A 57,671-nucleotide genomic window follows, 5' to 3' on the forward strand; every position below is an offset into this window, starting at 1 on the left:
GAGATGATTAGCGAAGCGCAAAGAAAAGAAAATGCTACTGTTGTAGACAAATGTTAGAAAATCCTATTCCCTAACTTTTATCCACGTATCCCGTACTTTAAAAAAGATATATAAAATCAATAGATTATGTACAGAAAAAAGAAACATGGTACGCCCAAGGGGAATCGAACCCCTGTTTCCGCCGTGAAAGGGCGATGTCCTAACCGCTAGACGATGGGCGCAAACCAATGATGAGGCTTATAGAGAGGATCTTTTTACTTCGCAAGCCCTCTGTGTCATTTTTTTTGAAAAAAGTGTGTTTTATTGAATAATTTTTGAGCGCTTCCTGTTTAGATCATTTTATTTTCTAAGATTTTTTGTAGAAAAAATATAAAGTTATCATGATTGATAGAAAATTTTGATGTGGGTATCATCTCAGGGAATGATATTTTCAGTTTGAGGAGTAGGCAAAAATGATCAAAAACAGCATTTTTTATGTATTTATTTTTTGCATATTTTATCGCTTGTTATCTTTGCTCACCACATGAGAATATTATTTAACTTGCTTGAAAGAGCCTTTATACAGAAAGACTTCTCATTTGAGCTTATCATAAAGCAAAAACTGTATAATTTATGAAGTAGAAAGATAATATTTATTACAAAATTAACAAATAATACCAATTATACAAAAGTTTTTTTGAGGAGCAAGCCACAAATTCCTTTCAGTTTAACAAAATATAAAAAGATTCTTTATAATAAGAATATTAAGCAAATTTTACAGAATATATTAAAAATACTTTTCTTATCTTTACTTTTACAGGTTTGTAAGAAATTTAAAATTAAAACCCCTTCATTTGTTCCCTCACATATTGGGAAGGTTATTTATTTGGAAATGAATTAGTTTGGGTAAAGGGCAGATTGAGATTTTTGTCATTTCAATTCGCTAGTTTTTTAAAGAGGTGGCAATAAGTTGAGATAAAATATTCGAATTTTGCAAATTTATTTTCCATATTTATAATATTTTAGAATTATGGTGTGTGCATATTAAGTCTTGTGTTTTACTTTAATGTAAGGTTCTATTTTGATATATGAATGCGTTAAGATTTTTGCATTAAAGATTTATAGTTTAAGCTATGGAATGGTAGGAAGGAATGTGTTATTATTGACTGAACTACTTTATTTTATCCATTCTCTTAATTTATCATATGAAAGAATGTTTTTTGTTCCATATTTGTCGATTTAGAAGAGATATTTTTATTCTTTCTTACTAAGTCTTCAATATTCTTTAACTTGTTATTGATTATTTTTTAGAACTTTTCTTTATGGCAACTTGCATTTATCAGTTTTACAGATTTTCATTCTGAATTAAATATTTTATAAGATTCTGAAATCTTTGAAGACAATAAATATTATATTTTTAGGAATGTTGATTGAATAAGCGGGGATAATTCTATTGGAGAAAATAAAGTGAATAGAGCGGGATATTTCTTTTGTTCTTATGGATATAGATATTCTTTGTGTTGATTGGCACATCATTTAAACGATTCTTCAATGAAGATAGGGATCAGTGGTTAGAATATGGCAGAAGCTTTAAAAGTTGGCGTTGCGGGACTTGGTACAGTTGGTACTTCAGTTGTTCGAACTCTATTTGAAAAAGCGAATAGTTTAGCTTGTCAATGTGGGCGATTCATCAAAGTTGTTGCTGTTAGTGCGCGTGATAAAGGTCGCAATCGTGGAATTGATCTTAGTGGTATAAAATGGTTTGATTCACCTGTGGAGTTGGCTGCTTCTGATGAGATTGATGTTTTTGTAGAGTTAATTGGTGGTGAATTGGATGTGGTGTATACCGCTGTTAAGAGAGCGCTTGAGGCGGGACATCATGTTGTAACAGCCAATAAAGCTCTTCTTGCTCGACATGGAGTAGAGCTGGCTATAATTGCAGAAAAAAAAGGTGTGTTTCTTCATTTTGAAGCAGCTGTTGCAGGGGGGATTCCTGTTATCAAAGCGATGAGAGAATCACTTGTTAGTAATCGCATATCGCGAATTTATGGTATTCTCAATGGAACCTGTAATTATATATTAACACGTATGTTTACGGAAGGTCTTTCATTTAAAGATTGTTTAGCAGATGCACAGAGACTTGGGTATGCTGAAGCAGATCCAAGTTTTGATATTGAGGGAAATGATACTGCTCATAAATTAGCTTTGTTGACAAGCTTGGCATTTGGAACTGCTGTTTCGTTAGATGATGTTTATGTTGAAGGAATTCATAATATTTCGCAAATTGATATTCGAGCAGCTGATGAATTGGGGTATCGGATTAAGCTTTTAGGGGTTGCATTAAAAACGGATTCTGGAATAGAGCAACGCGTTCATCCAACAATGGTACCAACATCCTCAATGATTGCACAGATAAATGGTGTAACCAATGCTCTTTCTATTCAAAGTGATTTATTAGGTGAATTACTGTTTTCTGGTCCTGGCGCCGGAGGAAAGGCAACAGCATCAGCCGTTATTGGTGATTTGGCTGATATAGCAAAAGCACGTTCTGGTTTTCAGTATGCACCTGTTTTAAGACGTCCAGCATTAGAACTTGCTCCTCATAAAAAAGCACGTATTTCGCATCATGCAGGTGGTTATTTTATTCGTTTAAATGTTCATGATCGTACTGGCGTTTTTGCCGAGGTCGCAAGGCATATGGCTGATAATCACATCTCATTGGAGTCGATTGTTCAAAGATCTTTTGTAGAAGATCAAATTGAAAAAACAATTATTTTAATTACGCACGAAACAACAGAGGTGAATGTACGACAGGCACTTGCAGAAATTGAAAAAGATGGACATCTTGTTGCAAAATCTCAATTTATTCGTATTGAACCTATGGCAAAGAATTGATAACTTTCTTGATAATAAAAAAAGCACGCTTGAGTTCTTTTATCTCTTGTGGAAAATTTTCATCTTTGCCAAAAAACTTTATTCTTAGTATTTAATAAGGACTCATATTTTTTCTGGTATTCATTCGGTAGGATTTTTTCATATGCCCACAACTCAGAAGATTTTAAATGGACTTGATCGTATTTTGACGCTTGAATTGGTACGTGTTACTGAACGTGCTGCTGTTGCTGCTGCACGCTGGCGCGGACGTGGCGATGAAAAGGCAGCGGATCAAGCTGCTGTAGATGCAATGCGGCAGGAACTTAATCGATTGCCTATTGATGGTACAGTGGTGATTGGTGAAGGTGAGCGGGATGAAGCGCCTATGCTTTATATTGGAGAAAAAGTAGGTCTTCAAAGTGGATTGGCGATCGATATTGCACTTGATCCACTAGAGGGTACAACACTTTGTGCTAAAAATATTGCCAATTCTTTGGCAGTAGTTGCAATTGCTGAAAAGGGTAATCTCCTTTATGCCCCTGATGTTTATATGAACAAAATTGCTATTGGTCCTGGTTATCCAAAGGGAGTAGTCGATATAGATGCTTGTCCTACCGATAATATACATGCTCTTGCGAAGGCTAAAGGAGTGACTGTTAATCAGATTGTTGTTTGTATTATGGATAGACCTCGTCATGAAAAATTGGTTAATGAAGTACGAGCGACAGGGGCGTCGATTCGCTTGATTGGGGATGGAGATGTGGCTGCTGTTATTGATACAACTGATCCAGAAGAAACAGGTATTGATATCTATATGGGGATTGGTGGAGCACCTGAAGGTGTCTTAGCTTCTGCTGCTTTGCGCTGCATTGGAGGACAGATGCAAGGTCGTTTGCTGCTTGATACAGAAGAGAAAATTGCTCGTGCAGCTAAAATGGGGATTAGTGATCCCAATAAGGTTTATACAATGGAAGAAATGGCAAAGGGTGATGTTTTGTTTTCAGCAACAGGGGTGACAGATGGCAATATGCTTTCTGGTGTTAAATTTACATCTCGTTACATTCAAACGGAAACTCTCGTAATGCGCTCCCATACGGGTACAGTCCGTAATATTAAAGCAAAGCATAGAAATCATTCGAAATTTGATTAATGCTTTCTTTTTTGTCACTAAAAATAGAGGGAGTTTTTCTAGGAAAAACGCTTCCATGAATCTACTTTCATGGAAGCGTTTATAGATATGAGAATACCTTAAATATTATGAGATCTGGACAGAATGTACCCAGCCATTTTTATCTTCTATGTTCCCTTTTTGAATGCCAACCAATTGTGTACGAAGCTGCTTTGTAACTTCTCCAACTGTTTCATTTCCAATAATAAATTCTCCCCCTTTATATCTAAAACGACCAATTGATGTGATAACGGCAGCTGTACCACAAGCAAAGGCTTCTTTAAGGTGTCCACTCTTTGCATCTTCTTGAAGCGCTGTAAAAGAATAAGGACGCTCTTCTATTTTTAATCCCATTTGTTGAGCTAACCTTAAGATTGAATCACGGGTTATCCCTGGAAGGATAGTTCCATTAAGTGGGGGGGTTACAAGTGTATTATTGTCCATAATAAAGCAGACATTCATACCACCAAGTTCTTCAATCCATTTATGTTCAATCATATCAAGGAAGAGTACTTGGCTACAATTATTTTCAGTTGCAGTTTTTTGTGCCAGTAAGCTTGCTGCATAGTTTCCACCACATTTGGCAGCCCCTGTTCCTCTTGGACCGGCACGACTATAATCTGTTTCAATCCAGACGCTGACAGATTTTTCTTCTCCTTTGAAATAGGATTCAACTGGAGAGGCTATGACACAAAAAAGATATTCTTGAGAAGGGCGGACTCCCAAAAAGTTTTCATTGCCAAACATAAATGGACGGATATAGAGGCTAGCGTTGGGCTGATCAGAAACCCATTTTTGATCAATCTTTACTAATTGATGAACGGCATCCAGAAAAATATCTTTTGGCAATTCTGGCATAGCTAAACGTTGTGCTGATTCTATAAAGCGTTGTGCATTGGCATCAGGACGGAAGAGCAAGATGCGTCCATCTTTTGCACGATATGCTTTTAAACCCTCAAAAATTTCCTGTCCGTAATGTAAAACGGTACTTGCAGGGTTAATTTCTAAAGCTTTGTATTGAGAAATGACGGCATTGTGCCAGCCTTTGTCTTCAGTCCATTGAATAGTACACATGTGGTCTGTAAAAAATTGACCAAAACCGGGACTTTTTAAAATTTCTTCATATTTTTCTTCTGACAGAGGAGATGGGTGTTTTTCTATTTTAAAGGGAAGCGATGATATGGGAGATTTCATAAAAAACCTTTTGAGTATGTTTCATTTTTATTAATAAAAATAATGAAATATTTTGATTATAACTCTATTATTAACAAAACCTTTGTGTCAATGTTTTATTATAGAATACAAAGGGGTTTATTATAGAATTCAAAGGCTAGAGTAGGGTAGATATTTTAATTCTATCCTCGCTTCTTTTTCTCAACTTTATGAAGTAAGCTGGAACTTTTGTCTATAATTATCGTTTTCTCACAATAAGTATCTGAATAATTTCATATATGCATATTTTCTAGAAATTTAAAGGTAAGGGAATTGAGAAAAGGAATCCACTATGATTGATAAAAATTATCACACATATGAAGAACGTATGGCCGCAGAAAGAAGAGGTCGTGAACAACCTGTTTCAATCGCTAAGGGTATTTTTGCTATTCTTCTTGCGATGGTTATTATCTGGTTTATTTTTGGTTTTTTAGGATCTTTTTTTGCAAAATCTCCTGAACATAGTTCGCGTTATAATACCCCAGAAACAAGCCAAAGTGTAACAACGCCCAAAAAAGATTTAAATTCGCTTCCTCCTGTACCTTATACCTATAAGGGTACGGAGTAATTTTTTCGTAAATATAATCTTTTAGATAGGGCGAAAATCGACGTAGATTAAAGAATAAAGTCAGTGCAAACAGATAAGCGAAAAAGATAGGACGATTTTAATTTCTGAAGTTTTTGATAAGTAATTAAATGGTATGGAAATAAATAATGCAACGGTTGTTAAAACCGTTGCATTATTGGTTTAGCGTGTGATGAAGCAGCTTCCACCAGAACTTTTAATGGATTCACAAAGGATTATGGCTTCATTACGGTCTTGCGCTTGAAGCCGAACACGGTAATAAGTACCTTTTCCTGGTATAAAAGCGGATTGAATATTTAAAGAACGGGCACCGATAAGGAATCCAAATTTAGATTTCATATTTTTTAAAGAATTTCTAGCGAGCTCATACGTTGGTTGAGATGCAAGTTGTACGTAATAACTTTCTGAATTTTGTGCTGCGACTCTGTTTGGTGATATGGGGCGAGACGCGGCTGGTGTTTCAACTTGTGTATTTCTTTCTGCATGAGAAGGGATAGGGATAAATTTTTCTTCAATATTTGAGCTAGAATTATTTTCTGCGATTATTTTATCAATATTATTTTTGAGATCATGATCTCTTTCTTGGTCGTTTATATCAGAATCATGCGACGAAACAAGGGACGAATCTTGAAGTTCATTAGAAGTTTGATCAATGCTTTCTTCAGATTGAGCAGCAGTTTTGCTGTTTGTTTGATGCGCAGGGGCTAGTGTAACTGTACCATCTTGATTGACAATAACAGTTTGTACTTCTCGCATTGGAATAGTATGATTTATGGCTTCTGTGACTGCATCTTCAACATCAGATTCATTTAAAGACGATGAGGAAACGCTTGAAGATTCTTCAGGGTTTAATTCTTTTAAATTTTCAGGTTGTTCAGAGTTATCAATAAGAAATTGTTGTGTATTTTCTTGTTTCTCATTTTGTTCAGTTGTTTGTTTATAGATATCTAAATTATGTGCAACATCATTTTTCGTTTCAGTTGTTTCTGGTTTGAATTTAAAAGGCGTATTATCAGCGTGGATAATGACCGTTTCTTCATTTTTTTGTGATGGCATAAAAAAATGAGAATAACCAGCAAACCCAAGTCCTATTAAAATAAGTATAAAAAAACCTTTAATGAAAGTTTTACCAAAAATAAAACTTTTTAAGGGAGGAGGAGCTGATGGAGGTGTGGGAACCTCATCTGAGTTTGTGTATGATGAATTCTCGCTAAAAGAGGGAAAATTATATTCCATATTGGCAGAAGAAAAATAGTCGGAATTTTGTTCTTTAGAGTTTATATAAACACCTTCTTTTGAATTTTGCATAGACTGATGAAAAACTTCACTAAAAACCTCGTTTTTCTGTTTTTTTTGAGAAAAATTATCCGTTGGGACATTCCCTACATTGAGTACATCAGCAAATTCTTCTTCTAAACCACCATTAGTTGGCACATCATATTCTGGCGCTTCATACGGGACTTCTGGAACCATAATAGGACCAGTTTTTTCTACGATTTCCTCTGAAAATTTATAAGTATCAACATTGGGAGGGGGAGTATCTCTGTGCGTATAGTTATGGGCAAAAAAGCCATCCGTTTGTTTTGTATTTAAAGAGGGGGATGAGGAAAGAAACTCATCTAAATTATTTTCATTATATGAAATTTCTCTATTTGGGTTAGAGGCACCTTCGGCGTTATTGATGTATTGGGCTCGAGCCTCATCATATATCGGAACTTTTTCGCCATAAGTTTCTTGTTGTGAGGGGGGGTCTGCAAAAAAATGGGGATAATTGGTTGTATGATCTTCTTGTGAAGCTCCCTTTAAATAAGATTGTCTATCAACTGGTGGAGAATCTAAAGGTGAGGAGAAGGTACTTGTTGTTTGATTTCTTGCAGTGTTTTGTCTTTCTGACACAAGATTAGAAGATGAGAAAAACTCATTTTCCTCTGTAGAAGAGGAGACATCAGGATAATCTTTTTTAATCCAATTTTCTTGATCAGCTGAAATTTTATAGGGATGGTTTATAGGAGTGTCATAGAGGTTTTGATTGTCCTCATAAGTTTTTTGTATATTCGTAGTCTCAGGTTGTTGTGAATTTATTTGTGAAAAACGATTGGTTTGTTCAACATCTTCTGGCGTCTCTCTCTTATTTTCGTGCCTTTCAGATTTATCAAAAAAGAAATTTTCTGATTCTGATTGTGACATAAGATTACTTTTTTCAAGAAAAGGATCAGCATTGGTTGCTGTTTTTTTCTGTTGATGTGATTGATTCTTTGGGATTGGTAATGGAGAAAGCTCATCTAAAATTTGTTCTTCATCATGACTGCTAGGTGAAGAATATTTCTCTTCAGATAAATTATTTTGTTTTGAATGGTTGAAAGAAGAAGATTGTGCAATATCTGAGGCTGTTGCGTTGCTGGTTGCATGCAAGTCCCATTGTTTTTTTTGATCATCAAACGGTAAGTCATGTGCTAAATTTTTTTCAAGTTCCTCTTCTAGAAAGGAGAAATCAAAATCATCATCATGGGATGATGTTTCGGGGTGAGATGTTGATCGTTCTGTTTTTAAAGACGATTGCTCATTTTGGTTTCCGCTTTGTTTGTGCGGATTAAAAATGCGCGTAAGCCTTTCTAAAGGATCATGGTGTTCATGATCGTGTTTTGTTTCGTGTAGATTTTTGCGATCGTTATCGCTCATAGCTTTTCTCACATGATGGTTTGCACTTACGTGCAATCAATGGTTGATTTTGATTTGTTATATTAAAATTATAAATTTTCCCCCTCTCATGCAAGGATACATGAAAAAGTTTATCAATAGAGTACCTATTGTATGTATTTATAGAACTTTTTCAACGCATTTCTATGGGTGCTTCGACTCCTATGATGGTAAGCCCTGATGATAAAATATTGATAACAGCTTGTATCAATCCTAATCTTGCAAAGGATAACTCTTTATCATCAGGTTGAATAAAGCGTAAATTGAGATTTTCACTCCCTTTATTCCAATGGGTGTGAAAGCTGGAGGCAAGGTCATAAAGGTAAAACGCTAATCGATGCGGTTCTTTATGAATTACGGCCTGTTCAATGATACGTGGATATTCAGAAAGTTTGCGTATTAACAATATTTCATGGTCATCTGTTAATCGATGAAGATGGGCAATCAATGTATTATTTGAAAAGCTTTTAATATGAAGCGCTTCTTGTGCTTGACGAAAGACTGAGTGACAACGTGCACTTGCATATTGTACGTAAAAGATGGGGTTATCTTTTGATTGTTCTGTTACTTTTGCAAAATCAAAATCAAGAGGTGCTTCACACTTACGGTATAGCATCATAAAACGCACAGGATCACGCCCAACCTCTTCGACAACATCCCGTAGAGTGACAAAAGATCCTGCTCTTTTTGACATGCGTACAGGATGACCGTTGCGAAAAAGTTTTACCAATTGACACAAGAAGACACTTAATTTAGCTTTATCCCCAGAAATTGCTTTTGCCATTGCCTCTAGCCGCTTTACATAGCCCGCATGGTCTGCGCCTAGAATATAAATCATTTCATCAAAATGACGATTAAATTTATCCCGAAAATAAGCAACATCAGCAGCAAAATAAGTGTAAGAACCGTCAGATTTGACTAAAACACGGTCTTGGTCATCACCGACATTTGTTGAACGGAACAAAGTTTGTTCGCTTGGTTCCCAGTCTTCTGTATTTTGTCCTTTGGGAGGGGGGAGTTTTCCTTTGTAGATATAACCATTTAAAGTGAGGTCGTTGATGGTGTTACGAATGGCGCGTGCATTATCTGCATAAAGCATTCGCTCAGAGAAAAAGATATCATGATAAATATTAAGAGCAGCCAAATCTTCGCGAATCATGGACATCATTGCATGAATTGCACGTTCTTTCACAAGAGATAAGGCTTCATCTTTATCCATCGTGAGGAGTTGGTCACCAAACTCTTGAGCAAGCGATTGACCCAATGGTATCAAGTATTCTCCAGGATAGAGTCCTTCTGGAATTTCATTAATTTCTTGCCCAAGAGCTTCACGATAGCGCAATAGTACCGAATGGGCGAGGACTTCGATTTGTTGACCCGCATCATTGATATAATACTCTTTTGTAATGTTATAGCCCGTAAATTGTAGCAAATTGGAGAGAACATCCCCAACAACTGCTCCGCGGCAGTGTCCTACATGCATTGGTCCAGTGGGATTTGCTGAGACATATTCAACATTGACGCATTTTCCTTGTCCCATTGGAATACGACCATAAGAAGTGCCTAATTCAAGCATAGATTTTATAGCATCTTGCCAAAATAATTTTGTAAGCTTTATGTTTATAAAACCAGGACCGGCAACATCTATATTTTCGATAGAGGAATCATTTTTAAGAAGTTCTATGATTTTATCTGCAAGTGCACGTGGATTGATTCCAATAGATTTTGCAAGCACCATAGCAGCATTGGTTGATAAATGACCGTGGGAGGAATCACGCGGAGGATCAACAGTGATTTTTGATAAATCTAGATCTTCTCCATTTTTTCCTTTTATATCAGATAATTCAATTGATCTCTTAATTTTTTTTTCGAAGTTTTTAAAGATATTCATATTTAGCTTCCATGATGATGCCAAAAGCCATTAAACGAAATTATCTGTATGGTCAAATAAACGCTGATATTCACGTAGAGCGTAGTGATCCGTCATGCCTGAAAGAAAGTCAGCAATCAAACGTGCTAACTCTTGATTTTTTAAGTGCACTGTTTTGCTCTGCCAACTTTCAGGCATTGTATTTGGATTTTCATAATAACAATTGAATAATTTTTGTACAATGCATTTTGCTGCATTGCGACGACTAAGAACTTGTTCATGGTAGTAAAGATTTTTAAATAAAAAGTTTTTTAGTTCTTTTTCATAAACGGTCATTGTCGGTGAAAAGGTGACAATGGTTTGTTTTGCTTGGTGAATATCGTTTATGCTTGTTGGTTTGATGCGTGCTAAATTTTCTTGTGATTGTTTGATAACATCTTCAACCATGGTTGTTATTTGTCTTCGTACAAGTGTGTAACCGCGACGCGCTTGGTCGAGGTGGGGATGCTCATCTGTTATATCTTTTAATATTGCTGCTGTTAGTGGAACATGTTCAAATTGATCGAGTGTTAAAAATTGCGAACGTAGACCATCATCAATATCATGCGCATTGTATGCGATATCATCTGCAATAGCAGCACATTGCGCTTCTAGCCCTGCAAAACAATCGAGTGCAAGGTCTTGCTTTGCATTGTATTGTAAAATATCGATAGGAACCTCCTTATTCTTTGCGTGAGGACCTAAAAGGGGACCATTATGCTTTACAAGTCCTTCGAGGGTTTCCCATGTAAGGTTAAGTCCATCAAAATTTGCATAGCGCTGTTCTAGTTTTGTTACAATGCGTAATGCTTGTGCATTATGATCAAAGCCGCCATAAAGTACCATGGCTTCATTAAGAGCATCTTCTCCTGCATGGCCAAAGGGTGTGTGTCCAAAGTCGTGAACAAGGGCAATGGCTTCGGCAAGGTCTTCATCAAGACACAGGGCACGGGCTAATGTTCTTGCAATTTGAGAAACCTCTATGGAATGGGTTAGGCGAGTACGGTAATGATCGCTTTCATCAGCAATAAACACTTGCGTTTTATGTTTAAGACGTCGAAATGCATTAGAATGGATAATACGATCTCTATCTCGTTGAAAAGGTGAGCGTGTGGTGCTCATCGTTTCATGGTATAATCGACCACGGCTTGTTTGTGGATGAGCACTGTATACTGCTCGAGATTGGTAATTGAAGTTGATATTGCCTATATCCATTGCAAGCTGTCTATTATCATCTTAAAATTGAGAGTGGTTTATGAGAAATAAACTGCTCTTTGAGTGTAGGATACTCTTTCTTGATGGTTTAATGCAAGGATATATAAAATGAATGTGAAAATTTCAGATGTTGCTGCCAAAAAAATTGCACAGATACTTTTGCGTGAACCCGATAAAATAGCATTACGTATTTCTGTTGAAGGTGGTGGGTGTTCTGGTTTTTCTTATAAATATGACTTGGTTTCTGAAATGTGTGAAGATGACCTCGTTCTCAAAAAAGACGGGGCAGTTGTGTTTATTGATTTACTATCACTTCCTTTTATGGAAGGAGCTGAGATTGATTTTGTTGATGATCTTATGGGGCAGTCTTTTCAAATCCACAATCCCAATGCTGTTTCATCATGTGGTTGTGGTGTAAGTTTCTCAATTTAAAATGATGGCTGTGTGATATTGTTTCTTGAAAAAAAGATCATGTTGATCAACAATGCAAAAATGGGTATTCTTATAAAAATAGTGCACCGATGTGTATGGTTGTGCGTGGCGCTTTCTTTATTGACTTGGAGCCACTGTGCTTTTTCTGAAGCAGGAGAAGGGCAAGATCAGCAGCAGAGACAATCAAGGAGTTTTATTGTAAAGACTCAAAAGCAGGAGAACGAAAACTTAGCATCTCAAACACAACTCATTTTGAATGCTCGATTAACAAATAGTCATCCGGATATTGAAAAAGGGCTTGTCTGGCGGGTTTATGCTCCTATTCTAGGGATTGATAATAAGTTACCATTAGTGGCAACCTATAAGGGGGGAAGTGCACGTTTTGATCTCGAACCAGGAAATTATCTTGTTCATGTCTCATTTGGTCATATGAGTGCTGTGCGCCATATTCGTTTAGAAAATGGGCAGAGTCTTGTAAAAAACTTTAATCTTGAGGCTGGTGGTGTCATTTTAAATGCAACACTGCTCAATGGCGTAATGAATGAAAAGGAACTCCGTTTTACCATTTATGAGGATGAAAAAGAAAATGATGATACGGGAGTAATTATATCAAATGTTAAACCCCAATCAGTTGTGCGTTTAAAAGCTGGCCGCTACCATGTTGCTTCCCATTATGGTTCTATTAATGCGACGGCTCGTTCGGATATTCAAGTGGATGCGGGTAAAATAACAGAAGTTACTCTTGAACATCAGGCCGCTCAGATTGTCTTAAAGCTGGTGCGACAAGAAAGAGGAGAAGCGCTTGCAGATACAAGTTGGTCTCTTGCCAATGATTCTGGTGATATCGTTTATGAAACAGTAGGTGCGTATGTTTCACTCGTGTTAGCGGAGGGAGAGTATATTGCAATTGCTAAAAATAAAGATAAAATCTATCAAAAAGTTTTTTCAGTCGTTTCTGGTCATGATGAAGATATAAGTGTGATAGCGAATGAAGAAAATATGCAGCGAGTTGATGAAGATGTGGATTGATTGTTGTTCATGGGGGGGTAAACTACGATGAAAGACGGGGTATGAATTTTGATTGAAATTTCAACAGTTGGTGTGTTTTTTGCTGGGGCACTCTCTTTTTTGTCACCATGCGTTTTGCCGTTAGTTCCTCCTTATTTGTGCTATATGGCAGGGGTTGGTATTGATGATTTTCGTTCAGAAAAGCCTGATGAGAAAGTCTTTATCCGGTGGGCTTTATTATCTTCTGTTATTGCTTTTGTTCTTGGGTTTACGACTGTTTTTGTTGCTTTAGGTGCCAGTGCTAGTACAATTGGGAAATTCATCGGTTATTATCGTGATTGGTTTGCTCTTGCTGCTGGAATTGTCATTATTATTTTTGGTTTAAATTTTTTGGGGATTTTCAAGATCGCTTTTTTATTTCGTGAGGCGCGTTTTCAGACCCAAAAAACACCTGCTGGTCCTTTAGGCGCGTATATTATCGGTTTAGCTTTTGCCTTTGGTTGGACACCGTGTATTGGCCCTATTTTAGGTCCTATTATAACGCTTGCTGGAACAAAAGAAACTGTGGGAGAGGGAGCTGTTCTCTTAGCGGTTTATGCATTAGGTCTTGCTATTCCTTTTATGTTAGCAGCTTTATTTTCGAGCAGTTTTATGCGATTTTTAGGAGCTTTTCGTATTCATTTAGGAAAAGTTGAAAAAATCATTGGTGTTTTTCTTATTCTTACAGGGATTTTGTTTTTAACAGGTTCTATGCAGGATCTTTCATTTTGGCTTTTAGAACATTATCCTTCGTTGAGTTATATTGAAGATATTCGTTGGCACAATATTATGATTTTTTTTGGATTTTCTCGTTAGTCTTATGTGTTTTTATGGTTAGAAGTTGTCTTTCTATTGTTCTTGCCGCAGGTGAGGGGACGCGCATGAAATCGTCTCTGCCTAAGGTACTTCATAAAATTGCTGGATTGCCTCTTATATGCCATGTTCTAAAAAAAATAGAATTGGCAGGCTCTTCACAATTAGCGGTTGTTGTGGGATATGGTGCTAAGGAGGTTACGCACGTTGTTCAGTCATTTGTAAAAGATGTAATGATTTTTGAACAAAAAGAGCGTTTAGGAACTGCTCATGCTGTTTTGTCTGCTCGTTTAGCTTTGCAAAAGGAGGTGGATGATGTGCTCATTGTTTTTGGGGATACTCCTCTCATTCAGCAAGATTCATTGCACCAAATGCGTGCACAGCTTGCTGATGGAGCAGATGTTGTTTTTGCAGGTTTTCATACCAAACATCCAACAGGTTATGGGCGTCTTCTCGAGAAAAATGGTCAATTGATTGCAATTGTAGAAGAAAAAGACGCTAGCGATGAAGAAAAAAAGATTTCTTTTTGTAACGGTGGAATACTCGCTATGCGTGGAAAACATGCACTTTCTCTTTTAGAGAAAGTTGGTAATAATAATGTGAAAAAAGAATATTACTTAACAGATATTGCTTCTCTTGCAACACGCGAAGGATTAGATGTGCGTGTTGTTGAAGTTCCTTTTGAAGATATTGTAGGAATTAACAACGGTCTTGAGCTTTCTGAGGCTGATTCTTTGTGGCAAAAACGTAAAGCGCGCGATTTAATGTTATCGGGTGTTACACTCTTAAAGCCAGAAACACTCTATTTTTCTTATGATACAGAAATTGCACCAGGGGTGGTGATAGAACCAAATGTTTATTTTGGGTTAAACGTAAAAGTACAATCTGGTGCGGTTATTCATGCATTTAGTTATCTCGAAGGTGCTGTGGTTGGTAGAGATGCACAGATTGGTCCCTATGCACGTTTGCGTCCTGGAACAGAGTTGGCAAAGTCCGTAAAGATTGGAAATTTTTGTGAAGTCAAACAAGCTAAGGTAGGAGAATCTTCTAAAATCAATCATTTAAGTTATATTGGTGATGCCGAAATTGGTGCACATACCAATATTGGAGCCGGTACGATTACTTGCAATTATGATGGATTTAACAAATATAAAACCATGATTGGTGATCATGCTTTTGTTGGGTCTAATACGGCACTTGTTTCCCCATTGGTAATAGGGGATGGCTCTTATGTTGCTTCAGGAAGTGTTATTACTGAAAATATTCCTATGAACAGTATGGCTTTTGGGCGTGCACGACAGGTTATAAAAGAGGGCTATGCGACAAAATTTCGAGAGCGTTTGTTAGAAAAAAAACAGAAAAAATGATTATTTTCAGCTTATTCTTTTGTTTCGTGTTAATCTAACGATGGATGGAAGATTTATTCTTAAAGATTGCCGTATTCCATGTTTGAATTATTTTTATTATTTATAGTTTTAAATAAAGGCTGTTGGATTGTTTTGTAAAATTTGAATCTTAAGATGTGGGTTGGAGCTTTTTAATGTGTGGAATTATTGGAGTTCTTGGAAAGAGGTGTGTTACGTCCTCTTTGGTTGAGGGGTTAAAACGTCTTGAATATAGAGGGTATGATTCATCTGGGGTGGCAACGGTCCATAATGGGCATCTTTATCGTGTACGTGCTGAGGGGAAGCTTGTTCATTTAGAAGAAAAATTAAAAAAAACACCTCTGGAGGGAAGTTTAGGGATTGGTCATACCCGTTGGGCTACGCATGGAATTGCTGTTGAACGCAATGCGCATCCCCATGTGACTGAAAAGCTTGCGATTGTTCATAATGGTATTATTGAAAATTTTGTAGAACTGCAAAAGGAACTCATAGAGGATGGTTGTATCTTTGAAACAGAGACGGATACGGAAGTTATTGCACATTTAATAACGCGTGCATTAAAAGATGGTCTTTCTCCGCAAGAAGCCATACGTACCAGTTGGAAAAGGCTGCAGGGGGCTTTTGCTATTGCTCTTATTTTCGAAGGTGAAGATAACCTTATGATTGCGGCTTGTTCTGGTCCACCTCTGGCAATTGGTTATGGAAAAGATGAATTTTTTGTGGGGTCAGATGCCATAGCTTTGGCACCATTCGTTGATTATATTAGCTATATGGAAGATGGGGATTGGGCTGTTCTCACACGGGAAGGTGTTACAATTTATGATGCTAATAATCAACCGGTAAAACGTCCTGTGACGACATTACTTGAAGGGGCTTTATTGATTTCTAAGGGTAATCATCGTCATTTTATGCACAAGGAAATGTTTGAACAACCTGAAGTGATTTCTCATAATTTGGCGCATTATCTTGATCTTGGAAATTATGCGGTTCGACCGCTTGAGAATTTGATTGATTGGAAAAATATTCATCGGCTTCTTTTTGCGAGTTGTGGAACGGCATATTATTCAACCTTAGTTGCGCGCTATTGGTTTGAGAAATTTGCCGCTTTAAGTGTTGATAATGATGTTGCTTCCGAGTTTCGTTATCGTGAACCTCCTATAACGTCTGATGTGTTATCGCTGTTTGTTTCTCAATCTGGTGAGACAGCTGATACATTGGCTTCTTTGCGTTATTGTCGTGAGCGGGGTGTAAAAACAGCAACAATTGTGAATGTAGAGCAATCAACAATGGCAAGGGAGGCTGATTTTATTCTCCCAACACTTGCCGGACCGGAAATAGGTGTTGCTTCAACAAAAGCTTTTACCTGTCAATTGGCAACGCTTGCTTCACTCGCTCTTAGTGCGGCTAAACAACGTGGCTATCTCTCGGCTCAAATAGAAAAGCAACTGGTTCGACAGTTGGCAGAAGTTCCACGTATTTTAAATGAGGTCTTAAAATTAGAGAGAAAAATTGAATGTATTTGTCGTGATTTGGTGAATGCAAAAAGTGTTCTTTATCTGGGACGTGGAACTTCTTATCCGATTGCTTTGGAGGGAGCTCTTAAACTGAAAGAGCTTTCTTATATTCATGCTGAAGGTTATGCGGCAGGTGAATTAAAGCATGGACCAATTGCTCTGGTGGATGAGACAATACCCGTTATTGTTGTTGCACCTTATGATCGGTGGTTTGAAAAAACTTTTTCTAATATGCAAGAAGTGGTAGCGCGTAATGGTCGTATTATTTTAATAACCGATAAAAAGGGAGCAGAAGTAGCTTGTCTTAAGACTTTATCAACGATCACTTTGCCAGATGTTCCAGAATTTATTTCTCCTATTATTTATGCACTCCCTGTTCAGTTAATCGCTTATCATACGGCTGTTTTATTAGGAACAGATGTTGATCAACCCCGTAATTTAGCAAAATCAGTCACGGTTGAATAAAAGTATATTTCTGAATCTTTTGGAGAATAATCAAGTGTAAGAAATTGATTTATAATGAAACTTATTTTTTCATTTTTCTCTGTTGAACGAGAATACTGAAGAAAGGTTTTTTATTCCTAAATCCTTTACGATAAAACGAAAAATATTTTCTTACCTATCAAAAAATAGATCAGTTATGTGAATATAATGGTAAAAAAAGACGCAATATTGCTTCTACTGTTTTAATGCAGTTGATTTGTTATTCGTTCATGAAGCATAAAGATGGTAAGAGACTGCGTAGATCATTTATGGGTAATTCTAAGAGAAAATCATATTTGAACAGAGAGGTATTTAAGTTTTTTATTAGAGGGTTTTTGTTATCCTGCTCGTAAGAGGCGTGCAGCATCGTTGTGTCCGAAAAGATAAAGGAGCAACCGTAAAGCTTGTCCTTGCTCAGAAGAAAGATGAGGATCGCGTTGTAAAAATAAACGAGCATCTTTTCTTGCCATTGACAAAAGATCGCTATGAACTGCAAGGTTTGCTATATGAAATTCAGGGACTCCGGATTGTTTTGTACCTAAAAGTTCTCCTTCGCCTCGTAGGCGCCAATCTTCTTCAGCAATTTCAAAACCATCTTCTGTATTGCGGATAATATTAAGGCGTGTTGCTGCTGTTTTAGTCAGTGGATCTTTATAGAGCAAAATGCAGGAAGATTTTTTATCGCCTCGTCCTACACGTCCACGTAATTGGTGCAATTGTGAAAGGCCAAAATGTTCCGCGTGTTCGATGATAATGATCGAAGCATCTGGAATATCTACTCCCACTTCAATGACGGTGGTTGCAACTAAAATACGTGTATTTCCACATTTAAAAGATGCCATAGCGGCTTCTTTTTCTGCTGTAGACATTTTTCCATGGATCATACCAACGTGTGCTCCAAAGCGCTCATGGAGAAATGCAAAGCGGTTTTCAATTGAAGTGAGATCAAGAGCTGTCGATTCCTCTACTAAAGGACAAATCCAATAGAGCTTTTCTCCTTTTTCTAATGCAATTGCGATTCTCGCTATAAGCTCATGAAGACGTTTCAAAGAAAGCGTTGCTGTTGTAATGGGTTGTCGTCCCATTGGTTTTTCGGTAATTTTAGAGACATCCATATCACCAAAAGCTGTTAAGACAAGTGTGCGCGGAATGGGCGTGGCGGTCATAACCAGCATATCAGCTTTATTGCCTTTTTCTGTAAGAGCGATACGTTGATGGACACCAAAACGGTGTTGTTCATCGATAATGGTTAAAGCGAGATTATTATAAGTAACGCTGTTTTGTATGAGAGCATGAGTTCCGATAACAATAGAAACTTGACCTGACAGAATATCATTCACGATATTTGTCCGCAATTTTCCTTTTTCTCGTCCTGTTAAAAGCGTTGTTTGTAATCCGACCTTTTCGGCAAGAGGAGCGATGGTGGCAAAATGTTGCCTAGCAAGCACTTCAGTTGGTGCCATTAAAGCTGATTGTCCTGAATTTTCAGCAATTTGTGCCATTGCCATCAATGCAACAACAGTTTTTCCTGTGCCTACATCACCTTGAAGTAGTCTTAGCATTGGTTCTGGTGAAGCAAGATCATTTGCGATATCTTCTACTGCTTTTTTTTGTCCGGTTGTGAGTTGAAAGGGGAGGATATTAAGCAATTTTTTAGTATAAATTCCTGTTGATGGTCGAGAAGTGCCAACAAGAGATTTAGTTTTCAAACGCACGAGTCCTAGTGCCAATTGACAAGCGAGCAATTCATCATAGGCAAGACGTTTGCGTGCTGTACTTTCTAAGGATAGATCATTGGGGTTAATGGGCGCATGGATACGGCGTAAAGCAACAGAAAAAGAAGGAAAATTTTGTTGCTTTTTTACATTTTCATCTATCCATTCTGGGAGGAGAGGAATAAAATCAAGAGTGTTTTGTATGGCGCGTCTTAGTGTCTTTACAGTTAGTCCTGCAGTAGAGGGATAGACAGGTTCGATGAGAGGTATCTGATTTGATTGTTCGCTTGGGGCAATATAGTCTGGATGCGCCATTGAAAGCTGTCCATTAAACCATTCAACTTTTCCTGATATAATGACTTTTTTTCCTTCGGGGAGTTGTTTTTTTAGCCAAAGAGGTTGAGCATGAAAAAAGACTAAATTTATTTTTCCTGTGTGATCATGGGCAATAACACGATAGGGAATTCGGTTGTGACCACGGGGTGGTGGTTGATGCTGATCGATGATAATTTCGAGCGTAACAGTATCTCCTTCTTTTGCACAAGTAATGTTGGGACGCATTCTGCGGTCTATAACGGAATGGGGCATTAATTGAAGAAGGTCAATAAGGGTTGCTTCGCGTTGTGTGGGATTAACATCTAAGAGTTTGGTCAATAAACCATAGACTTTAGGTGTAATACCAGAAAGAGTTCGGATAGAATTAAAAAGTGGGGTAAGAAGACTTGGAGGCATGAGCAAATTTAACCTGCCCTTTTTGTTTTTTCTAGACCTTTAGAAGAGCTTTTTGGGGATAAAGTCATAAAGACAAGGTTGCTTTATTTACACATTGAACTTTAGGAAGAGAAATTAATATTTAAAGAAAAATACAATTAAATGGTCAAAAATTAAAGTACTTAGATGAGGTATATTGTTTTTCTTTTTATTTTAGGTGTTTATTTGCTGTGAATAGAAGCATTTTCTTGATAGAACTCTCTTATAAATATTAATAAAATTGGGATATTGCTCCTATGTAGGATGATGAATTTATAGCTTTAAAGTTTGATGATGAACAGAAGTTTTTTCTTTTATAAGGGGTGCTGTTTAGCATTTATTTTGTAGTGGGAAATTGTGAGAGTGGTAAAAAATAAAATGCAAATGCAAGAGAACAAAAATTCTCTTCCTCGCTTTATTCATTTGAGAGTGCATTCAGCTTATTCCTTGCTCGAAGGGGCTTTAAAAATCCCCCAAATTATTCAACAGACGATTTTAGATCATGCACCAGCGGTTGCTATTACCGATACCAATAATTTATTTGGTGCTTTGGAATTTTCACAGCATTGTCTTTCTCATGGGGTCCAACCTATTATTGGTTGTCAGCTTACTGTTGATTTTTGTGATGAAAATGATCATTCACGTTTGGCTAAATGGCGTAATCCTTCTGATTTTTGCTCTATTGTTCTTTTGGCTGCTAGCGAAACCGGTTATGCTCATTTGGTTCGTCTTGTGAGCCGTGCTTATCTTGATAAGTGTGATACTGATCCTCCTCATATTAAAGCTGATTGGTTGTCAGAACACAGTGAAGGCATAATCGCTTTAACGGGTGGAAAGGGAGGACCTATTAATCTTTCTTTGGCAGAAGAGAAAAAAGAACATGCTGTTGAGCGCTTAATTTATTTGAAAAAATCTTTTGCTGATCGTCTTTATGTGGAGTTACAACGGCATGGCTCTTATGACCGGAGAGTAGAAGCTGATCTTATTGAATTGGCTTATGCGCATGAAATTCCTCTTGTAGCAACGAATGAAGCTTTTTTTCTGCAAAGAGAAGGGTATGAAGCGCATGATGCGCTGATGGCTGTTTCAGAAGGACAAATTGTCTCTAATCCAGATCGCAAACGTGTGACACCAGATCATTATTTGAAGTCACAAGATGAAATGGTTACACTGTTTTCTGATCTTCCAGAAGCTTTGGAAAATAGTGTTGAAATTGCATTGCGTTGTCATATTGCCTCGCCTCTTCGAAAACCGATATTGCCTCGTTTTATAGAACAATCTGTTAATTCAGAAACTACTTTAGAAATAGAAGATAGTGAGTTATTAAATCAGGCTAAAGATGGTTTGAAGATTCGGCTTGAAACAATAGGGTTGGCTGAAGGGTATACGATTGCAGATTATGAACAGCGGCTTGATTATGAAATTTCAGTTATTACGCGTATGCAATTTTCTGGATATTTTCTTATCGTTTCAGATTTCATAAAATGGGCAAAGGTTCATGACATTCCCGTTGGACCAGGCCGGGGTTCTGGTGCTGGTTCACTTGTTGCTTATGCATTGACGATTACTGATGTGGATCCCTTGCGGTTTTCTCTTCTCTTTGAACGTTTTCTGAATCCAGATCGTGTTTCGATGCCAGATTTTGATATCGACTTTTGTCAAGAGCGGCGCGAAGAAGTTATTCAATATGTTCAAAAAAAATATGGACGTGATCAAGTTGCTCAAATTATTACTTTTGGTAAGTTACAGGCACGTGCAGTTTTGCGTGATGTGGGGCGTGTTTTAGAAGTTCCTTATCGTCAGGTGGATTATCTTACAAAATTAATTCCTGCCACCCCAGGAAGTCAGGTAGAATTAGCAGATGCTATTAAGGATGAACCTAAATTTGAAGAAGAAAAGAAAAAAGATCCCGTTGTTGGACGCGCATTAGATATAGCGCTTCAGTTGGAGGGACTTTATCGTCATGCTTCAACTCATGCTGCTGGGATTGTTATCGGAGATCGTCCACTTTGGGAGCTTGTCCCGATGTATCGTGATCCTCGTTCTGATATGCCTGTTACACAATTTAACATGAAATATGTTGAACAAGCGGGGCTGGTAAAATTTGATTTTCTTGGATTAAAAACGCTTACTGTTTTGAAAATGGCAGTCGATTTTGTTGCCAGAAAGGGGATTAAAATAGATTTATCAAATATTCCTCTGAATGATGAAGCAACCTACGCTATGATGGCACGTGGTGAAACGGTTGGCGTGTTTCAGGTGGAAAGTTCTGGTATGCGCAAGGCGTTGATTGGAATGAAGCCAGACCGTATTGAAGATATTATTGCGCTGGTTGCACTTTATCGTCCAGGTCCAATGGAGAATATTCCAACCTATAATGCACGCAAACATGGGGAAGAGGAAATTGCTTCTATTCATCCTAAGATAGATCATCTGATCAAAGAAACACAAGGTGTTATTGTCTATCAAGAACAGGTGATGCAGATTGCTCAGGTTCTTGCTGGCTATTCGCTTGGAGAAGCTGATTTACTACGTCGTGCTATGGGGAAAAAAATTCATGCTGAAATGCAAAAACAGCGTACGCGTTTTGTCAATGGAGCTGTTGCAGGTGGCGTGGATAAAGATCAAGCTGATATTATCTTTGATCTTTTAGCAAAATTTGCCGATTATGGTTTTAATAAATCGCACGCTGCTGCTTATGCAATTGTTTCTTACCAAACGGCTTATATGAAAGCAAACTATCCCGTTGAGTTTTTAGCTGCTTCAATGACATATGACATGACGAATACAGATAAGCTCAATGATTTTCGGCGTGAAGCATTAAGGTTGGGTATTGAAGTTATTGCACCTTCTATACAAACATCTCATCGTGTTTTTGAGGTTGGTGATAATTGTATTTATTATTCTCTTGCTGCCATTAAAGGTGTGGGAGAAACTGTTGTAGATCATATTGTTTCTTGTCGTGGGAGTAAGATTTTTAAGGATTTGGAAGATTTTTGTGCGCGTGTTGATCCTCGTATTGTTAATAAGCGTGCGATGGAAAGTTTAGTTTGTGCTGGTGCTTTTGATTGTTTTAACATTGCACGTGAGGTTTTATTAGCCAATCTTGGAACCCTTCATGCGCGTGCACTTCGTATTCTCGATGACAATTCTAGCGGGCAGGTTGATATATTTGGAATGGCAGGCGGATTAAAAGAACCATTGATTTTATCGCAAACAACCCCTTGGTTGCCGGCTGAGAAACTTTATCGAGAATTTCAAGCTATAGGTTTTTACTTTTCTGCGCATCCTTTGGAGGAGTATCAAGCTATTCTGAACAAAAAACGCATTCAGACTTGGGGTAATTTTGCCAATGCCGTTAAAGGGGGAGCAACGGCTGCACGGCTTGCTGGAACTGTTGTGGCAAAAAACGTGCGCAAAACAAAATCTGGTAAAAAAATGGGAATTATTCATTTTTCTGATACAAGTGGACAATATGAAGCAGTTCTCTTTTCTGAGGCACTCTCGGATTATGAAGAGATGCTAGAACCCGGAAAATCTTTTATTATTACGGTGAGCGCAGAAAATCGTTCTGAAGGAGTTAGTTTGCGAATTGAAACAATTCAGTCTTTGGAAAATGAATCATTACAACAGCATAAAATGATGCGTCTCTTTATAAAAACAGTTGATATGCTTCCACAAATTGAACAAAATTTAAATCTTGGGGGGAATGGAGAGGTTGGGCTTATTTTAATTCAAGAGGATGGATTGCGAGAAGTCGAAATTGCACTTCCTAAGCGATATAAGGTAAATTCACATGTCGCAAATGCTATGAAATTAATTCAGGGTGTTGTTGATGTAGAATTGAGTTAAAGAAAGATTAAAGATGGGAGCTGATTTTGAGTGGTGTTTTTGCTTTTAGGAGAGCTAAAAATGGAGCTTTTAAAATCGGATTGTAGGTTTCGAAAAATATTGCTTTTATTAGAGTAAATTATGATATTTTTTAGTGTCATAAAATTAAAAAAATCTCGTTCTTTCGTAATATTCAAAGTGCCGGAAGAATTTTATAAGTTTTTATCATTATTTTTTATAGAATTCATCGCATCATACATGTAAAGCCAATTGAGATCTGACATAATGCTCTCTGGTGTACGAATTTTCATCATGAGATTGCGTGCAATTGCTATGGGACCGGTTGCGTGATAGGCTAATCTATTGAAATCTCCGCGTTTTTTTACTGCTGCAATACGCGGGGTGCGTGTTGTTTCGTAAAGCGAAAGTGCTTTCGTTAATGAAAAATCTTTCAATGAAAGTGCTTTTGCTAATGTGGCGGCATCTTCGATTGCCATAGCGGCACCTTGTGCTGCAAAAGGTAAGGCAGCATGTGCGCAATCGCCAACAAATACTTGTCTCTCTAAACCGATAAAACGATTTTGTTTCATTTGAAAAAGTGGCCAATAACTCCATTCATCAATATGATCGAAGATTTGTAAGATTTTTGAATTCCAATCTTTAAAAAGAGATTTGAGTTTTTCTTTATCTCCTTTATGGGCCCATCCTTCTTTTGAACTTTCTCCATGCGTAATGGCGACAAAATTAAAAATTTTTTCTGACGATTGAATGGGGTAGACAACAAGATGATTTTTTGGTCCCATCCAAGCCGTAATTGTCTTCATATTTTGCAATGAAGAACGAAAGTTTTGAGGAAGATTATCAGATGTTGTTGTTGCACGCCAAGCAATAAAGCCACTAAAATTTGCTTTTTCATGAAAAGGAGATTGTTGCCGTAATGTTGACCAAACGCCATCACATCCGATCAAGAGGGGCGTTGAATAAAGCTGTTCTGTTGCCGTATCTGTTTTTATTGTCGTGATTTTAATGTTGGTTGCCGATTGGGTAGAAGATACAATCGTTTCGCCTGCTTTGTATTTGATCAAAGGATTTTCAATCACTGCATTATATAAAATTTTTTGTAAAGCCGCGCGGTGAATCGTCATATAAGGGGCTTTCCAATATTTTTCTGTTAGATTAATAAGATGAGCCCGTAGATGTATTTTTAAAGATAATCCATCTTTTAACTCAAGAAAATATGGGATTGTCGCGACTTCAGTGAGTTTGTTAAGAAGTTTCCAGCGAGCAAGAATAGATGTTGCATTTGGTGTCAGTTGAATACCAGCGCCTATCGTTTCAAGTTGCTTACACTTTTCGATAATGGTGCTTGCAATTCCTTTATGAGCGAGTGCTAAAGCAGTGCTTAAACCAGCAATTCCTCCTCCAACGATGATGGGTGATTGTTCCACAAATGATTTCATATTAAACAAGCAGAATTAAAAGAGGGGTTATTAAGAAAGCCAAAAAACGCAATTATAATAGCTTTTCTGGATGATATAAGCATCCTGTTGGGTTTGTTTGATCGTATGATAGCGAGGGAACATAACGATAAAGGGTTGAGCAGTAAGGGCAAATTTTCTCATCTGCTGCTCCCATATCGATAAAGATATGAGGATGATCGAATGGGTGTGTAGCGCCTACACACATAAATTCTTTCACACCAATTTCGATTGTTTTATATCCAAGGTCATTTTGGAAATGAGGAATATTGTGATCAGCCATGGCATACAAACTCCAGAATAAATTTTCTCATCAGCTATGATTGGGCTCTTCTATTTTATAGGCGTGAGTTTGTAATAAAGCGTATAATAATGCAAGATGCTTTTTAAGACAAATTTCTCTTCTTTTATGCTATATTAGAATAGTTGTCTTACTTTTAGTGCTTTGCGCATAGCAATAATTCCAAGTACTTTTAAATATTAAATGGAAAAATGATGAGGGAAGTTAGGCATTGATATATTATTATGATGATAACATATTATCAAATGTTATGTGAGATATTTCGTCAAGGATTTTAGAAAATATAAAAGAAAATTATTTAGGATATATGGAACAGAGGGTGGTAGATAAAATTTCTATATCGAATATAACAATGAAAAATCCGGTACGATTTATTAATCGAGAGTTTTCATGGCTACAATTTAATAATCGTGTTTTGATGGAAGCGGCTAATTCGAAACATCCTTTATTAGAACGTCTACAATTTCTTTCTATTTCAGCTGCAAATCTTGATGAGTTTTTTATGGTTCGTGTTGCAGGACTAGCAGCTCAAATTCGTGCTCGCGTTACAGCGTGCAGTGCAGATGGGCACACTCCACAGGAACAACTTGATATTGTATTAGCTGAGATTTCAAAGCTGCAGGCTCACCAACTACGAGAATTGAATGTTTTACGTGATGAATTAAAAAAGAATGATATTGAAATTATTTGTTCTGATGATCTTTCAGAAATTGAAAAATCATGGCTTGAAAAATATTTTCTTGAGACAATTTTTCCTGTTTTAAAACCTTTACCTGTTGATTCTACTCATCCTTTTCCATTTATTCCTAATTTAGGGCTTTCTATTGGGCTTCAATTGTCTGGAGAAACTGATCAGAATTCACACACAGTGTTGTTATCTATTTCAATGCTTTTAAGGCGTTTTATTCTTCTTCCTCAAGAAGGCAATCATTTTCGTTTTATTGCATCTGAAGATGTTATTTGCCTTTTTATTAAATATGTATTTCCTAACTATGAGGTTAAAGAAATTGGTATATTTAGAATAATCCGAGATAGTGATATTGAAGTAGAAGAAGAAGCTGAGGATCTTGTTCATTTTTTTGAAACTGCTCTTAAAAGGCGGCGCCGTGGGCAGGTTATTCGAGTTGAGTTTGACGCAAAAATGCCAGAGAGTTTACGCCAATTTATAGCGAATAGTCTCGCTGTTCCTGATAATTGTATTAATGTCCTTGACGGATTTTTAGCGCTTAATACGGTATCAGAAATTGTTTCTATTCCCCGCGATGATCTTAAATTTATTCCTTATATTTCTCGTGTTCCAGAATGTATTCGTAAACATAAAGGGGATTGTTTTGCGGCTATTCGTGAAAATGATATTGTGATTCATCACCCCTATGAGACATTTGATGTTGTTGTCCAATTTTTACGTCAAGCTGCTTGCGATCCTGATGTTGTAGAAATAAAACAAACACTTTATCGTACATCAAATGATAGTCCAATTGTTGGCGCTTTGATTAAAGCAGCTGAACAGGGAAAGTCTGTGACTGCTTTGGTAGAACTTAAAGCACGTTTTGATGAGGAAGCAAATATTCGTTGGGCCAGGGATCTTGAATGTGCTGGGGTTCAAGTTATTTTTGGTTTTATTGCATTAAAAACGCATGCTAAGATGTCATTAGTTGTGAGACGTGAGGGAAAACGTCTTCGCTCTTATGTTCATCTTGGAACAGGAAATTATCATCCCATTAATGCTAAAACTTATACCGATCTTTCTTTTTTTTCCACGGATGATGATATCGCTCATGATGTTGCGTTATTATTCAATTATATTGCGCAATATGAGCGTCCAAATGAAACAATGAAGATTGCTTTTTCACCCTTAACACTGCGTGGTCGTATCTTAGAGCATATTGAGGGAGAAATTGTTCATGCACAACAGGGAAGGTTTGCTGCTATTTGGATGAAAGTTAATGCATTGGTTGATCCTGAAATTATTGATGCTTTATATCGTGCCAGTCAAGCAGGGGTGCAAATTGATTTGGTTGTGCGGGGGATATGTTGTTTACGTCCTGGTATTCTAGGAATTTCGGATAATATTCGTGTAAAATCAATTGTCGGGCGTTTTCTTGAACATAGTCGCATTTTTTGTTTTGGGAATGGTCAAGATTTGCCTAATGAAAATGCACTCGTTTACTTAGGCTCTGCTGATATGATGCCTCGTAATTTGGACTATCGTATTGAAATATTGGTTCCGGTTTTTAATAAAATAGTGCGTCAAAAAATTCTTTTACAGATTATGTTAGCTAATATCATTGATAATCAACAAAGCTTTGATATACTTAAGGATGGAACATCAAAACGTATTACACCGCAGATAGGTGAAAGTCTATTTAATGCGCAGGAGTATTTTATGGCCAATACAAGTTTTGCGGGGGAAAATGAGTCTTTTGAGTCTTCTGTTTCGCGCTTGGTTGCGTTGCATCGGCAACAAGCCGAAATACATAAAGACTAAAATCCAATGACATATAGAGATGCTCAAGGTCGGTTAAAAGGGCGTAAGCCTGTTGCTGTTATTGACATTGGCTCAAATTCTGTTCGGTTGGTTATTTATGAGGGGCTTGTTCGATCACCAACAGTTTTATTTAATGAAAAGATTCTTTGTGGTCTCGGTCATGGTGTGGCGAAAACAGGATTTTTAGAAGAAAAATCGATGAAAATGGCGTTGCAAACACTGAAACGGTTTCGTACGCTTTGTCGACAGATTGGGGCAGATGAGGTCTATACTTTAGCAACAGCAGCAGCACGAGATGCACAGAATGGCGTAGCATTTATTCAGCATGCTGAAGATATTTTGCAAAATAAAATATATCTTCTTTCAGGAAGTGAAGAAGCTATGTATTCAGCATATGGAGTTGTGTCTACTTTTTATCAACCAAAAGGTATTTCTGGGGATCTTGGTGGTGGAAGTCTTGAGCTGATTGATATTGATCATTCTGATGTTGGTGAAGGGATAACGCTCCCATTGGGTGGTTTAAGGCTACAGTATATGTCAAATAATGATAGTGCTGTAGCTACAAAAATTGTACATGAGCAATTTTATAAATCGTCTGTTGTTCGTACTCGTAAAGGTATAGCACGTTATTTTTATGCAGTAGGGGGGACATGGCGTAATTTGGCAAAACTCCATATGGCAATGAAACACTATCGGCTCCCTGTTATGCATGGCTATGAAGTTGATGCCGTTGAAATGGAGAACTTTTTACGTCTTGTAGCACGTGGCAATATTGATAATATGAGAGGGATTGCAGCGGTTTCTCAGAATCGTCGAAAACTTTTATCTTATGGGGCAATAGTTCTTATTGAACTCATTCAGTGTATGGAGTTTGAAAAGATAATCTTTTCTGGTGCTGGCGTTCGTGAAGGTTTTCTTTATTCACGTTTGCCGCAGGCGATTCGGCTTTCAGATCCTCTCATTGCAGCATGCACAGAAATGGCTATTTTACGGGCACGTTCACCAAAACAAGCAGAAGAACTCATTGATTTTACGACGAATGCTTTTGAAGTTTTTGGAATTTCAGAAACCGAAAATGAATGCCGTTATCGTCAAGCCGCTTGTCTTCTTGCGGATATTGGTTGGCGTATACATCCAGATTATCGAGGCAATGAAGCAGCAAATCAAATAGCTTTAGGATCTTATCCAGGAATTTCTCATGAAGGGCGCCTTTATGCGGCACTTGCTGTTTTTTTTCGCAATACGAGTTTATTGGTTGATAAAGAATCTCTTCCCATTTTTCAATTAGCAACTCAAAATATAATTGAAAAAGCACGTATTCTTGGCGAAACTATGCGTATTGCTCATCTTTTTAGTGCTTCTGTTGCAGGAATTTTACCTCATTTATTGTGGCATAAAAAAGCAGATCATATTATCCTGCAGATCCCAAAGAATTACGCTGGGTTATTAGGAGAACGTCCTCTTGGACGATTACAGAAGTTATCAAAAATAATAAAACAACCTCTCGCTTTTGAAATTTTTTGATTTTTTTCCTAATTTATTCGTGTTTTATGTCTTAATAATAGGGCCATTGACGAGGGATAAACTAGGTAGCCTATCATCATGAGCTGGACAATAGGACTTGTTCCATAACGCCCATGCTAGACACCACGCAAAGCATTTGTAATGCCTGAGCATTCATAAAAGAAAACATAATTTTTTATTCTGTTACTTGCATCACAGGATGGATTTTTCACTTCATAAGCTTCATGTGAAAATGAAAAGTTTTGTCCATTTTTACGTGAAAAGGTTTTCTTTTTATGCTGCGTCGTTATAACGTTTCTGTTTAGCTTGCTCGATTATCTTGATAAGATTACGATTGTAACCAACGCGATAAAAAACAAGTTTTAAAGATTTTGGGAGAGATCCATTGGTTACATGACGCTGGAATGTTGAAATACTCATATGAAACAGTTTTGCACTTTCACGGTCTGTCAAAAGAATATCATTTCAGTCATTATAAAATCCTTTCACTATAAAAAATAGAAATAAATCACAACTATTTATTAACCATGATTTTCGAATCCTTTGAAAGGTGTTTAATTTATAAAAAACAGCGCTTTATCATATAATTTCTTATGTGAAACTTTATGAGTCTTATTGAGATGGAATGAGAGAATCTTACGATATTCGGAGGTCTAATTCAATATAAATAACGCTAGATTATCGTTAGAAATCAATATATTGCTTTTGTTAGGTATTTTAGTTGTTATGCTGGCTCGTTTTTGATTGTTAGATTGCAATCTTGGTAGTTTTTAATACGATATGGTGACGTGAGGCATTATATCTTTGTTTGTTCCTATTTCTAGGCTGCTATTTTTGTAATGAATGCGCTTTTATTATCAGAACTTTTTTTTCAAAACTTTTAAATAAGGAACTGTCTGTTTTTTTAGATTATTTTTAATGGGATTTCTATTTAATTGACCTGATAAAGATTTAGCTATCATTTTAATAAGAGTTTACTATTTAATTTTTTAACTTTGTCAGAAGTAGGCTTTATTTATCCTGTTTGCGTTGGCCTATAGGGCATACCAATTGATGTAGATAATGAGTAGCGTAATGGATTTTTCAAAATGAAAATGTAAATTAAAGCTGTTTTGTGCTTATTTTTCCATCGTTAAAGTAAAACCCTATCTGGCCCTTTAGCAGTTGTTCGGCTTTTTTACCAAATATTTCATAGCGCCAGCCATTCATAGCGGGAATATTTTTCTTTATTCCTCCATTGGCAATTTTTTCTAAATCATTAGATGTTGCAATAATTTTAGGGGCAATGCTGTTTTCATTTGCAACAATTTTTAATAACACTTTGAGCAGATCGATAACAGCGGCTGTCGTATCATTGAGTGGATTATGTTTAGGAATGGGGGGTAAAGTAGAAAGATCCACCTCTAATCCTTCGTGGACAGCTTTGATTAATGATTGAGCAATTGAGAGTTTATCCCAGTTCTTATTAAGACTGCGCAACCGTTTTAATGCAGATTCATCTTTTGGTTGTTGGGTTGCTATTTCTATAAGACATTCATCTTTTATGATATGACGACGTGGCATATTGTATTTTCGTGCTTCACGTTCCCGCCAAGCTGCTATCTTTTGTAATACAGCAAGTTCACGTGGCTTTTTAATTTTTCCTTTCACTTTTTTCCATGCTTCATCTTCTGGCATATCATAGGTTTTAGGATTTAAAAGGATTGTTATTTCATCATCCATCCAGTGAGCTCGTTGATTTTTCTCTAACCTTTTTTTCAATAACAAGTAAACATCTCTTAAGTAAGTTACATCGGAAAGTGCATAGAGCAGTTGTTTTTCAGACAAAGGGCGGTAACTCCAGTCTGTAAAGCGGGAGGATTTATCAAGATGATGCCCTGTACAGCGTTGTACAATTTGATCATAGGAGATAGAATCACCAAATCCACAAATGGATCCTGCTATTTGCGTATCAAAGAGAGGGGAAGGAATAACACCTCCAAGGTGATAAATTGTTTCAATATCTTGGCGCGCAGCATGAAAAACTTTTACAACTTTTTTATCGACCATAAGATCAAAAAATGGTTGTAAATCAATATCTGGTGCTATGGGATCAATCAAAACTGTAACATCTGGTGAGGCGAGCTGTATTAAACACAGTTGAGGCCAAAAAGTTGTTTCGCGGATAAACTCAGTATCGACTGTTACAAAATCAGAGGTACGTAGAGCGTTAAGTGCAATTTCAAGATCTGTTGTTTGTGTAATAAGATTCATCATTTTATTATAATTCGATAAATTAAATTTGTCCTTTGTTGACTTTATTTTTGAGTTTTTATTCTCATATCTTGACAAATGGTTATTAAAAAGCGTTTGTAGCGCATGTGAATATTATAATCAAAGGCAAAAAACATGCATCGTTATCGCAGTCATCATTGTGCGGCTCTCCGTAGATGTGATGTAGGAACACAAGTTCGTCTTTCGGGGTGGGTTCATCGTGTTCGTGATCATGGAGGGATTCTTTTTGTGGATTTACGTGATCATTTTGGAATCACACAAATTGTTGCTGACCCTGCTTCACCAGCTTTTAAAGTTATTGAAAAAGTGCGTTCTGAATGGGTTATTCGTGTGGATGGGGAGGTATGTGCTCGTTCTGATGAGGTTATTAATGCAACGCTTCCAACAGGTGAGATTGAAATTTTTGCACAAGAGGTAGAAATTCTTTCAAAATCTGATGAGCTTCCTTTACCGGTTTTTGGTGAGCCTGATTATCCAGAAGATATTCGATTAAAATATCGTTTTCTTGATTTGCGTCGGGAGACTATGCACAAAAATATCATGCGTCGGACTGAAATTATTGCGGCTATGAGACGAGCTATGCAAAATAATGGTTTTACGGAATTTACGACGCCACTTTTGACAGCTTCATCGCCGGAAGGCGCACGTGATTTTTTGGTTCCAAGTCGTGTTCATCAGGGAAAATTTTATGCGTTACCGCAAGCGCCACAGCAATATAAACAGTTGTTGATGATGTCAGGTTTTGATCGTTATTTTCAGATTGCTCCATGTTTTAGAGATGAAGATCCAAGGGCCGACCGTCTTCCTGGTGAATTTTATCAATTAGATGTTGAAATGAGTTTTGTTGAGCAAGAAGATGTTTTAGCAACTATGGAACCTATTATGCGTTCTATTTTTGAAGAATTTGCAGATGGAAAGACTGTGACACAAAGCTTTCCTCGCATTTCTTATGATGAAGCAATGCGAAAATATGGTTCTGATAAGCCTGATCTGCGTAATCCGATCATTATGGAAGATGTTTCTCAGCATTTTTATAATTCTGGTTTCAAAGTCTTTGCTCAAATTTTAGCGAATGATGAGAATGCACAAGTGTGGGCTATTCCAGCTAAAACGGGTGGAAGTCGTGCTTTTTGTGATCGTATGAATGTATGGGCACAAGGCGAGGGGCAACCAGGGCTCGGCTATATTTTCTGGCGTGAAGAAGAAGGAAAATTTGAAGGAGCAGGGCCTATCGCCAAAAATATTGGTGAACAGAGGACTGAAGCAATCCGTATACAGCTTGGTCTTGAAAGTGGGGATGCCTGTTTTTTTGTAGCTGGCGATCCAAAAAAGTTTTCATCTTTTGCCGGAGCAGCACGCACAAGGGTAGGGGAAGAATTAGATCTTCTTGATAGAGATAGTTTCTCTATGGCGTGGATTGTTGATTTTCCATTTTTTGAATGGAATGAAGATGAAAAAAAGATTGATTTTGGACATAATCCTTTTTCCATGCCTCAAGGGGGAGAAAATGCCCTTGCCTGCCAAGATCCTCTTACTATTAAAGCTTTTCAATATGATCTTGTTTGCAATGGTTATGAAATTGCATCAGGTGGAATTCGTAATCACTTACCAGAAATGATGCTTAAAGTTTTTGAACTTGTAGGACTTTCTAAGGAAGTTGTGAAAGATCGTTTCGGTGGTCTTTATCGTGCATTCCATTATGGGGCTCCGCCACATGGTGGCATGGCTGCGGGAATTGACCGCATTATTATGCTGTTACAAGGTGTTAAAAATTTGCGTGAAGTTGCTTTATTCCCTATGAACCAACAGGCGCTTGATCTTTTAATGAGCGCTCCGTCTGATGTTTCTCCTACACAATTACGTGATTTAGGAATCCGCATGGCTCCTACTCACAAAAATAGCTCATAAAGTTGATAATGGATTGGTTTCATCTTTTTCTACGTAGAGTGAAGTTTTGATGCCTTTCAAGAGTCAACGGTGTGTGCGTGTACTGTTTGTGAAATTTAGATAGGCAAAACGCTATTGTGTTGATTCTTTATGAGGCATTTTTATTCCTTGTTTCTATAGTGGCTTTTCCCCTTGTGATAGGTGAGGAAATAATTATAATTGCTTGATCATGAATAAATTAGAAATAAAAGAATTCTATAATATTCGGGAGCCTCATTTTAGTTGAAAAAAATTAATTATCTTTATATGTCAATATATTATTTATTTTTTATTGAAGTTTTTACAACGTTGTAGCAGAGAATTGTGTCTCTTCGTTTTTATGAGAATAATGTGGTTTTCCATTCTATGGACTTACTCTGAAAAGTTTAAATTTCATAAGCTTTGAACATTTTTTGGTTTTTCGTAGAAAAACTGAATGGGGTTGTTATACAATTTATCTTTATAATAAAAGATGATGTTTGAAAGGTGCTTTTGTCATTTCAGAAAAGATGAAATAACTCTTTGTGGGCAGTTAAATTATCGTCGAATTTGACAAAGCTTTCAATAAATTACTTAAGACAAGGGGGGAAGGACATGTATAAATTTTTCAAATTGATATAATTTTCTGTTCATGTTCTAATTGCAGCGTTTGTTTTTATGTAATTGACTTTTAATAAAAAAGTCGACTCATAGAAGATTTCATTAAATAAATCCTATAAAATAATTTCTTATTATTGTGGGAATTGTTGTTTTAATACTATGTCTGATAAAATGAATTTACCTTTTGATAAAGAACATATTGAACCAATAGAATTACGTTCTGCTTTACAGGAACGTTATTTGGCTTATGCACTTTCTACGATTACACACCGTGCATTGCCTGATGTACGTGATGGATTGAAGCCGGTCCACCGGCGGATTGTTCATGCGATGCGTCTTCTCAAACTAAATCCTGGACAGTCTTATGCGAAATGTGCGCGGATTGTTGGTGATGTCATGGGAAAATTTCATCCTCATGGGGATGCGTCTATTTATGATGCCTTGGTGCGCTTGGCTCAAAGTTTTGCTGTTCGTTATCCGTTGGTTGATGGGCAAGGCAATTTTGGTAATATTGATGGTGATAATGCTGCTGCCATGCGTTATACGGAAGCACGTATGACTGAAGTGGCTGCATTGTTACTTGAAGGAATTAATGAGAATGCTATTGATTTTCGTTTAACCTATAATGAGGAAGATGAAGAGCCTGTTGTTTTACCAGGAGCTTTCCCTAATCTTTTAGCAAATGGTTCTTCTGGTATTGCTGTTGGTATGGCAACATCTATTCCCCCCCATAATGTTGCTGAGCTTTGTGATGCAGCACTCCATTTGATTGCGCATCCCGATGTAAATGATGAGGAATTAAATCAATTTGTTCTTGGTCCTGATTTTCCGACGGGGGGAATTTTAGTTGAACCTAAAAAAAGTATTGAGGAATCCTATCGTGTTGGGCGTGGATTCTTTCGCTTGCGTTCACGTTGGCATCAGGAATCTGGTAGCCGTGGTTCTTATGTGATTGTTGTAACTGAAATTCCCTATCAGATTCAAAAGTCACGTCTTATTGAAAAAACAGCAGAGTTATTGCTTGCACGCCGATTGCCAATGCTTGAGGATATCCAAGATGAATCAGCAGAAGATATCAGAATCGTGCTGGTTCCTAAAAATCGGTCGGTTGATCCGGAGCTCCTTATGGAGTCTCTTTTTAAATTGACTGACTTTGAAGTAAGATTTCCCCTTAATCTGAATGTTTTGTCTTTGGGAAAAATACCCAATGTCCTTTCTTTGCGAGAAAGTTTGCAGCAATGGCTTGAACATCGTCAAGAAGTGCTTATTCGTCGCTCTCATTATCGGCTTGATCAAATTGATAGCCGATTGGAAATTCTTCATGGATATCTTATTGCCTATTTAAATCTCGATGAGGTCATTCAGATTATTCGTGAAGAGGATGAACCGAAAAAGAAGCTGATTAATCGGTTTGAATTAACAGAAAATCAAGCTGAAGCTATTCTTAATATGCGCTTGCGTTCTTTGCGTAAGCTTGAGGAATTTGAAATTCGTAAAGAATTTGAAAGTTTGAAAGCTGAAAAAGAAAAGCTACAGAATTTGTTAGCTTCTCCTATAAAACAGTGGAAAATAATTTCAGAAGAAATCAAAAAAGTTCGAAACACTTTTGGGCCTGAAACACTCTTGGGGAAAAGACGTACTACGTTTGAAGAGGCACCAAGACATGATCTTGATGATATTCAACAAGCAATGATCGAAAAAGAACCGATTACTATTGTTATTTCTGAAAAGGGGTGGATGCGTGCTTTGAAGGGACACTTGAACGATTATAAAGCACTTTCTTTTAAAGAAGGAGACAGTTTAAAGTTAGCCTTTCCAGCATTTACGACCGACAAGATTGTGCTGATCAGTACGGGGGGGAAGTTTTTTGCTATTGGTGCAAATAATTTACCTGGAGGGCGGGGACATGGTGAACCTATTCGTCTCTTAGTTGATATGGATGATGAGCACGATGTTCTCACAGCTTTTGTGCATCACGCCGAGGAAAAATTTCTCTTGGTTTCATCTCACGGTAATGGTTTTATTGTTTCTTCTGCAGAAGTGATCGCCAATACACGAAAAGGAAAGCAAGTGATGAATGTGAAAGCTCCTGATAAGGTAAAGCTTTGTGTTCCGGTAAATGGTGATCATGTTGCTGTAGTCGGTGAAAACCGTAAAATGCTTATTTTTTCTATTGAACAAATACCAGAAATGAATCGCGGTAAAGGTGTTCGTTTACAGCGTTATAAAGAAGGTGGTGTTGTTGATGCCAAGACTTTTAATTTATCAGAAGGCTTAAGTTGGCAAGATACAGCTGAACGAATCTTTAACCGTCAAGCTGATGATCTCATTGAATGGATGGGAATGCGTGCGGGCGTCGGGCGTTTGGTTCCAAGAGGATTTCCAAAATCAGGAAAATTTATCAATTAAATGTATTTTATAAATGGGAAAATTCCCTATGGTTTTATGATTATGTAAGATATTAATTTATAAAGATAATTTATTATTTTTTATATTGAACGAAAGACCTAAAGCGTAAGTTTTTCTCTTATTTCGATCTTGTTCAGGTTAAATCAATCAAAACTGTTTGTTTGCCTATCATGAGATGAGAGACCAGCCCGTCTTCATAAAAACTATTGAAGAAAAGAATAAAAATATTTTTTAATAAACCGTTTCACAGACAAGAGTTGTTGCAACAATAGTATGTTTGTTTTTTTACATTATACCATTTATGGGTGCTGTCGTGAAATGATTTGATATTTCGAGAGCTGTACCTTTAAACAAACAATGTGAATGTTTAACACAAGAATGTTCTATTTGGAGATGTTTTATTTTGTCTGATAGGTTTATTTTCTTATTGTTCAAGAGAGATGTTATTAATCTTTCGTAGTAATATTTATTCGTTAGGATTACTATGATATTGTCTAAAAAGATGACCACGTTCAGCCCATAAGACGAGAAGTATGGCAGTGAGACTCAGAAAGAAAAATCCTGCTGAGTTTGGGATGGTTGTTTCATCAAATTGTTGGGCAATAAAAAAGCTAAGTCCTGCACCGATAGATGTTTGAAGAAAGCCGGATACAGAAGAAGCTGTTCCAGCTATTTCTCCTACAGGTTCAAGAGCGAGTGTATTGAAATTGGCCATAATACCACCGCAGGTAAACATTAATATACAATATAACGTCATATAAAAAGGAAAAGGGATAACACCACCTGCTAAGATGGACCCAATAAACCAAATGCATGAAGTGGCACAAAAGAGCAAAAGCATAGTATGAGCAATACGCCGCATTCCAAGGCGTCCAACGAGTTGAGAGTTAAAGAATGATGATAGAGCTTGAAATGCAGCACCAACTGCAAAAGCAATAGGGAACCAAAGTCCTAGATTATAGATCCCTTCATATGTTTGTTGTGATGTATTAACGGCGGTAAAGATACAGCCTAAAATAATGGAAGTTGCAAGTGTATAGCAAAGTGTTGTACGATTGGTTGTTACAATCCATAAGTTGTGTTTAACTGAAGAAAAGGAAAGAGAGCGTTGCGCATAAAGAGTTTCAGGCAAGCGCAGTTGAATCCAAATCATCAGTCCTAAACCAATCATTGCCATGAAAATAAAAATATATTGCCAATGTCCAAGCAGTAAAATGATCTGTCCTGTTGCGGGACCAACCATTGGTGCAACAAGAAAAACCATCATAACAATAGACATAACTTCTGCCATTTTTCGACCACTGTAAAGATCACGTACGACGGAAACTGTAAGAACTCGCATAGCAGCCCCTCCAATTCCTTGCAAGATACGTAAAATAAGTAAGAGAGAAAAATCAGTTACAAAGGCACAGCCAATCGCCGTAAATGAATAAAAAGCAAGCCCGAGAAGAATAAGTTTACGTCGTCCATACCTATCGCTTATTGGACCGAAAAATATTTGAGCAATACCATAGCTAATAAGATAACTCGAAATGATATAATGTTGATCATTTTCATTGAGAACATTTAAGCCGTCTAAAATATCGGGCATAGCTGGCAGCATAATATCAACAGCTATAGCGTTAATAGCCATGAGCGAAGCAATAAGAATAACAAATTCTTTATAGCCAATTTTGTTTCTAATCGCATCTCTATGCGTTTGTTCATCGACTGAATATGACATATGGCATCCTTGAAATAAAAATTTCGTCTGAAAACAGCTCTTTTTAAGAGTCTGAATAAAATGAAAGATACCTATGATTGATTACATGGAATATTTTTTTCTTTCAAAAGTTCCTGTAACTCATTGTTTTGAAACATCTCTTTAACAATATCACAGCCTCCGATAAATTCACCTTTGATATAAAGCTGTGGAATTGTTGGCCAATTTGAGTAATCTTTAATCCCTTGACGCAATTCGTTAGAAGTTAAGATATTAATCCCTTTATAATTCAATCCTAAATAATCAAGAATTTGAACAACTTGTCCTGAAAACCCGCATTGCGGAGCGTCAGGTGTTCCTTTCATGAATAAAATGACGTCGTTTGTTTTAATTTCGTTGTCAATAAAATCATGAACAGTGGTCATTTTTATCCCTCGATATTTCAGATTTTTATCAGTGTGTAATTTATATTCATACTGCTTTTAATCGTATTAAATGTGTGAATGCAAGAAGAAATTTTAGATTATTTTGGGACATTTGTTTGCAACATTAAGGCGTGAAGGTCATTTCCCATATTGCCTTTAAGGGCATCATAGACCATTTTATGTTGTTGAACACGGGTTTTACCACGAAAACTTTCAGAAATAACTTCTGCAGCATAATGTTCCCCATCTCCAGCAAGATCACGAATTCTTACAGTAGCATCAGGAATGCCTTCACGAATAAGCGTTTCAATTGCATGGGCACTCATTGCCATCATTATTCTCCTATGTTGTTCATTTTTTATAAAGGCTGTTTAAGAGAAAAAACAATTTTTACTCTTCACCCATAAATTGTGGAAACCAGTTTTCATAGGCTTTTGTGAGTTTGTCTACTGAAAGTGTTAATATCCCATCTATATCAAGTGCATCACCTACAACTTGACCTAGCTCTGTTAAAGAAACTGCACTTATTTGTGCGAGCTCTTTAAGACTATTAAGAGAGTGAGGTTTGACGGCTAAAAGATAACGTCCTTGGTCTTCTCCAAAAAGTTCTGCATGATGGGGTGATTTATTGCTTAATTTTACTTTGATTCCTTTACCTGCTTTAATGACCATTTCAGCAAGTGCTATCGCTAATCCTCCGTCAGAAAGGTCATGGGCGGCGTGAATAAAACCACGATGTATGACATCTCGAACAAATTGACCATGCTTTTTTTCAAGTTGTAAATCTACAGGGGGGGGGGGGCCTGCATCAATATTTAAAATGTTACGTGCATAGATTGATTGTCCTAAATGGGAGCCGCAATTTCCTACTAAAACAAGAATATCTCCATTTTGCATACCACTTATTGTTACCATTTTAGACCAATCATTAAGAAGGCCTACCCCAGCAATTGTGGGGGTTGGAAGAATGGCTTCCCCATTTGTTTCGTTGTAAAGAGAAACATTGCCTGAAACGATAGGAAAATCAAGGATTCTACAAGCTTCTCCTATACCTTTAATAGCAAAAACCAGCTGTCCCATAATTTCAGGTTTTTCAGGGTTACCAAAATTGAGATTATCTGTAGCAGCCAGTGGTGTTGCACCTGTCGTACTAATGTTTCGCCAGCATTCTACGACAGCTTGTTTCCCCCCTTCATAAGGGTCTGCTTCACAATAGCGAGGTGTTACATCAGAAGAAAAAGCAAGAGCACGTTTGCTGTTGTTTCCTACACGGATAACGCCTGCATCACCTCCTGGACAAACAAGGCTATTTCCTTGGATAAGGGTATCATATTGTTCATAAACCCATCGCCGAGAACTTTGATCAGCAGAATTCAATAAGCTCAGAAGCGCATCACCAAGATTTTCAACTTTTTTGACGTCTTCTGCTTTCAAGGGTGTTTTTTTTGCCGGCTCACTCCAAGGACGATCATAAACAGGCGCTTCATCACCAAGCTCTTTGATGGGAAGATTGACAACTTCTTCCCCTTGATGAAATACACGAAAACGTAAATCATCGGTTGTTTTTCCAATGATAGAAAAATGTAGTCCCCACTTATGAAAAATTGCTTCTGCTTGCTTTTCTAGTTCTGGTTTAAGGACCATGAGCATACGCTCTTGACTTTCAGAAAGCATCATTTCATAGGCTGTCATGTTTTCTTCTCGAACAGGAACTGTATCAAGATTAAGCTGTATCCCCAGATTTCCTTTTGCTCCCATTTCAACGGCAGAAGAGGTGAGTCCTGCTGCCCCCATATCTTGAATAGCAACCACGGCTCCAAGTTCCATGAGCTCTAAACATGCTTCAAGGAGACATTTTTCTGTAAAAGGATCACCGACTTGAACAGTTGGGCGTTTTTCACTGATTGAATCATCAAATTCAGCAGAGGCCATTGTTGCTCCACCGACACCATCACGTCCTGTTTTTGCACCAAGATAAACAACAGGGAGTCCAATACCTTGCGCTTTAGAATAAAAAAGGGCGTTTGTCTTTGCAATACCGGCGACAAAAGCGTTAACAAGGATATTGCCATTATAACGCTCATCAAAATTTACTTCTCCACCAACCGTTGGAACGCCAAAAGAATTGCTGTAACCACCTATTCCAGAAACAACACCAGAAACAAGATGGCGTGTTCGTGGATGATCAGGAGCACCAAATCGCAATGCATTCATAGCAGCAACAGGACGGGCTCCCATTGTAAATACATCACGTAAAATACCACCAACACCTGTCGCTGCACCTTGATAAGGTTCAATATAAGAAGGGTGGTTATGGCTTTCCATTTTGAAAACAACACATTGTCCTTCGCCAATATCGACAACACCAGCATTTTCACCAGGTCCTTGGATGACACATTTTCCTTCTGTTGGAAGAGTTTTTAGCCATTTTTTAGATGATTTATAGGAACAATGTTCGTTCCACATTGCAGAAAAAATTCCTAGTTCAGTAAATGTTGGTTCTCTACCAATTAACGTTAGGATACGTTGATATTCATCTTCTTTTAGCCCGTGTTGTGCAATGAGTTCTGATGTAATAGTGATGTTATTGCAAGGCTTCATGAGTATTTATCCGTCAAATTAATCGAAATTTAGTATTTTTATTTTTTTAACCTAGCAGCTTATATTATAAACAATAATGTTGTTTAATAATAAAAATATTTATAGACAGTAAGCTGAAGATTTTGTCCGTTTGTTTGGTGGGATTTAAGACTAAAAATGGTCTTAAATAATTATGTGTTTAGAAAATAATATCCATTGTTGTTTGTGAAGAGCTTTGTTGATAGATTTACGATGCGAGAAATGGTATAAATCCTTGTTTTTTTAAATTATGGAGCGCGAGTATTTTTGCAGCATTATCCATTTACTAACTCTAAAGCACTTTGAAAAAGTAAACGACCGTCAGTACCTCCGTGGGCGGGTTCAATAAAGTTTTCAGGATGGGGCATCATACCAAGAATATTACCAGCTTTATTAACAATACCAGCAATATCTTTCATTGAGCCGTTCGGGTTTGTATTTTCTGCATAGCGAAAAACAATTTGTTCATTGTCTTCCATTTGTTTCAATGTTTCACTATCAACAAAATAATTTCCGTCATGATGGGCAACAGGACAACGAATAATTTGTCCTTTAGAATAATATCGAGAAAATTTTGTCTTGGCGTTGACGACTTCAAGCTTGATTTCACGACAAACAAATTTTAAAGAAGCGTTACGCATTAAAGTACCGGGTAATAATCCTGCTTCCAACAAAATTTGAAATCCATTACAGATACCTATAATTGTCGTACCTTCTTGTGCTTTTTCACGAATGGCTTTTAAGACGGGAGTTCGCGCTCCAATCGCACCACATCTTAAGTAGTCGCCATAGGAAAAACCACCAGGAATAATAATAACATCTACATCTGGAATTGTTGTTTCTGTTTGCCAAATTTTTAGTGGCTCAACTCCCGTTATATGATGTAATGCTGCAACCATATCTCGATCACGATTTAATCCAGGAAGTTGAATGATGGCAGTTTTCATGAGCATTTCACTTACAGAAGTTCGATTGTATAATTTTCAATGACAGTATTTGCGAGTAACTCTTCACACATTTGTTCAAGTTTTTTCTTTGCAGTTTCAGAAGGTAGTTCATCAAGAACAATATCAAAAACCTTTCCTTGACGAATAGATTGAATGCCTTCGAAAGCCAAACTTTTTAAAGCACCGACAATTGCTTCTCCTTGTGGATCAAGAACGCTTTCTCTTAAAGTAACCGTAATGCGTGCTTTCATTTTTTGCTTCCTGCTTGTTAAAAGAACCTCTCCTTTGAAGAGGGGTGTTTGTATAAGGTGATGTTTTTTACCTTGTTTTTACTTTACGAGAACGGGACCACTTGGTCGTGTTGGTTCGTTTTCATTCATAATACCAAGACGTTTGGCAACTTCTTGATAGGCATTAATAAGCCCTCCCATATCACGACGAAAACGGTCTTTATCCATTTTTTCTTGTGTGTGCATATCCCATAGTCGTGCAGAATCAGGAGAGATTTCATCAGCAAGAACAATGCGCATTGTTTCATCTTCCCACAGGCGACCAAATTCCATTTTAAAATCAATTAATTGGATGTTAACACCGGCAAAAAGCCCAGAAAGAAAATCATTAATACGAATTGAAAGTTGCATCATATCTTCTATCTCTTGTGGGACAGCCCACCCAAAAGCTGTGATATGTTCTTCCGTTACCATAGGATCATCGAGAGAATCATTTTTATAGTAGAATTCAATGATGGATTGCGGAAGCGGGGTTCCTTCTTCCAGTCCTAAACGTTTAGCAAGAGAGCCGGCAGCAACATTGCGAACAACAACTTCCAACGGAATGATTTCCACCGCTTTAATAAGCTGTTCGCGCATGTTTATACGTTTGATAAAATGTGTTGGGATGCCCAAACGTCCAAGATGGCTAAAAATATGTTCCGAAATTCGGTTGTTTAAAACCCCCTTTCCGTCGATAATTTCATGTTTTTTTGCATTAAAGGCAGTTGCATCATCTTTAAAAAATTGAATGTAAGTCCCTGGTTCAGGTCCTTCATATAAAATTTTAGCCTTGCCTTCATAAATACGGTGGCGACGATTCATCATGATTCTCTATTTATCTTGAGAGGTTTTTAATAACATTGATAAATGATACTATCCTAATTGATAGAATTTCTCAATGATATTGCTATGATACTTTTATAATTTTTATCATTACACGTTTACCCAAAGGTGAAGATACATAAGCGATGAGAAAGAAGATCACCTCTTTTGGATCAAATTTTTGCAAGAAAGTGAGAGAGGACCATAAGCCCTTCAGGCCAAGGTCCGTGTCCGGATTCTGCGTTAATATGGCCAGAATACCCAGCATCAACAAAGAGTGATCCCCAATCATTGGCAATTTTTTCTGCTACTGAAAATTGACAAAACTCATCGTTGCGACTGGCTATGACAATAGAAGGAAAAGGAAGCTTTTGGCGATGATAGGGGCCAAATGTCATTAAATGTTTGGGACGTATTTTTTCATTGGCGACATCTGGAGGTGCAACAAAGAAAGCGCCACAAATTTTTTCTGTATTTTGTACAGTTGCATGAATAACACTGGGAACTCCTAATGAATGAGCAATAAGCATAACAGGCCTTTGAGCTTTTGCGATGGCGGTTTTAACTTTGTTAACCCACTCTTCACAAACAGGCTTTGACCAATGGAGTTGTTCAATGCGGCTGGCTGTCGACAATTTTTTTTCCCAGCGTGTTTGCCAATGATCTGGACCAGATCCTTTGTAGCCAGGAACAATAAGAATATCGAGTTGATTTGCTTTCATGAATTGTTTTCTTTGTTACAACAGATTTTTGATCATAGGTTGAATGGATTTTGGTTTTCTATGTCGCTTTATTGTTCTTCAAAAACACGTTTAAAAATCGTATTGATATGTTTGGTGTGGTAAGAAAGATCAAATTTTTCGCGAAGTTCTTCTTCACTTAAAGCTTTGGTAACATCTTTGTCGTTGAGGAGTTCTTCTAAAAAATCTTTTCCTTGTTCCCAAACTTTCATCGCATTTCGTTGTACAATCCGATAAGAATCTTCACGACTAATCCCTGCTTGTGTGAGTGCTAAAAGAACCCGTTGTGAGTGAACAAGACCGCGGAATTTATTGAGATTTTTTTGCATATTTTCTGGATAGACAATGAGATTTTCAATGACAGATGTGAGGCGAGAAAGAGCAAAATCAAGTGTAATCGTCGCATCTGGAGCAATATAACGCTCAACAGATGAATGGGAAATATCACGTTCATGCCAAAGAGCTACATTTTCCATGGCTGGGAGTGCAAATGCACGTACCATACGGGCTAATCCAGTTAAATTTTCTGTTAAAACTGGATTACGTTTATGAGGCATTGCCGATGAACCTTTTTGCCCAGGTGAGAAATGTTCCTCTGCTTCAAGAACTTCTGTTCGTTGTAAGTGGCGTATTTCTATTGCTAGCCTTTCAATAGAGGAAGCAATAACACCAAGTGTTGCAAAAAACATAGCATGACGATCTCTTGGTATTACTTGGGTGGAAACCGGTTCAGTACGCATCTTCAAGGCTTTTGCTACATGTTCTTCAACGCGTGGATCGATATTAGCAAAAGTTCCTACAGCTCCTGAAATCGCGCAAGTAGAAATTTCTTCTCGTGCAGCAAGAAGACGTTTGCGACAACGGGAAAATTCAGCGTATGCAAGAGCAAACTTGATTCCAAATGTTGTCGGTTCAGCATGAATGCCATGACTCCGCCCAATGGTGATTGTCTCTTTATGCTCAAAAGCACGTCTTTTTAATGCTTCAAGAAGTTGATCTATATCCTCTAGCAAAATATCACTCGCACGCATCAATTGAATGTTCAGCGTTGTATCGAGAACATCAGATGATGTCATGCCTTGGTGGATAAAACGTGCCTCTGGTCCAATGAATTCAGCTAGGTGGGTTAGAAATGCGATAACATCATGTTTGGTAATTGCTTCAATTTCATCAATGCGATTGACATCAAATTTAGCTGCTGCCCCTTTTTCCCAAATGACTTTGGCGGCTTCTTTCGGAATAATCCCTAAGTGAGCAAGGGCATCACAGGCATGGGCTTCAATTTCAAACCAAATACGATATTTTGTTTCGGGAGACCAAATTGTTACCATTGCAGGGCGGGAATAACGTGCGATCATCATTTTTTTCCTTGTTGTGAGAGGATTGCGGCTTGGCGCAATGCACTAATACGTGTTTTGTAAAGCTCTTTATTTCCATCTTTATAAATTGCAGAGCCTGCGACAAATACATTTGCACCAGCTTTTGCAGCTATCCCAATTGTATCAACGGTGATACCACCATCAACTTCAAGATCAATAGGGCGGTTTGCAATCATGTTTTTAACGCGCTTAATTTTATTTTTTATTTCTGGAATAAAACTTTGTCCACCAAAACCGGGATTGACCGTCATGATGAGAATGAGATCTAATTGATCAAGCAAATATTCAAGTACATGTTCAGGGGTGCTTGGATTGAGTGCGATTCCTGCTTTTTTCCCCATTTTTTTGATTGTTTGTAATGAACGATGAAGATGTGGACCTGCTTCAGCATGAATAGTTATAATATCTGAACCTGCTTTTGCAAAAGCTTCTAAATAAGGGTCTACTGGTGCGATCATCAGGTGGACATCAAATATTGCTTTTGTTAATGGGCGTAGAGCTTTGACGATTTCAGGACCAAAGGTGATGTTAGGAACAAAGTGCCCATCCATAATATCAAGATGAAGCCAATCTGCACCAGCATCAACAACATCTAACATTTCTTGTCCAAGTTTAGAAAAATCAGAAGCCAAGAGAGAAGGCGAAATGAGATGAAAATGAGGCATTAAAATCTCCTTAGATTGGCAGTTTTTATCATATCGCTGTGTATACACAAATATTTTTTGTGTTATGACGGAAAAGAAAAAATATGTATTATAGGTCTTTTTATGGAAAGATTGCTTGAAATTTTAAAGCTTTATAAGTGAAAGATATGTCGAATCATAAAACATATTTGATGCCTGAACTTCAACATAAACATACTATTGCGGTTTCTTCTCAAGAATATCGAGATGCCATGAGTCTTTTTGCAGGAGCTGTGCATATTGTGACAACAAATGGTATTAAGGGAAGACGTGGGGTGACTGTTTCGGCGTGTTGTTCTTTATCTGATGATCCTCCAACCCTTCTTGTTTGTCTCATGCGCCATAATTTAAAGAATCAGGTGTTTATGGAGAATGGAAATTTTTGTGTTAATAGCTTGGCAGGAAAACATCGCTCATTAGCGGATGTTTTTTCGAGGCGTTGCAATTCTACACAAAATGAGCGTTTTGATGTTGCTCAATGGGGAGCTTTGCAAACGGGGGCGCCTAGTCTTTCAGACGCTCTAGCGTCGTTTGATTGTCGTTTGATTTGTTGGCACGAACACGCAACCCATTGTGTTTTGATTGGTGAGGTTGTTGCAATCAACTGTAATAAAGAAAAAGATGCTTTGATGTATTTGAAACGTGAATATCACACTTTGCCTTTATAAAGATTTTATTTTTTTGCATTGATGAAATGATTTATTGTTGCTTCATTTAGATTTTAAACAATGTAGAGAGTAGGGGAGGGATGGCTCTGATATCTGATATTAGATTTCCTTCTTTTTAAAGTTTTTCAATAAGCGAAAAAAATGATTCTGGATGAGATTTGATCAAGAATTCAATCTACATAAAAAAGCGATCAAACCTAAACAGTGCATTTAGATATATTCGTCGATTGTTATGAAAAAACATTTTACTCTTGTGTTGATGGGTATTGCACAATATATAGACCGCACATAGCATATGTGGAGGTTTTTTATTGCATGAGCGAAGAGATTGATGGTCAATATCGCCCTAGTGAAGATGAGCCTTTTATGAATGAGCGGCAAAAGGCGTATTTTCGTGCTAAATTGGTTTCTTGGAAGAATGATATATTAAAAGAAGCTCGTGAGACTTTGGAAAATTTGCAGGAAGAGAATGTTGGTCAGCCCGATTTGACTGATCGGGCTTCTTGTGAAACTGATCGTACAATCGAATTACGTGCTCGTGATCGTCAGAGGAAACTTATTTCAAAAATAGATGCTGCTTTAGAGCGCATTGATAATGGAACATACGGTTTTTGTGAAGAAACCGGCGAACCCATTAGTATCAAGCGTCTTGAGGCTCGGCCGATAGCCGTTTTGTCATTGGAAGCGCAAGAACGTCACGAACGACGTGAAAGAGTTTATCGCGATGATTAAGGTTATTGAGATGATAAACAAACGAAATTCGTGGTGATGAAATTGTATATTTTTATTTTTGAGGGGTAGGAATGAATAAAGATGGTTCTTGCCGCCCCTCAATTTCGGCGGTGATGGCTGAATCTTTTACCGCTTGATTCGTAAAAGGAGAGGGACTTTTATCCGATACATCGTTTCTTTCTGGAGGGGCGGAATTTAGATGTGTGTGTGTTTCTCTTTTTTGTATTTTTGATGTACCAGTAATATCGGATTCTACAACCACATCTGTTAATCCGCCAATAAGGAGCAAATGTTCTTTATTATCGCAACGGACTAAAACAAGGCGGCGTGCTCGATCTATAGAAATTACTTCACATAATGCTAATCGTGATAGACTTTTTTTTCTATTAATGCTGTATCTTCCTGTACTTAAGCGACGTAAAAACACGATAATTACGGTAATAGCTGCGATTGTTATTATAAAAAGCAAAAAGCTTATCGTTATGTTTGCAGCAGATACACCTATCTGCTCTGATAACCAGATATACATAGATTTTCTCCCATTTTGGATGGAAATATTATTTTTTATTGAGATAAATTTATAAACATACCCTCAAAAGGTTCACTTATAATGTAAGAAATAAACTTTTGAATATTAAGCGAGCTTATCTTAGATAATATCATAGTATATACTTTATAACAACATAACAACGAATATAAAGGAAGTTTTGTGACATAAGAAATAGCTATAAGCTAAGGCAAAGAGAGATGGATAAAGATTTTGAGAATAATGAAAGATCAGCGTCTTCGTTTCATCGGAGAGTTGTGATTTTTGGTGTTGTTTTTGTATTAGGTTTTCTTTTCATTGTGGGTATTTTAGGTTTTTTTTATCCACAAAACTATTTGCAACAGGCGATATCAATATCTTTTTTGATTCTAGCAATGATCGGTGTTGCAACACTCGTTTTGTGTGGAATGGGAATTTTAAGATATCATGTGTGGTCGCATGAAGATTTTGATTTTAGCATCTTTAATAGGAGCGATGATGCAATTGTAATCTCTGATCTTTCTGGTTTTGTTTATTATTCTAATCAAAACTATCGAAAAATTCTGACCTATAAGCCTGAAGTGTCTTGTTATAGGGTTATTGCGGATCTTCCAGGAGCTGGTGCACTCTCGTACCACTTAAAGGTTGCAGCCTGTAATAATCTTGCAGCGCAAGAGGAATTGAGAGTAGAACAACCAATTTTTACCGATTCTACACCAAAAAAATCTGTTTGGTATAATATTTCCGTTCAACCTATCACAAAACAGAAAAAAAAGCTTTTATTTTGGCGTATTACTGATATTTCGCACTTACAACAAACGCGAGAAGTTTTTTTCTCGAACCTTCAAGAGGCTATCAATCACTTGGATCAAGCTTCTATTGGTTTTGTATCCGTTAATAGACAAGGAACTATTCTTTATGCCAATGCGACTTTTGCCGAATGGTTTTCAATTGATTTAGCGAATTTCTCAATTGGTCAATATAATTTTGATTCGTTATTTGATAGCGTTGGCGCTAAGAGCTCATGGAGTGATATCTGTTTACAAACCAACAGATATCAAAGTTCAGGTTACTTTTTACCTTATAGGTTTTCGTTATGTTTAAATTCACACACGACTTGTGAGAAAATATTCCATTGTCTTATATCTGTTTCTTCTCTCTTAGAAGAGGAAGCCATTTATCGTGTTGTGATCATTCCACAACAAATACAAAAAGAAGAGGATGATCAATTAAAATTACCCAGCATATTAGGAGAATATTTTGATGCAAGTCCTTTTGCAATAGCCGTGGTGGATCATGCAGGGCAATTGGTTCATATGAATAATGCTTTTTCATCACTCACGGGATGCATGGATAAAACGATCAATTTTTATGATGTTATTTCTCGTCGTGATTGTGTGCAGTTAGAGCGTGCCTTTCAGAAAATTGCGACAAATAAAAATTATTTTGTTTCTCTAGAAACTGTTTTAGAAAAAAATGAAGAACGCCATTTACGTCTCCATGTTATGTCTGTACCACCATATCATGGTGATGCATTGCAAGATTTGGTCATTCTCTCTGTCATTGAAACAACAGAACAAAAAACGCTTGAAGATAAAATGATGCAAAGTCAGAAGATGCAAGCTGTTGGACAATTGGCAGGCGGTATTGCTCATGATTTTAATAATGTTTTAACAGCAATTTTAATGTCATGTGATCTTCTTTTAAATACCCATCGTAGTTCTGATCCTGCTCATGCTGATCTTATCAATATTAAAAATAATGCTAATCGTGCAGCGGCTCTTGTACAACAATTATTAGCTTTTTCTAGAAAGCAAACACTTCGACCTGAAGAAGTTGATTTTACAGAGTTTTTATCAGACATTCGCAATCTTATTTTACCACTTTTGGGGAATAATATTCAGTTAAAAATTATCCATGGAAGAGATTTGTGGAGCGTTGAAGTTGATCAAGCATCTTTTCAGCGTGTTATTATGAATTTGGTTATTAATGCGCGTGATGCCATGTTAGATGGAGGTATTGTTACGATTGCGACAAATAATATTACAAAGCAACAAAGTGCTGAATTTAATCATCTTGGATTAGCAATTGGTGAGTATGTGCAATTGACTATCTCAGATACAGGGGCTGGTATATCTGCTGCTATACAAGAAAAAATGTTTGAGCCATTTTTTACAACAAAAGAAGTTGGAAAAGGAACAGGACTTGGTTTATCAATGGTTTATGGAATTATCAAGCAGAGCGGTGGGTATATTTATTGTGAAAGTAAAGAAGGTGAAGGAGCAACATTTCATATTTTTCTTCCCCGTTATATCCCCAATATAAAAGGAGAAATTTCTCAAAAGATTGAAAAAGATGAAGAGAAAGATAAAAATATAGACTTAACAGGATCTGCGACTGTTTTATTAGTTGAAGATGAAGATGCGGTCAGAATGGGGGGGGTAAGAGCTCTTCAAATGAGAGGATATACGGTTTTAGAGGCAGCAAGTGGGGTGGAAGCACTCTCTATTCTTGAGGAACAAAAAGGAGAAGTTGATATTATTGTTTCCGATGTGGTGATGCCAGAAATGGATGGGCCAACTTTATTGAAGGAAGTCCGTAAAAACTATCCTGATATCAAATTTCTTTTCGTTTCTGGATATGCAAAAGATGCCTTTGCTAAAAATCTTCCACAAGATGCTGTTTTTGGTTTTTTATCTAAGCCTTTTACACTCAAACAGTTAGCTGTAACAGTTAAAGAAACACTTTCGTCATAAACAAAAATTTATGCAATAGAAAATTGCGTATTTTAAGATTTTTTAGGCGAAATACGAGAGTATTTTGATAAATAGAGCTTATGATAATGTCATAGAATTGAATAAAGAAGAAAAATTTTAAAAATGAACTAAAATTCAAAAAATTACATATTTTGTGCAAAAATTTATGAAGAGATGGACTCTATTATGTCAATATTTCATAGAGATTTTCAATTGTAGATACTGAGCAAAAACTATGTGTAAAGCATTGAAATATGCTGATTAATAGATTGTTGATACACTCAAAAAGATAAAAGCTGTTGTTGCGTATCGACCATTTTGCTCTTCCCTTCAATAAATGCTTTTAAGGCTTCGGGATAGAGTTTATGCTCTGCTTTAAGAACTCTTTGTGCTAAGCACTCAGCAGTATCATGGGGATAGACTGGAACGGCTGCTTGGGCAAGGATTTTTCCTGCATCCATGTCTTCTGTAACAAGGTGAACAGTGCAACCCGTGATTTTTACACCTGCTTGTAAAGCTTTTTCATGTGTGTTTAAGCCTTTAAATGAAGGCAAAAGAGAAGGATGAATATTTAGAATTCGTCCTTCATAAAGTTTTACAAAACGTGGTGAGATAAGGCGCATATACCCTGCAAAGCAGAGAAAATCCGGTTTATATTGATTTAAAATTGTAAAAATATTTTCTTCATGCTCTTCTTTTGTTTTGTAAATTTTACGATCAACAATATGAATAGGTAAGTTATGGTTTTGCGCTTTTTCAATACCGTTGGCACGCGGATTATCGCAAATAACCGCGACGATTTCAGCAGGATATGCCGTTTGTTGGCTAGCTTGAGCAAGGGCGACCATATTGGATCCATTACCAGAAATGAAAACGACGATTTGTTTTTTCATAAATGCAGTACCCCTTTATAAAGTATTCCTTTATTTTGATCTTGGCATTTTGTTAAAATGCCAAGGGGAGTTACAGTCTCTCCTTTTCTTTCAAGAGCTTGTGTAATTGTTTCAGCTGCATGCTGTGCTACGATAATGATCATGCCAATACCACAATTAAATGTTCTTAACATTTCTGTTTCTTCTATTTTACCTTGTTTGGCAATCCATGAAAATACTGCTGGAACATTGATGCTAGAAAGATTAATTTCAGCGCAGAGAGAGGATGGAAGGACACGTGGAATATTTTCAGGAAAACCTCCACCCGTAATATGAGCAAGAGCTTTAATCCCTTCATATTTTCGCATGATGGGAAGAAGCGATTTTACATAAATGCGTGTTGGTGTAAGAAGTGCTATACCAAGGCTGCTTTCGGGGGAAAAAGGGGCAGGGTCATTCCATTTGAGATAATTTTGCTGGATGATTCGTCGAACAAGCGAAAAGCCATTGGAATGAATTCCAGAGGCGCTTAGACCTAATATAATATCACCTTCTGTCAAATCTTTTGAAGGGAGTAGCTTGCTACGTTCGCATGCTCCAACAGCAAAACCAGCTAGATCATAATCTCCCTCTGCATACATTCCTGGCATTTCTGCAGTTTCTCCTCCAATAAGGGCAGCACCGGCTTGTTTACATCCTTCTGCAATACCGGAAACAATCGCAGTTCCTTGTTCAGGGTCAAGCTTTCCAGTTGCAAAATAATCCAGAAAAAAGAGAGGTTCAGCCCCTTGTACGAGTAAATCATTGACACACATAGCTACAAGATCAATACCTACAGTGTTATGGTGACCTACTTCAATGGCAATTTTTAATTTTGTTCCCACACCATCATTGGCTGCTACTAGGATAGGATCCGTAAAGCCTGCTGCTTTTAAATCAAAAAGTCCACCAAAACCGCCAATTTCTGCATCTGTTCCGGCTCGTTTTGTTGCGCGTATAAAGGGTTTAATTTTTTCTACCATGGCATTACCCATATCGATGTTTACACCGGCTTTTGCGTAGGTAAGACCAGCTTTGGATTTATCCCCAGCCTTGGATTTATTATTTGTAAGATCTTGATTGCTCATTGGAGCCTTCCTTTAATGGAAAATCAGGTTTTGATATTATGCAATGCCATGATAGAGTTCTCTCTGCAAGAGATATTGATAAGAAAATAAGCAACTTTTCTTGTACCTTATTTTGAAGTTGTTTATAATTTTTTGTGAAGAATTTTTTAGGATATTTTATGAGCAAGATATCAGATAATCACGGACAGTCCTCTTGGCAGCTTATGAGAAAGAAAGTGAGTGAGAATACATCTCGTGATCGTTATAAGACTTATGTGCCAGCGTATACTCAATTACCTTTGCCGAATAATATGAAAAGACAAATCTTTTTTTGGCTTGGTACGCTGATTTTTTTCATTCTTTTTATGTTTGTTTTTGGATCAATTTTGCTTCCTTTTGTGGCAGGGATTGTGTTGGCTTATTTTCTCAATCCCATTGTTCAATTACTTGAAAAATTTGGTATTCGTCGTGTGTTTGGGACTGTCCTTATCACCCTATTTATTGTTATTACCTTTGTTGCTGCTTTAATTATTTTGATTCCTGTTATTAGTTGGCAAATACAGCAATTTATGAGTGATGGTTTACCTGTTTACATTAATCGTATTCAAACCTTTTTTGTTGAGCATGATTTTGATTGGTTAAGGCGCTATTTTGGAAGTGATCCAAATGAATTACGGAATAATATTAAAGGATTTTTGGGAGAAGGTTCGGATTTTATTACGTCTCTTTTGAATTCACTTTTAAAGTCAGGAAAATCAATCGTTAATATCGTTAGCCTATTTGTTGTGGCACCTGTGGTGGCATTTTATATGTTATTAGATTGGCCACGTATGGTAACAGCAATCGATTCGTTAATACCGCGTGATCATCTTGAAACTGTTCGTAGTATTTTTCATGAAATGGATAGAGCTATTGCAGGCTTTGTTCGTGGACAAGGAACAGTTTGTCTCATATTGGGAGGCTATTATGCTATTGGTTTAACGATTGCAGGACTCAATTTTAGTCTTTTGATTGGTATGTTTATTGGTCTTATTAGCTTTGTTCCTTATATCGGCACAATGAGTGGCTTGGTCCTTTCTGTTGGTATTGCATGGGTCCAGTTTTATCCCAATAATTGGGGGGGAATCATCGTTGTGATGGCACTTTTTTTAATTGGTCAATTTATTGAAGGTTATATTCTTCAACCCAAGCTTGTAGGTTCATCAGTGGGATTACATCCCGTATGGTTGATGTTTTCACTTTTTGCTTTTTCTTCACTCTTTGGTTTTACTGGTATGCTTGTTGCTGTTCCTGCGGCAGCGGCTGTTGGCGTTTTAGTTCGTTTTGCTCTTCATACTTATCTGAGTTCTCAGATGTATTCGCGAAGCGGAAATTCGGAGTCGCTAAAATGAATGGGCGTGAAACGCAATTATCTTTAAATTTTCCTTATGATCCGATTTTTCAATTTGAGGATTTAGTGGTAACGGAAAGCAATCGTATGGCTTTTCAGCTTATTGATCACTGGCCCAATTGGAGCTTACCTATTGCAGTTTTGGTTGGTAAAGAAGGATCTGGAAAAACGCATTTTTCTAATATATGGCTCCAAAAAGCAGATGCTTTCAGGATTCAGCACAATGAACTTGATCAGGCTGTTACTATGGCTTCTTTAGGCAGATCATTTTTAATAGAGGATATTGATACAGGTGAAATCAATGAGACAGAACTTTTTCATTTAATTAACAGTATTAAGCAAGCAAATCTTGATGCACGACAGGCTACTTTATTGATGACGGCACAAACACTTCCTTCCGCTTGGAATTTAATGTTAAATGATCTAAAAAGTCGTCTTAATTCGGTGATGTTCGTTGAAATTAATCAGCCTGATGATGCATTGTTAACAGCTGTTGCATTTAAGCTTTTTTCCGATAGGCAACTTATTGTACATCCAGATACGGTTTATTATCTTGTAAGCCGTTGTGAACGTTCTTTATTTTCATTGAAGCGTGTTGTTGATTCTGTTGATCAGTTGGCATTACAAAGAAAAAGAAAAATAACACGTGCTGTTATTGCTGAAGTTTTAAATAGAAGAAATCCGTAAATACTCCTTATCATGGCTTAATTATTCTGTCCTTCTATTATCGTTTCAATATGTGGAAGACAAGTCATTTAAATTTTCTTCTTTTTGGATATCTATATAAGAGTAAAAAATAGTGTTTTTTACTCTTATCGTGTTTTTATTTTAAATAGCTTTGAGATTTTATTGTATGATGTTGAATTCTTACCATCTTCGCATTTGAAAATTTTTCTAAAAAGAGCGCTTTATTTTATTTATAATAAAACCTTTGTGCTTTGAAAAAATGTTTGTTGTTTATGGGTTTGGATTGTAGAAGATTCTAGAATTTTTAATAAAAGAGTCTTTGGGAAGATAGAAAAAGAGGGGAAAAAAGCTTAATACAGCTGAATTTTTTGGCTTATGTTCTCTTTGGGAAAGTTTTTCTATGATATTTAAGTCATTTTTTCTAAAACTGTATCTGTGGAATGTGTTTTGATACAATGAGAGCTTGCTTAAAACAGGATAAAAATTATGAAATCCTTATAGAGAAATTCGTTATTTTTTAATATAGATTGGATTTTCTTACGGAAGTTATTTTCTACTATTTGTCAATAAATTTGTTATTGAGTAGGGGGAAAAATTAAAAAATGTGCTTTTTTGTAAAGAAATGCAACAAAATTAAAAAAAAGTGTGTTTTTCTCTTGCACTTCTGTTGTGAAAATTTTAGGAAATGTGCATCAAGTAAATGTAAATGGCGGAGCGTAGCGCAGCCTGGTAGCGCACCTGATTTGGGATCAGGGGGTCGTAGGTTCGAATCCTATCGCTCCGACCATATTTGATTGAGTGTGTGAGAATGACCCAATTGGGTACTTGTGGTGAGAAACTATCATCCAAGCGTTGTGTAATCTGAAGGAAAAAGGCATGATCGCACGTATTTATAGTCCTGCTAAGACAGCTATGCAGTCAGGTAAGGGGAATACAGTTTTTTGGATTCTAGAGTATGAGCCAATGAAAGCAAAAATGCTTGAACCTCTTATGGGCTACACGGCAACGTCTGATATGAATAATCAGGTAAAGATTCGATTTAATAGGAAGGAAGAAGCGATTGCTTTTGCACGTAAGAATGCTATCTCTTACCGTGTAGAAAAGAAACATACATCGATTCGACGTGCTATTTCTTATTCTGATAATTTTCGCAGTGATCGGCAGCATTCTTGGACACATTGAATTGAAGATGCTATTTTGAATTGAGAAAATAATCAGTTGGGTCCCGTAGCTCAGCTGGATAGAGCAACGGCCTTCTAAGCCGTGGGTCACAGGTTCGAATCCTGTCGGGATCACCATGTTTAAATGATATTTATAGGCTATAAAAAGTTAGAGAGTTTTCCTTTTATTCTATTAGCTTATTTTTCTGTATAATCCCGAACCTTTTTGATGTTTTTTGGTTTATTTTGCTGCTACACGTTTTCTGTTGACTGTTTTAGTATAAAATGATGCTGTTTTCTCTTTTTTCAGTAAAAATTGCTTTTGATTGCTGAAACTTTAGCATTGCATATTCTTGCCGCGTGTTGCTACTATATCACATGCTTTAGGAAACAGATTACAAAAACTCTTTTTTATGAGCTTCTTTTCATCTTTCTGAAAATGAATATTTTATTTCTTAGATTAGATTTAAGCATTGCTGCTAGTGCTGGTGAAATTGCCAAAAAACATCTATTGTGATTTTTTTATTTTTTATGAATAATATTATTACGTTTTTTAGCATGATCTTTGGTAAGATCGATTTTGATTAGATACAAGGCATGATGGATTCGATTTAGAACAGTTTATGAAACATTGAAGAATAAAAACGATATCTGTTTATGATGAGAATTTACAGATGGCACAAGAGGTGGAAAATATCTTCTTGTCTTGGAAGCTGTGATTCATAACGAATTACTTCTTTATAGTTTTTTCGTATAAAAAGATGTTATATGTGCCGTCCAGATAAGATATTGTTTTTTTCAATGAGAGACACTTGCGGACAATTTGATTTAACATGATTGTCACTGTTTCTCAGGTAGGGTTATAGGTTTCATCAATGTTTAGGTTTTCTTAGTCTTATAGGTTTAAGAATGTATACTGTGTATTTATATGAATGAAGATAGATTGTATCTTAGAGTTAAATTTTTAGATTTCATATTTACATTTTCAAATGTTTTTTCTTATTTCTTTATAGTTTGTACATCATGTTAGAAGTATTTTAATATTGGATAACAATCACATTAAAATGTTATGCAGATGAGCTTTGAAGATCTAAACTCACACGGTTCAAGGTGATCATTATTTCAATAGGAATACAGTGTGAGGAGAATGCCATTTTACAGGCTTTGTTTTAAGAGATATCTCTTAGAGCTCACTTCACGCTGGCGCTCGTGAATGGTACAATGATAAATCCATTGAGCTCCATCATCTTTACACTTATGAAGAAATAAGCTGACATTATCATACACTTTGCCTATTTGTCAGCCTCCGATGTTGCAATAGATCTCAGCACTTGAGGCATTTATCGGCATTTTTGTGCTTTTTTATACAATTTTTACTTAATATTAATTCCTCTTATGACGTGTAAGAGAGACGGTTTTGTTTAATTCAATATAAATAGGTTTGAAATGAGAAAACATTACGATATTCGGATTTCTCATTCAACATGGCAAACAATAAAACATGATTATAAATCAAATGTATTTTTAGAATGAAAAAAATTGCTTTTATCGTGTTTTTTACTCTTTTTAATATTT

Annotated in this window: 40 protein-coding genes, 3 tRNA genes and 1 pseudogene; 21 read left to right on the top strand and 23 right to left on the bottom strand. The window is 36.8% G+C overall.

What is annotated here, in order from left to right; translation table 11 throughout:
* Nucleotides 1-146 precede the first annotated feature (146 nt).
* Nucleotides 147-221: transfer RNA gene (locus tag ACFIMK_RS00415), tRNA-Glu, on the bottom strand.
* A gap of 1,336 nt (nucleotides 222-1,557) precedes the next feature.
* Here ACFIMK_RS00415 and ACFIMK_RS00420 point away from each other — a divergent pair.
* Nucleotides 1,558-2,874 (top strand): homoserine dehydrogenase, encoded by a 1,317-nt coding sequence (locus tag ACFIMK_RS00420; RefSeq protein ID WP_375645814.1) that lies wholly within the window; start codon nucleotides 1,558-1,560, stop codon nucleotides 2,872-2,874.
* Nucleotides 2,875-3,016: 142 nt separating this feature from the next.
* Nucleotides 3,017-4,003: a class II fructose-bisphosphatase gene (gene glpX, locus ACFIMK_RS00425; protein WP_375617770.1), complete on the top strand. Its 987-nt coding sequence runs from the start codon at nucleotides 3,017-3,019 to the stop codon at nucleotides 4,001-4,003.
* Between the two features lie 105 nt (nucleotides 4,004-4,108).
* Here the strand turns inward: glpX and ACFIMK_RS00430 are convergent, their stop codons facing one another.
* Nucleotides 4,109-5,215: a branched-chain amino acid aminotransferase gene (locus ACFIMK_RS00430; protein WP_375627801.1), complete on the bottom strand. Its 1,107-nt coding sequence runs from the start codon at nucleotides 5,213-5,215 to the stop codon at nucleotides 4,109-4,111.
* Between the two features lie 310 nt (nucleotides 5,216-5,525).
* Between ACFIMK_RS00430 and ACFIMK_RS00435 the strand changes: the two genes are divergently transcribed.
* Entirely contained in the window at nucleotides 5,526-5,801 is a 276-nt protein-coding gene (locus ACFIMK_RS00435) for a hypothetical protein (protein WP_375611528.1), read from the top strand.
* Nucleotides 5,802-5,981: 180 nt separating this feature from the next.
* Here the strand turns inward: ACFIMK_RS00435 and ACFIMK_RS00440 are convergent, their stop codons facing one another.
* The 3 genes from ACFIMK_RS00440 to ACFIMK_RS00450 form a co-directional block, all read right to left on the bottom strand.
* Nucleotides 5,982-8,498, bottom strand: a complete 2,517-nt coding sequence (locus tag ACFIMK_RS00440) for an SPOR domain-containing protein (protein ID WP_375683061.1) — start codon at nucleotides 8,496-8,498, stop codon at nucleotides 5,982-5,984.
* Nucleotides 8,499-8,649: 151 nt separating this feature from the next.
* Entirely contained in the window at nucleotides 8,650-10,407 is a 1,758-nt protein-coding gene (gene argS / locus ACFIMK_RS00445; protein ID WP_375627798.1) for an arginine--tRNA ligase, read from the bottom strand.
* A 30-nt stretch (nucleotides 10,408-10,437) separates the two neighbouring features.
* On the bottom strand, nucleotides 10,438-11,640 hold the full coding sequence (locus ACFIMK_RS00450) for a deoxyguanosinetriphosphate triphosphohydrolase (RefSeq protein ID WP_375638219.1): 1,203 nt from the start codon (nucleotides 11,638-11,640) through the stop codon (nucleotides 10,438-10,440).
* Between the two features lie 108 nt (nucleotides 11,641-11,748).
* Here ACFIMK_RS00450 and ACFIMK_RS00455 point away from each other — a divergent pair, with 108 nt between their 5' ends.
* The 5 genes from ACFIMK_RS00455 to glmS all read left to right on the top strand — a co-directional run bounded on the left by ACFIMK_RS00455 (nucleotide 11,749) and on the right by glmS (nucleotide 17,296).
* On the top strand, nucleotides 11,749-12,072 hold the full coding sequence (locus tag ACFIMK_RS00455) for an iron-sulfur cluster assembly accessory protein (RefSeq protein ID WP_273791197.1): 324 nt from the start codon (nucleotides 11,749-11,751) through the stop codon (nucleotides 12,070-12,072).
* A 39-nt stretch (nucleotides 12,073-12,111) separates the two neighbouring features.
* Nucleotides 12,112-13,101, top strand: coding sequence for a carboxypeptidase regulatory-like domain-containing protein (locus tag ACFIMK_RS00460; protein ID WP_375638218.1), 990 nt, complete (start codon nucleotides 12,112-12,114; stop codon nucleotides 13,099-13,101).
* 45 nt (nucleotides 13,102-13,146) lie between these two features.
* Nucleotides 13,147-13,935 carry a cytochrome c biogenesis CcdA family protein gene (locus tag ACFIMK_RS00465; RefSeq protein ID WP_375611585.1) on the top strand — a complete coding sequence of 263 codons (789 nt, stop codon included), beginning with the start codon at nucleotides 13,147-13,149 and terminating at the stop codon, nucleotides 13,933-13,935.
* 14 nt (nucleotides 13,936-13,949) lie between these two features.
* Complete coding sequence (gene glmU, locus ACFIMK_RS00470) at nucleotides 13,950-15,299, top strand: bifunctional UDP-N-acetylglucosamine diphosphorylase/glucosamine-1-phosphate N-acetyltransferase GlmU (RefSeq protein ID WP_375638217.1); 1,350 nt, start codon at nucleotides 13,950-13,952, stop codon at nucleotides 15,297-15,299.
* A 173-nt stretch (nucleotides 15,300-15,472) separates the two neighbouring features.
* Nucleotides 15,473-17,296, top strand: coding sequence for a glutamine--fructose-6-phosphate transaminase (isomerizing) (glmS, locus tag ACFIMK_RS00475; RefSeq protein WP_375638216.1), 1,824 nt, complete (start codon nucleotides 15,473-15,475; stop codon nucleotides 17,294-17,296).
* Between the two features lie 356 nt (nucleotides 17,297-17,652).
* Here the strand turns inward: glmS and recG are convergent, their stop codons facing one another.
* Nucleotides 17,653-19,761, bottom strand: a complete 2,109-nt coding sequence (gene recG / locus ACFIMK_RS00480; protein ID WP_375638215.1) for an ATP-dependent DNA helicase RecG — start codon at nucleotides 19,759-19,761, stop codon at nucleotides 17,653-17,655.
* Between the two features lie 402 nt (nucleotides 19,762-20,163).
* On the opposite strand from recG, the gene dnaE reads away from it, so the two are divergent.
* On the top strand, nucleotides 20,164-23,631 hold the full coding sequence (gene dnaE, locus ACFIMK_RS00485; RefSeq protein WP_375611586.1) for a DNA polymerase III subunit alpha: 3,468 nt from the start codon (nucleotides 20,164-20,166) through the stop codon (nucleotides 23,629-23,631).
* A 191-nt stretch (nucleotides 23,632-23,822) separates the two neighbouring features.
* On the opposite strand, the gene ACFIMK_RS00490 is transcribed toward dnaE, so the two are convergent.
* Nucleotides 23,823-25,070, bottom strand: a complete 1,248-nt coding sequence (locus ACFIMK_RS00490) for an FAD-binding protein (RefSeq protein WP_375636833.1) — start codon at nucleotides 25,068-25,070, stop codon at nucleotides 23,823-23,825.
* Nucleotides 25,071-25,122: 52 nt separating this feature from the next.
* Nucleotides 25,123-25,371 carry a zinc-finger domain-containing protein gene (locus tag ACFIMK_RS00495; protein ID WP_375611536.1) on the bottom strand — a complete coding sequence of 83 codons (249 nt, stop codon included), beginning with the start codon at nucleotides 25,369-25,371 and terminating at the stop codon, nucleotides 25,123-25,125.
* Nucleotides 25,372-25,696: 325 nt separating this feature from the next.
* On the opposite strand from ACFIMK_RS00495, the gene ACFIMK_RS00500 reads away from it, so the two are divergent.
* A complete protein-coding gene (locus tag ACFIMK_RS00500; protein ID WP_375638214.1) occupies nucleotides 25,697-27,877 on the top strand; it encodes an RNA degradosome polyphosphate kinase in 2,181 nt (726 codons plus the stop codon).
* A 6-nt stretch (nucleotides 27,878-27,883) separates the two neighbouring features.
* Nucleotides 27,884-29,401 (top strand): exopolyphosphatase, encoded by a 1,518-nt coding sequence (gene ppx, locus ACFIMK_RS00505; RefSeq protein WP_375638213.1) that lies wholly within the window; start codon nucleotides 27,884-27,886, stop codon nucleotides 29,399-29,401.
* A gap of 273 nt (nucleotides 29,402-29,674) precedes the next feature.
* Here ppx and ACFIMK_RS00510 read toward each other — a convergent pair.
* Both ACFIMK_RS00510 and rnd read right to left on the bottom strand, forming a co-directional pair.
* A pseudogene (locus tag ACFIMK_RS00510) lies at nucleotides 29,675-29,860 on the bottom strand (helix-turn-helix transcriptional regulator).
* Between the two features lie 642 nt (nucleotides 29,861-30,502).
* On the bottom strand, nucleotides 30,503-31,657 hold the full coding sequence (gene rnd, locus ACFIMK_RS00515) for a ribonuclease D (RefSeq protein WP_375611539.1): 1,155 nt from the start codon (nucleotides 31,655-31,657) through the stop codon (nucleotides 30,503-30,505).
* A 132-nt stretch (nucleotides 31,658-31,789) separates the two neighbouring features.
* Here rnd and aspS point away from each other — a divergent pair, with 132 nt between their 5' ends.
* Both aspS and parC read left to right on the top strand, forming a co-directional pair.
* Complete coding sequence (gene aspS, locus ACFIMK_RS00520; RefSeq protein ID WP_375611540.1) at nucleotides 31,790-33,583, top strand: aspartate--tRNA ligase; 1,794 nt, start codon at nucleotides 31,790-31,792, stop codon at nucleotides 33,581-33,583.
* 777 nt (nucleotides 33,584-34,360) lie between these two features.
* Nucleotides 34,361-36,610, top strand: coding sequence for a DNA topoisomerase IV subunit A (gene parC / locus ACFIMK_RS00525; protein ID WP_375627792.1), 2,250 nt, complete (start codon nucleotides 34,361-34,363; stop codon nucleotides 36,608-36,610).
* 466 nt (nucleotides 36,611-37,076) lie between these two features.
* Here the strand turns inward: parC and ACFIMK_RS00530 are convergent, their stop codons facing one another.
* From ACFIMK_RS00530 to rpe, 10 genes are all read right to left on the bottom strand, one after another.
* Nucleotides 37,077-38,333 (bottom strand): multidrug effflux MFS transporter, encoded by a 1,257-nt coding sequence (locus tag ACFIMK_RS00530; protein WP_375683060.1) that lies wholly within the window; start codon nucleotides 38,331-38,333, stop codon nucleotides 37,077-37,079.
* A 71-nt stretch (nucleotides 38,334-38,404) separates the two neighbouring features.
* Nucleotides 38,405-38,737, bottom strand: a complete 333-nt coding sequence (gene grxD, locus ACFIMK_RS00535) for a Grx4 family monothiol glutaredoxin (RefSeq protein WP_375606638.1) — start codon at nucleotides 38,735-38,737, stop codon at nucleotides 38,405-38,407.
* Nucleotides 38,738-38,835: 98 nt separating this feature from the next.
* Nucleotides 38,836-39,069, bottom strand: a complete 234-nt coding sequence (locus ACFIMK_RS00540; protein ID WP_375611543.1) for a BolA/IbaG family iron-sulfur metabolism protein — start codon at nucleotides 39,067-39,069, stop codon at nucleotides 38,836-38,838.
* Nucleotides 39,070-39,127: 58 nt separating this feature from the next.
* Nucleotides 39,128-41,338 carry a phosphoribosylformylglycinamidine synthase subunit PurL gene (purL, locus tag ACFIMK_RS00545; RefSeq protein WP_375693499.1) on the bottom strand — a complete coding sequence of 737 codons (2,211 nt, stop codon included), beginning with the start codon at nucleotides 41,336-41,338 and terminating at the stop codon, nucleotides 39,128-39,130.
* A 293-nt stretch (nucleotides 41,339-41,631) separates the two neighbouring features.
* Entirely contained in the window at nucleotides 41,632-42,303 is a 672-nt protein-coding gene (gene purQ / locus ACFIMK_RS00550; protein ID WP_375613086.1) for a phosphoribosylformylglycinamidine synthase subunit PurQ, read from the bottom strand.
* A gap of 11 nt (nucleotides 42,304-42,314) precedes the next feature.
* Nucleotides 42,315-42,554, bottom strand: a complete 240-nt coding sequence (gene purS, locus ACFIMK_RS00555) for a phosphoribosylformylglycinamidine synthase subunit PurS (protein WP_375613085.1) — start codon at nucleotides 42,552-42,554, stop codon at nucleotides 42,315-42,317.
* A gap of 78 nt (nucleotides 42,555-42,632) precedes the next feature.
* Entirely contained in the window at nucleotides 42,633-43,397 is a 765-nt protein-coding gene (gene purC, locus ACFIMK_RS00560; protein ID WP_375613149.1) for a phosphoribosylaminoimidazolesuccinocarboxamide synthase, read from the bottom strand.
* Between the two features lie 173 nt (nucleotides 43,398-43,570).
* A complete protein-coding gene (locus tag ACFIMK_RS00565) occupies nucleotides 43,571-44,119 on the bottom strand; it encodes an RBBP9/YdeN family alpha/beta hydrolase (RefSeq protein WP_375611547.1) in 549 nt (182 codons plus the stop codon).
* Nucleotides 44,120-44,187: 68 nt separating this feature from the next.
* Nucleotides 44,188-45,495 (bottom strand): adenylosuccinate lyase, encoded by a 1,308-nt coding sequence (purB, locus tag ACFIMK_RS00570; protein WP_375613148.1) that lies wholly within the window; start codon nucleotides 45,493-45,495, stop codon nucleotides 44,188-44,190.
* Nucleotides 45,495-46,181: a ribulose-phosphate 3-epimerase gene (rpe, locus tag ACFIMK_RS00575; protein ID WP_375613084.1), complete on the bottom strand. Its 687-nt coding sequence runs from the start codon at nucleotides 46,179-46,181 to the stop codon at nucleotides 45,495-45,497. The genes purB and rpe overlap by 1 nt, the downstream gene beginning before the upstream one ends.
* Before the next feature lie 146 nt (nucleotides 46,182-46,327).
* Here rpe and ACFIMK_RS00580 point away from each other — a divergent pair, with 146 nt between their 5' ends.
* Together ACFIMK_RS00580 and dksA are read left to right on the top strand one after the other, a co-directional pair.
* A complete protein-coding gene (locus tag ACFIMK_RS00580; RefSeq protein ID WP_375611549.1) occupies nucleotides 46,328-46,867 on the top strand; it encodes a flavin reductase in 540 nt (179 codons plus the stop codon).
* A gap of 315 nt (nucleotides 46,868-47,182) precedes the next feature.
* A complete protein-coding gene (gene dksA / locus ACFIMK_RS00585; protein ID WP_015856486.1) occupies nucleotides 47,183-47,599 on the top strand; it encodes an RNA polymerase-binding protein DksA in 417 nt (138 codons plus the stop codon).
* Between the two features lie 52 nt (nucleotides 47,600-47,651).
* Here dksA and ACFIMK_RS00590 read toward each other — a convergent pair whose 3' ends face one another.
* Nucleotides 47,652-48,128: a hypothetical protein gene (locus ACFIMK_RS00590; RefSeq protein ID WP_375611550.1), complete on the bottom strand. Its 477-nt coding sequence runs from the start codon at nucleotides 48,126-48,128 to the stop codon at nucleotides 47,652-47,654.
* Between the two features lie 218 nt (nucleotides 48,129-48,346).
* On the opposite strand from ACFIMK_RS00590, the gene ACFIMK_RS00595 reads away from it, so the two are divergent.
* Nucleotides 48,347-50,881: a response regulator gene (locus ACFIMK_RS00595; protein ID WP_375683059.1), complete on the top strand. Its 2,535-nt coding sequence runs from the start codon at nucleotides 48,347-48,349 to the stop codon at nucleotides 50,879-50,881.
* 281 nt (nucleotides 50,882-51,162) lie between these two features.
* Here ACFIMK_RS00595 and purN read toward each other — a convergent pair whose 3' ends face one another.
* The gene (purN, locus tag ACFIMK_RS00600) at nucleotides 51,163-51,774 is read right to left on the bottom strand and encodes a phosphoribosylglycinamide formyltransferase (RefSeq protein ID WP_375613082.1); all 612 of its coding nucleotides are present in this window, start codon (nucleotides 51,772-51,774) and stop codon (nucleotides 51,163-51,165) included.
* Nucleotides 51,771-52,880, bottom strand: a complete 1,110-nt coding sequence (gene purM / locus ACFIMK_RS00605; protein WP_375638207.1) for a phosphoribosylformylglycinamidine cyclo-ligase — start codon at nucleotides 52,878-52,880, stop codon at nucleotides 51,771-51,773. Before purM ends, purN begins: the two co-directional genes overlap by 4 nt.
* A gap of 158 nt (nucleotides 52,881-53,038) precedes the next feature.
* Between purM and ACFIMK_RS00610 the strand changes: the two genes are divergently transcribed.
* The 5 genes from ACFIMK_RS00610 to ACFIMK_RS00630 all read left to right on the top strand — a co-directional run bounded on the left by ACFIMK_RS00610 (nucleotide 53,039) and on the right by ACFIMK_RS00630 (nucleotide 56,234).
* Nucleotides 53,039-54,250, top strand: coding sequence for an AI-2E family transporter (locus tag ACFIMK_RS00610; RefSeq protein ID WP_375683058.1), 1,212 nt, complete (start codon nucleotides 53,039-53,041; stop codon nucleotides 54,248-54,250).
* Entirely contained in the window at nucleotides 54,247-54,936 is a 690-nt protein-coding gene (gene hdaA / locus ACFIMK_RS00615) for a DnaA regulatory inactivator HdaA (protein WP_375671874.1), read from the top strand. The genes ACFIMK_RS00610 and hdaA overlap by 4 nt, the downstream gene beginning before the upstream one ends.
* A 710-nt stretch (nucleotides 54,937-55,646) precedes the next feature.
* Nucleotides 55,647-55,723 (top strand) — tRNA-Pro (locus ACFIMK_RS00620).
* Between the two features lie 89 nt (nucleotides 55,724-55,812).
* The gene (locus ACFIMK_RS00625) at nucleotides 55,813-56,118 is read left to right on the top strand and encodes an ETC complex I subunit (RefSeq protein WP_375671875.1); all 306 of its coding nucleotides are present in this window, start codon (nucleotides 55,813-55,815) and stop codon (nucleotides 56,116-56,118) included.
* A 39-nt stretch (nucleotides 56,119-56,157) separates the two neighbouring features.
* Nucleotides 56,158-56,234: transfer RNA gene (locus ACFIMK_RS00630), tRNA-Arg, on the top strand.
* The last annotated feature ends 1,437 nt before the right edge of the window (nucleotides 56,235-57,671 follow it).

The organism is Bartonella sp. AP280QHHD (genome assembly GCF_042196125.1).
In the GTDB taxonomy this organism is placed as follows: domain Bacteria; phylum Pseudomonadota; class Alphaproteobacteria; order Rhizobiales; family Rhizobiaceae; genus Bartonella.

Excerpts from the sequence above, each read along its gene's own strand:
- ACFIMK_RS00530 (WP_375683060.1), bottom strand. The coding sequence starts at position 38,333 with ATGTCATATTCAGTCGATGAACAAACGCATAGAGATGCGATTAGAAAC.
- purN (WP_375613082.1), bottom strand. The coding sequence starts at position 51,774 with ATGAAAAAACAAATCGTCGTTTTCATTTCTGGTAATGGATCCAATATG.
- rnd (WP_375611539.1), bottom strand. The coding sequence starts at position 31,657 with ATGATGAATCTTATTACACAAACAACAGATCTTGAAATTGCACTTAAC.
- purM (WP_375638207.1), bottom strand. The coding sequence starts at position 52,880 with ATGAGCAATCAAGATCTTACAAATAATAAATCCAAGGCTGGGGATAAA.
- ACFIMK_RS00435 (WP_375611528.1), top strand. The coding sequence starts at position 5,526 with ATGATTGATAAAAATTATCACACATATGAAGAACGTATGGCCGCAGAA.
- ACFIMK_RS00595 (WP_375683059.1), top strand. The coding sequence starts at position 48,347 with ATGGATAAAGATTTTGAGAATAATGAAAGATCAGCGTCTTCGTTTCAT.
- dnaE (WP_375611586.1), top strand. The coding sequence starts at position 20,164 with ATGCAAGAGAACAAAAATTCTCTTCCTCGCTTTATTCATTTGAGAGTG.
- recG (WP_375638215.1), bottom strand. The coding sequence starts at position 19,761 with ATGCCTCCAAGTCTTCTTACCCCACTTTTTAATTCTATCCGAACTCTT.
- glmS (WP_375638216.1), top strand. The coding sequence starts at position 15,473 with ATGTGTGGAATTATTGGAGTTCTTGGAAAGAGGTGTGTTACGTCCTCT.
- ACFIMK_RS00500 (WP_375638214.1), top strand. The coding sequence starts at position 25,697 with ATGGAACAGAGGGTGGTAGATAAAATTTCTATATCGAATATAACAATG.
- ACFIMK_RS00625 (WP_375671875.1), top strand. The coding sequence starts at position 55,813 with ATGATCGCACGTATTTATAGTCCTGCTAAGACAGCTATGCAGTCAGGT.
- ACFIMK_RS00430 (WP_375627801.1), bottom strand. The coding sequence starts at position 5,215 with ATGAAATCTCCCATATCATCGCTTCCCTTTAAAATAGAAAAACACCCA.
- ACFIMK_RS00490 (WP_375636833.1), bottom strand. The coding sequence starts at position 25,070 with ATGAAATCATTTGTGGAACAATCACCCATCATCGTTGGAGGAGGAATT.
- purS (WP_375613085.1), bottom strand. The coding sequence starts at position 42,554 with ATGAAAGCACGCATTACGGTTACTTTAAGAGAAAGCGTTCTTGATCCA.
- purC (WP_375613149.1), bottom strand. The coding sequence starts at position 43,397 with ATGAATCGTCGCCACCGTATTTATGAAGGCAAGGCTAAAATTTTATAT.
- purQ (WP_375613086.1), bottom strand. The coding sequence starts at position 42,303 with ATGAAAACTGCCATCATTCAACTTCCTGGATTAAATCGTGATCGAGAT.
- argS (WP_375627798.1), bottom strand. The coding sequence starts at position 10,407 with ATGAATATCTTTAAAAACTTCGAAAAAAAAATTAAGAGATCAATTGAA.
- ACFIMK_RS00495 (WP_375611536.1), bottom strand. The coding sequence starts at position 25,371 with ATGGCTGATCACAATATTCCTCATTTCCAAAATGACCTTGGATATAAA.
- hdaA (WP_375671874.1), top strand. The coding sequence starts at position 54,247 with ATGAATGGGCGTGAAACGCAATTATCTTTAAATTTTCCTTATGATCCG.
- ACFIMK_RS00440 (WP_375683061.1), bottom strand. The coding sequence starts at position 8,498 with ATGAGCGATAACGATCGCAAAAATCTACACGAAACAAAACACGATCAT.
- ACFIMK_RS00455 (WP_273791197.1), top strand. The coding sequence starts at position 11,749 with ATGAATGTGAAAATTTCAGATGTTGCTGCCAAAAAAATTGCACAGATA.
- ACFIMK_RS00540 (WP_375611543.1), bottom strand. The coding sequence starts at position 39,069 with ATGGCAATGAGTGCCCATGCAATTGAAACGCTTATTCGTGAAGGCATT.
- ACFIMK_RS00450 (WP_375638219.1), bottom strand. The coding sequence starts at position 11,640 with ATGGATATAGGCAATATCAACTTCAATTACCAATCTCGAGCAGTATAC.
- purB (WP_375613148.1), bottom strand. The coding sequence starts at position 45,495 with ATGATCGCACGTTATTCCCGCCCTGCAATGGTAACAATTTGGTCTCCC.
- ACFIMK_RS00590 (WP_375611550.1), bottom strand. The coding sequence starts at position 48,128 with ATGTATATCTGGTTATCAGAGCAGATAGGTGTATCTGCTGCAAACATA.
- aspS (WP_375611540.1), top strand. The coding sequence starts at position 31,790 with ATGCATCGTTATCGCAGTCATCATTGTGCGGCTCTCCGTAGATGTGAT.
- purL (WP_375693499.1), bottom strand. The coding sequence starts at position 41,338 with ATGAAGCCTTGCAATAACATCACTATTACATCAGAACTCATTGCACAA.
- ACFIMK_RS00460 (WP_375638218.1), top strand. The coding sequence starts at position 12,112 with ATGTTGATCAACAATGCAAAAATGGGTATTCTTATAAAAATAGTGCAC.
- grxD (WP_375606638.1), bottom strand. The coding sequence starts at position 38,737 with ATGACCACTGTTCATGATTTTATTGACAACGAAATTAAAACAAACGAC.
- glpX (WP_375617770.1), top strand. The coding sequence starts at position 3,017 with ATGCCCACAACTCAGAAGATTTTAAATGGACTTGATCGTATTTTGACG.
- parC (WP_375627792.1), top strand. The coding sequence starts at position 34,361 with ATGTCTGATAAAATGAATTTACCTTTTGATAAAGAACATATTGAACCA.
- ACFIMK_RS00610 (WP_375683058.1), top strand. The coding sequence starts at position 53,039 with ATGAGCAAGATATCAGATAATCACGGACAGTCCTCTTGGCAGCTTATG.
- ppx (WP_375638213.1), top strand. The coding sequence starts at position 27,884 with ATGACATATAGAGATGCTCAAGGTCGGTTAAAAGGGCGTAAGCCTGTT.
- ACFIMK_RS00580 (WP_375611549.1), top strand. The coding sequence starts at position 46,328 with ATGTCGAATCATAAAACATATTTGATGCCTGAACTTCAACATAAACAT.
- dksA (WP_015856486.1), top strand. The coding sequence starts at position 47,183 with ATGAGCGAAGAGATTGATGGTCAATATCGCCCTAGTGAAGATGAGCCT.
- glmU (WP_375638217.1), top strand. The coding sequence starts at position 13,950 with ATGGTTAGAAGTTGTCTTTCTATTGTTCTTGCCGCAGGTGAGGGGACG.
- ACFIMK_RS00565 (WP_375611547.1), bottom strand. The coding sequence starts at position 44,119 with ATGAAAGCAAATCAACTCGATATTCTTATTGTTCCTGGCTACAAAGGA.
- ACFIMK_RS00420 (WP_375645814.1), top strand. The coding sequence starts at position 1,558 with ATGGCAGAAGCTTTAAAAGTTGGCGTTGCGGGACTTGGTACAGTTGGT.
- rpe (WP_375613084.1), bottom strand. The coding sequence starts at position 46,181 with ATGCCTCATTTTCATCTCATTTCGCCTTCTCTCTTGGCTTCTGATTTT.